The organism is Rhodobacteraceae bacterium S2214 (assembly GCA_025141675.1).
In the GTDB taxonomy this organism is placed as follows: domain Bacteria; phylum Pseudomonadota; class Alphaproteobacteria; order Rhodobacterales; family Rhodobacteraceae; genus Yoonia.
The window spans coordinates 2,610,744-2,668,414 of sequence record CP081161.1; the positions used below are offsets into that span (position 1 = coordinate 2,610,744).

Annotated in this window: 45 protein-coding genes (2 of these 45 cut by a window edge); 21 read left to right on the forward strand and 24 right to left on the reverse strand. The window is 55.9% G+C overall.

The features are described from left to right. Window positions 1–408, forward strand: the end of a protein-coding gene (moaA, locus tag K3729_13110; GenBank protein UWQ98388.1) for a GTP 3',8-cyclase MoaA. The gene continues 597 nt to the left of window position 1, outside the view; 408 of the gene's 1,005 nt are visible here — the last part of the coding sequence; the start codon falls outside the window, past its left edge; its stop codon occupies window positions 406–408. A 22-nt stretch (window positions 409–430) separates the two neighbouring features. Here the strand turns inward: moaA and K3729_13115 are convergent, their stop codons facing one another. From K3729_13115 to K3729_13135, 5 genes are all read right to left on the reverse strand, one after another. Further along, window positions 431–862, reverse strand: a complete 432-nt coding sequence (locus tag K3729_13115; protein UWQ98389.1) for a hypothetical protein — start codon at window positions 860–862, stop codon at window positions 431–433. 113 nt (window positions 863–975) lie between these two features. Continuing rightward, window positions 976–2,139 carry an amidohydrolase gene (locus tag K3729_13120; GenBank protein ID UWQ98390.1) on the reverse strand — a complete coding sequence of 388 codons (1,164 nt, stop codon included), beginning with the start codon at window positions 2,137–2,139 and terminating at the stop codon, window positions 976–978. Window positions 2,140–2,241: 102 nt separating this feature from the next. After that, a complete protein-coding gene (locus K3729_13125) occupies window positions 2,242–3,522 on the reverse strand; it encodes a DUF3422 domain-containing protein (protein ID UWQ98391.1) in 1,281 nt (426 codons plus the stop codon). A 126-nt stretch (window positions 3,523–3,648) separates the two neighbouring features. Beyond that, window positions 3,649–4,821 (reverse strand): type III PLP-dependent enzyme, encoded by a 1,173-nt coding sequence (locus K3729_13130; protein ID UWQ98392.1) that lies wholly within the window; start codon window positions 4,819–4,821, stop codon window positions 3,649–3,651. A 266-nt stretch (window positions 4,822–5,087) separates the two neighbouring features. Further along, complete coding sequence (locus K3729_13135; GenBank protein ID UWQ98393.1) at window positions 5,088–6,203, reverse strand: TauD/TfdA family dioxygenase; 1,116 nt, start codon at window positions 6,201–6,203, stop codon at window positions 5,088–5,090. A 236-nt stretch (window positions 6,204–6,439) separates the two neighbouring features. Here K3729_13135 and K3729_13140 point away from each other — a divergent pair, with 236 nt between their 5' ends. Beyond that, window positions 6,440–7,021, forward strand: coding sequence for a pseudouridine synthase (locus tag K3729_13140; protein ID UWQ98394.1), 582 nt, complete (start codon window positions 6,440–6,442; stop codon window positions 7,019–7,021). A gap of 2 nt (window positions 7,022–7,023) precedes the next feature. Here the strand turns inward: K3729_13140 and K3729_13145 are convergent, their stop codons facing one another. The 6 genes from K3729_13145 to K3729_13170 all read right to left on the reverse strand — a co-directional run bounded on the left by K3729_13145 (window position 7,024) and on the right by K3729_13170 (window position 13,052). Continuing rightward, window positions 7,024–7,674, reverse strand: a complete 651-nt coding sequence (locus tag K3729_13145; protein ID UWQ98395.1) for a hypothetical protein — start codon at window positions 7,672–7,674, stop codon at window positions 7,024–7,026. A gap of 167 nt (window positions 7,675–7,841) precedes the next feature. Then, window positions 7,842–8,429, reverse strand: a complete 588-nt coding sequence (locus K3729_13150) for a hypothetical protein (GenBank protein UWQ98396.1) — start codon at window positions 8,427–8,429, stop codon at window positions 7,842–7,844. A 321-nt stretch (window positions 8,430–8,750) separates the two neighbouring features. Then, a complete protein-coding gene (locus tag K3729_13155) occupies window positions 8,751–9,392 on the reverse strand; it encodes a hypothetical protein (GenBank protein ID UWQ98397.1) in 642 nt (213 codons plus the stop codon). A 90-nt stretch (window positions 9,393–9,482) separates the two neighbouring features. Further along, window positions 9,483–10,916: an NAD(P)(+) transhydrogenase (Re/Si-specific) subunit beta gene (locus K3729_13160; protein ID UWQ98398.1), complete on the reverse strand. Its 1,434-nt coding sequence runs from the start codon at window positions 10,914–10,916 to the stop codon at window positions 9,483–9,485. Between the two features lie 12 nt (window positions 10,917–10,928). Continuing rightward, entirely contained in the window at window positions 10,929–12,503 is a 1,575-nt protein-coding gene (locus K3729_13165; GenBank protein ID UWQ98399.1) for a Re/Si-specific NAD(P)(+) transhydrogenase subunit alpha, read from the reverse strand. A gap of 99 nt (window positions 12,504–12,602) precedes the next feature. Next, on the reverse strand, window positions 12,603–13,052 hold the full coding sequence (locus tag K3729_13170) for an isoprenylcysteine carboxylmethyltransferase family protein (GenBank protein ID UWQ98400.1): 450 nt from the start codon (window positions 13,050–13,052) through the stop codon (window positions 12,603–12,605). Between the two features lie 62 nt (window positions 13,053–13,114). On the opposite strand from K3729_13170, the gene K3729_13175 reads away from it, so the two are divergent. After that, window positions 13,115–13,873, forward strand: coding sequence for an SDR family oxidoreductase (locus tag K3729_13175; protein ID UWQ98401.1), 759 nt, complete (start codon window positions 13,115–13,117; stop codon window positions 13,871–13,873). Between the two features lie 22 nt (window positions 13,874–13,895). Then, a complete protein-coding gene (gene arsB / locus K3729_13180; protein ID UWQ98402.1) occupies window positions 13,896–14,909 on the forward strand; it encodes an ACR3 family arsenite efflux transporter in 1,014 nt (337 codons plus the stop codon). Window positions 14,910–15,688: 779 nt separating this feature from the next. Here arsB and K3729_13185 read toward each other — a convergent pair. The 5 genes from K3729_13185 to K3729_13205 all read right to left on the reverse strand — a co-directional run bounded on the left by K3729_13185 (window position 15,689) and on the right by K3729_13205 (window position 24,306). Beyond that, the gene (locus K3729_13185) at window positions 15,689–16,858 is read right to left on the reverse strand and encodes an HlyD family efflux transporter periplasmic adaptor subunit (GenBank protein ID UWQ98403.1); all 1,170 of its coding nucleotides are present in this window, start codon (window positions 16,856–16,858) and stop codon (window positions 15,689–15,691) included. 3 nt (window positions 16,859–16,861) lie between these two features. Then, the gene (locus tag K3729_13190) at window positions 16,862–19,027 is read right to left on the reverse strand and encodes an ATP-binding cassette domain-containing protein (GenBank protein UWR01052.1); all 2,166 of its coding nucleotides are present in this window, start codon (window positions 19,025–19,027) and stop codon (window positions 16,862–16,864) included. Between the two features lie 167 nt (window positions 19,028–19,194). Beyond that, window positions 19,195–20,493 carry a TolC family protein gene (locus tag K3729_13195; protein UWQ98404.1) on the reverse strand — a complete coding sequence of 433 codons (1,299 nt, stop codon included), beginning with the start codon at window positions 20,491–20,493 and terminating at the stop codon, window positions 19,195–19,197. A gap of 157 nt (window positions 20,494–20,650) precedes the next feature. After that, window positions 20,651–23,380 (reverse strand): hypothetical protein, encoded by a 2,730-nt coding sequence (locus K3729_13200; protein UWQ98405.1) that lies wholly within the window; start codon window positions 23,378–23,380, stop codon window positions 20,651–20,653. A gap of 161 nt (window positions 23,381–23,541) precedes the next feature. Beyond that, window positions 23,542–24,306, reverse strand: coding sequence for a YihY/virulence factor BrkB family protein (locus tag K3729_13205; GenBank protein ID UWR01053.1), 765 nt, complete (start codon window positions 24,304–24,306; stop codon window positions 23,542–23,544). 400 nt (window positions 24,307–24,706) lie between these two features. Between K3729_13205 and K3729_13210 the strand changes: the two genes are divergently transcribed. The 5 genes from K3729_13210 to K3729_13230 all read left to right on the forward strand — a co-directional run bounded on the left by K3729_13210 (window position 24,707) and on the right by K3729_13230 (window position 29,551). Next, window positions 24,707–25,246 (forward strand): sugar transporter, encoded by a 540-nt coding sequence (locus K3729_13210; GenBank protein UWR01054.1) that lies wholly within the window; start codon window positions 24,707–24,709, stop codon window positions 25,244–25,246. A gap of 67 nt (window positions 25,247–25,313) precedes the next feature. Continuing rightward, complete coding sequence (locus K3729_13215) at window positions 25,314–25,931, forward strand: paraquat-inducible protein A (GenBank protein UWQ98406.1); 618 nt, start codon at window positions 25,314–25,316, stop codon at window positions 25,929–25,931. Continuing rightward, complete coding sequence (locus K3729_13220) at window positions 25,901–26,536, forward strand: paraquat-inducible protein A (GenBank protein ID UWQ98407.1); 636 nt, start codon at window positions 25,901–25,903, stop codon at window positions 26,534–26,536. The genes K3729_13215 and K3729_13220 overlap by 31 nt, the downstream gene beginning before the upstream one ends. Beyond that, on the forward strand, window positions 26,533–28,989 hold the full coding sequence (locus K3729_13225; GenBank protein UWQ98408.1) for an MlaD family protein: 2,457 nt from the start codon (window positions 26,533–26,535) through the stop codon (window positions 28,987–28,989). The genes K3729_13220 and K3729_13225 overlap by 4 nt, the downstream gene beginning before the upstream one ends. Window position 28,990: 1 nt before the next feature. Further along, window positions 28,991–29,551, forward strand: coding sequence for a PqiC family protein (locus K3729_13230; protein UWQ98409.1), 561 nt, complete (start codon window positions 28,991–28,993; stop codon window positions 29,549–29,551). 1 nt (window position 29,552) lies between these two features. On the opposite strand, the gene K3729_13235 is transcribed toward K3729_13230, so the two are convergent. The 3 genes from K3729_13235 to ugpC form a co-directional block, all read right to left on the reverse strand. Continuing rightward, window positions 29,553–30,689, reverse strand: coding sequence for a Gfo/Idh/MocA family oxidoreductase (locus K3729_13235; GenBank protein UWQ98410.1), 1,137 nt, complete (start codon window positions 30,687–30,689; stop codon window positions 29,553–29,555). 12 nt (window positions 30,690–30,701) lie between these two features. Next, a complete protein-coding gene (locus K3729_13240; protein UWQ98411.1) occupies window positions 30,702–31,754 on the reverse strand; it encodes a sugar phosphate isomerase/epimerase in 1,053 nt (350 codons plus the stop codon). Between the two features lie 142 nt (window positions 31,755–31,896). Further along, complete coding sequence (gene ugpC / locus K3729_13245; protein UWQ98412.1) at window positions 31,897–32,958, reverse strand: sn-glycerol-3-phosphate ABC transporter ATP-binding protein UgpC; 1,062 nt, start codon at window positions 32,956–32,958, stop codon at window positions 31,897–31,899. 247 nt (window positions 32,959–33,205) lie between these two features. Between ugpC and K3729_13250 the strand changes: the two genes are divergently transcribed. From K3729_13250 to K3729_13265, 4 genes are all read left to right on the forward strand, one after another. After that, window positions 33,206–34,468 carry an ABC transporter substrate-binding protein gene (locus K3729_13250; protein UWQ98413.1) on the forward strand — a complete coding sequence of 421 codons (1,263 nt, stop codon included), beginning with the start codon at window positions 33,206–33,208 and terminating at the stop codon, window positions 34,466–34,468. A gap of 131 nt (window positions 34,469–34,599) precedes the next feature. Then, complete coding sequence (locus tag K3729_13255) at window positions 34,600–35,529, forward strand: sugar ABC transporter permease (GenBank protein UWQ98414.1); 930 nt, start codon at window positions 34,600–34,602, stop codon at window positions 35,527–35,529. Between the two features lies 1 nt (window position 35,530). Continuing rightward, the gene (locus tag K3729_13260; GenBank protein ID UWQ98415.1) at window positions 35,531–36,379 is read left to right on the forward strand and encodes a carbohydrate ABC transporter permease; all 849 of its coding nucleotides are present in this window, start codon (window positions 35,531–35,533) and stop codon (window positions 36,377–36,379) included. 195 nt (window positions 36,380–36,574) lie between these two features. Next, a complete protein-coding gene (locus tag K3729_13265) occupies window positions 36,575–37,543 on the forward strand; it encodes a hypothetical protein (GenBank protein UWQ98416.1) in 969 nt (322 codons plus the stop codon). A gap of 134 nt (window positions 37,544–37,677) precedes the next feature. Here K3729_13265 and K3729_13270 read toward each other — a convergent pair whose 3' ends face one another. Both K3729_13270 and K3729_13275 read right to left on the reverse strand, forming a co-directional pair. Continuing rightward, window positions 37,678–38,766, reverse strand: a complete 1,089-nt coding sequence (locus tag K3729_13270; GenBank protein UWR01055.1) for a Gfo/Idh/MocA family oxidoreductase — start codon at window positions 38,764–38,766, stop codon at window positions 37,678–37,680. A gap of 11 nt (window positions 38,767–38,777) precedes the next feature. Then, window positions 38,778–39,485 carry a GntR family transcriptional regulator gene (locus tag K3729_13275; protein UWQ98417.1) on the reverse strand — a complete coding sequence of 236 codons (708 nt, stop codon included), beginning with the start codon at window positions 39,483–39,485 and terminating at the stop codon, window positions 38,778–38,780. 102 nt (window positions 39,486–39,587) lie between these two features. Between K3729_13275 and K3729_13280 the strand changes: the two genes are divergently transcribed. Genes K3729_13280 through K3729_13290 form a run of 3 tightly spaced genes read left to right on the forward strand, consistent with a single transcriptional unit; the run spans window position 39,588 to window position 42,138 of the window. Continuing rightward, a complete protein-coding gene (locus K3729_13280; protein UWQ98418.1) occupies window positions 39,588–40,745 on the forward strand; it encodes an LLM class flavin-dependent oxidoreductase in 1,158 nt (385 codons plus the stop codon). After that, the gene (locus K3729_13285; protein UWQ98419.1) at window positions 40,742–41,632 is read left to right on the forward strand and encodes an aldo/keto reductase; all 891 of its coding nucleotides are present in this window, start codon (window positions 40,742–40,744) and stop codon (window positions 41,630–41,632) included. Before K3729_13280 ends, K3729_13285 begins: the two co-directional genes overlap by 4 nt. Further along, complete coding sequence (locus tag K3729_13290; protein ID UWQ98420.1) at window positions 41,632–42,138, forward strand: flavin reductase family protein; 507 nt, start codon at window positions 41,632–41,634, stop codon at window positions 42,136–42,138. The genes K3729_13285 and K3729_13290 overlap by 1 nt, the downstream gene beginning before the upstream one ends. A gap of 86 nt (window positions 42,139–42,224) precedes the next feature. On the opposite strand, the gene K3729_13295 is transcribed toward K3729_13290, so the two are convergent. Beyond that, complete coding sequence (locus tag K3729_13295) at window positions 42,225–43,421, reverse strand: DUF4147 domain-containing protein (GenBank protein UWQ98421.1); 1,197 nt, start codon at window positions 43,419–43,421, stop codon at window positions 42,225–42,227. A gap of 174 nt (window positions 43,422–43,595) precedes the next feature. On the opposite strand from K3729_13295, the gene K3729_13300 reads away from it, so the two are divergent. From K3729_13300 to K3729_13315, 4 genes are all read left to right on the forward strand, one after another. Next, the gene (locus K3729_13300) at window positions 43,596–44,228 is read left to right on the forward strand and encodes a hypothetical protein (GenBank protein UWR01056.1); all 633 of its coding nucleotides are present in this window, start codon (window positions 43,596–43,598) and stop codon (window positions 44,226–44,228) included. Between the two features lie 180 nt (window positions 44,229–44,408). Beyond that, window positions 44,409–46,172 carry a DNA polymerase Y family protein gene (locus K3729_13305; GenBank protein ID UWR01057.1) on the forward strand — a complete coding sequence of 588 codons (1,764 nt, stop codon included), beginning with the start codon at window positions 44,409–44,411 and terminating at the stop codon, window positions 46,170–46,172. 267 nt (window positions 46,173–46,439) lie between these two features. Beyond that, a complete protein-coding gene (locus K3729_13310; protein UWQ98422.1) occupies window positions 46,440–49,730 on the forward strand; it encodes an error-prone DNA polymerase in 3,291 nt (1,096 codons plus the stop codon). Window positions 49,731–49,792: 62 nt separating this feature from the next. Continuing rightward, window positions 49,793–52,993, forward strand: a complete 3,201-nt coding sequence (locus K3729_13315; protein ID UWQ98423.1) for a 4Fe-4S dicluster domain-containing protein — start codon at window positions 49,793–49,795, stop codon at window positions 52,991–52,993. Between the two features lie 381 nt (window positions 52,994–53,374). Here the strand turns inward: K3729_13315 and K3729_13320 are convergent, their stop codons facing one another. Together K3729_13320 and K3729_13325 are read right to left on the reverse strand one after the other, a co-directional pair. Next, a complete protein-coding gene (locus K3729_13320) occupies window positions 53,375–55,258 on the reverse strand; it encodes a monovalent cation:proton antiporter-2 (CPA2) family protein (protein ID UWQ98424.1) in 1,884 nt (627 codons plus the stop codon). A gap of 187 nt (window positions 55,259–55,445) precedes the next feature. Then, window positions 55,446–56,789, reverse strand: coding sequence for a WecB/TagA/CpsF family glycosyltransferase (locus tag K3729_13325; protein ID UWQ98425.1), 1,344 nt, complete (start codon window positions 56,787–56,789; stop codon window positions 55,446–55,448). 490 nt (window positions 56,790–57,279) lie between these two features. Here K3729_13325 and K3729_13330 point away from each other — a divergent pair, with 490 nt between their 5' ends. Continuing rightward, window positions 57,280–57,671 carry the beginning of a hypothetical protein gene (locus tag K3729_13330; GenBank protein UWQ98426.1) on the forward strand. The gene runs 1,045 nt beyond the window's last position, so the window shows 392 of its 1,437 coding nt (coding positions 1–392); its start codon is at window positions 57,280–57,282; the stop codon falls past the right edge of the window.

Below are 57,671 nucleotides of genomic sequence, written 5' to 3' on the forward strand. Positions count from 1 at the left end.
GGTAACGAAGACCGGATCACGCAATATTGGTCGCTGAAAGACCTACGTGCGCGGCTTGCAAAACGCACCACGCTGACGGACCTGCCGGAAAGCACCGGTGGTCCAGCCCGTTACGTGCGGCTTGACGATACGCAACAAAAGATCGGCTTCATCACCCCGCTGTCACATAACTTCTGCGAAAGCTGCAACCGTGTGCGGGTGACATGCACGGGCGAAATCTACACATGTCTGGGGCAAGAAGGCCATTCTGACCTACGGGGCCCACTGCGGTCGAGCGAATCCGATGCGCATCTTGAAGACGCAATCCGGCACGCAATTTCGCTGAAACCCAAAGGGCACGACTTTGACTATTCGCGTCAAAAGGCCGACGGGCAAGTCAGCCGCCACATGTCACACACTGGCGGCTGACGGGCTGTACACTTATGAATGATTAGTCGAGACGGTAACGCCGGCCCTCAGATACAATCGAAAACGATGCCAAATCAGCCGGCGTGCCAGGTGTTTGTGTCACACGGCAAGTCGCGCGTTCACCTTCGAGGCGTGCGGCATGGGCACGGCTTCCCCGCGATGCAAAGAACGAAATATCGCGCATAAAGGTAGAACCATTGCGCTTGATTGACATGTCGCGCAGTGCTTTGCGCGTCAACTGGTTGTAAATATTGCCTCCGCGATAGGCCGTTGCCCCACAGATGGCGATATTGCCGTCAACGATGACTGCCCGCCAGCGCACGATTGTGCCGCCGTTGCTGCTCCACCTGAATTGCATATGGCCGAAGTTACGATCGACAAGGGTGGTTTGCGCGACTGCAGGAGATGCAAAAGTAAGAGCGCCGAGCACTGATAGAATACCGAAAAATTTCAACTTAAGTTTCCTCTTGAAGTTACGGCTCACGCAATAGTTGAGCCAAAATCCACTGTCCAGACAAGAGTTAAGCCTTTGACGATATGCCGTTTTGTAGCGCGCCTTATGTCTATCTAAGCCGCTGGCATCCGCTGTTCAACGATCTCGGCCCACCACGAACAGCCCGCTGGGATGGCTTCGTCGCTGAAGTTGTAGGCCGCATTATGCACCGCTGCCGTGTCGCCGTTACCGACCAGAATATACGCACCGGGACGTTCTTCGAGCATGTAAGCGAAATCTTCGCCGCCCATGATCAACGGGGCCTCATCACACGCACCAGCCACATCGGTGGCAACTTTGGCCGCAAATTCAGTCTGGGCCGCGTGGTTTACCATCGGCGGGTAGCCTTTGTAGTAGGTGATCTTGGCGGTTGCCCCGTAAGCTTCGCAGGTTGCGTTTACGATCCTATGCAGACGGTCTTCCGCCAAGGCCCGTACTTCGGGCGTCAGCGTGCGGATTGTGCCCTTAAGCTGAACGGACTGAGCGATGACGTTGAACGCCTTTGAACTGCTTTCTACTGACGTAACCGACACTACCGCCTGTTCGACAGGATCAGCATTGCGGCTGACGATGGTTTGCAGGGCCATCACAACTTGGGCGGAAACGACGACGGGATCGATCGTTTCCTGCGGTTTGGCGGCGTGACCGCCCTGCCCTTCAATCGTGATGTCAAATTGATCGGTCGCTGCAAAAAACGGACCCGGACGGATCGCAAAAGACCCAAGCGGACGGCCCGGCCAGTTGTGCATGCCGTAAACTTCTTGGATGCCGAACCGGTCCATCATGCCGTCTTCGCACATCTCGCGACCGCCACCGCCGCCTTCTTCTGCAGGCTGGAAAATCACAACAACTGTGCCGTCGAAATTACGAGTTTCCGCCAGATATTGCGCGGCCCCCAATAGCATCGCCGTGTGGCCATCGTGACCGCAGGCATGCATCGCGCCATCGGTTTTGGAGGCATAAGGCAGACCCGTTTCTTCGTGGATCGGCAGCGCATCCATATCGGCACGCAGGCCAATGACCTTGCCCGCCGTATCAGTTTTGCCTTTGATCACGCCAACAACGCCGGTGCGGCCAATGCCTGTGACCACTTCCTCACACCCAAAAGCCGTAAGTTTTTCGGCAACGATGCCAGCCGTCCGGTGCGTCTCAAACAGGATTTCCGGATTTTCGTGCAGGTCGCGGCGCCATGCAGTGATATCTGGCAGAAGTTCAGCAAAACGGTTCTTGATTGGCATATCGGGTCCACCTCTTGGTTAGCTGCACTCTGCCCAAAGCCTGCGTCAAGGACAAGCGGTCAAACGGCTGTAGTCAGCCCCGATTTTTGCGGAAATTCGGGGTCACTCCATGTGTTTACGGATGCGCTGCACCATCAACCAGACGGCAAGCAGAACCAATGGTGTCGCGATGGCCGCCATCACCGCCTTTGGCACGTCATGTGTCTTTTCCAGCGGCCCCATCACAAAAAGCACCAAGTTCACCGCGTAGTAACTGATCGCGACGACAGACAGTCCTTCGACCGTCTTTTGCAGCCGTAATTGCAGATCAGCACGCTTGTCCATCGACGTGAGCAATTCTTGGTTCTGGGCAGAGCGTTCCACATCGACCCGCGTCCGCAGCAGGTCGCTTGCGCGTTGCGCCCTGTTGGACATGGCCTGCAGACGGCCCTGCGTCGAATTCACGGTCCGCATGGCGGGATCAAATCGGCGCATCATGAATTCACCGAAGGTTTGCCGCCCCATAAACCTGTCTTCGCGCAGCACATCGATGCGTTGGTTCACAATCGTCTCGTAGGCGCCTGTTGCGCCAAACCGGAAAGACGTCTGGGCCACGACATTTTCCAGTTCCGCAGAGACCGTCAGCAGGTCCTGTAAGACCTTTTCCGGCTTTGCCTCCGCCCCGCTCATGTCAGCCAAAAGGGCTGTAAGACGCTGATCTATACCACCCATCTTGGGGCCCATTTCGCGGGTGAGCGCGAGGCCAAGCATTGCCATCGCTTTGTACGTTTCGATCTCGCAGAGGCGTTGCACCACTCGCCCTGTCCGACGTCGGCCCGTCTCTGGGCGCGCGAAGACCGCGAACCGCATATGTCCGCCCACATCAATGCGGAAATCCCCAGCAACGATCAGCCCATTATCCAACACGCGACTAATCGCGAGGCTTTCTGGAACAAACCAATCCGCCACTTTGTCGAGGATGCCATCGTCGCCCACAGCCGTTTCGACGCGGATCAAGGCGGATGTGATCCGCACACCCGGCGCCGTATCGAGCCAATCCTGCGGAAAAACAGCGAAGGTTTCAGCGTCAAACGGGCGTTCGGCGTTGCCGTCACCGAAGATGGTGTAGGTCACGAATTCTGTATGGCTTTCCCATTTCAGCATGTGCTTGCCGATTTGACCGGAATAATGGGTCGCATCAGGTTGCGGATGCTGCGCGCCGAACCGATCCAACAGGGCGATCAGATGCGCCCTATCGGCTTCGCGGTCCCGCCCCGCTGCATTTGCCGCAGGTTTCAGCGCGAGATACGCAGCGCGGCTTGGCGATGCCACCGACGGAAATGGCCGCGCGTGCAGTTCGTTTGCCATTGTGTAGCGCAGCGGGTGATCTTCGAAAGTCGCCATTGGGTAAACCTATCCTTGATCCACGCAATCTAACGCGAATTGACGATAGGTAAAGAAAAAATCGTTCAAAAATAATATGTTAGCTGCGTACAATTGTATACTGCACGCAGCTTTCGCATATTTGGCTTAGATCACAACGACATCCAGCGGCGGGAAACCGTTGAAGCAGACGCTTGAATAGGTCGATGTATAAGCGCCCGTGTTGCGGATCAGGACGCGGTCGCCCGACTTCAAGGTCAGCGGCATCGGCATTGGCCGCTTTTCGTACAGCACGTCAGCACTGTCGCAGCTTGGCCCCGCAAGGATACATGGCCCCATCGGATCCGCGTCGCGTGCGGTTTCGAACTGGTAGCGGATTGCTTCGCCTTCGGTTTCGGCAAGGCCCGAGAACCGACCAATGTCGAGGTAGACCCAGCGGTGCATGTCGCGTTCGGATTTGCGGGACACAAGCATAACTTCGGCGACGATCACGCCTGCCTCTGCGACCATACCACGGCCCGGTTCCGCCATGATGGTTTGCACATTGCCGAAACGCGCTGTGACCTGTTCCATCACGCGCGATGCGTAGGATGTCGGCGCTTCGATCGCTTCGCCATAGAAGGCCGGAAAACCGCCACCGATGTTGAGCAACGTCAGCGCGTGCCCCGCATCAACAGCCGCGTGCCAGATTGCGGACATCGCATCCAAAGACGGGGCCCACATTTCTGCTTTGCGTGTTTGTGATCCGACGTGGAAGGAAAAACCAATTGGGTTCAAACCAAGGTTTTTGGCCATGTCCAGCAAGCGCAACGCAGTGTCACGGTCGCAGCCGAATTTGCGCGACAGCGGCCAGTCCGCTTCAGAAGTTTCGACAATCAAGCGAATGTAGACAGACGCGCCGGGCGCATGTTCGGCAATCTTTTCCAGTTCTTCGTCGGCGTCGGCGGCAAACAGGCGGATACCTTCGCTATGCGCCCACGCGATGTCGGACGCACGTTTAATGGTGTTCCCGAAAGAGATTTCAGACGGTGACGCCCCTTCTTCCAGACACAGTTTGATTTCAGCTTTGGATGCCGCATCGAAGTGCGACCCAAGATCAACCAAACGCGCGATGACTTCGCGGGCGGGGTTGGCTTTGACGGCGTAGTGAATGTCGGCACGGCCCAAACCCGCTTTCAACGCGCGGTACTGCCCCGCGACGCGGTCCAGATCGACCACCAATGTCGGGCGATCAAACGTCCGGCGGGCAACAAATGCATCCAGTTTTGAAAGGGAATCGACAGCAGAAGACGCCACAGCGGGCGCAAAGTGATAAGTCATGGGTCATCTCCAGTAGACCCGGCCATAACGGATTTATCCGCCGAAGACCGCTCAGTTCCAAGGGAGACGTTACCGTCGCTACGTAAACACGAGTGCGTTGACTATCACCGGCCAGAGGCGCGTGCGTTGGCGTCTATGGGCGTGCATTTGCGACCAAAAGAGATTCGACGCAAGAGGGAAAATGCAGGTGGCTGCAAAATTTTTGCGAGAGCCATCGTGACGGAAACAGGCGGCCCATATCGGGCCGCCTGCGGGTCTTGTTTGATCTATGCGGTTGGGCCATCCAGCATCCGCAGTCGTGACATGAATTCACCCCGATCCACGTAGCAGCCATGCAAATGGCGGAACCCAGTTGATGGATCGAACGCGTCGCGCCCGTGCAGTACGCGCCGGTTATCGAACACAACCATCTCGCCGCCTTGCAGCTTCATTGTCAGGCGATATTTGGGGTCGCGGGTCTTGGCCATGTAGGCCCGATACGCGCGGTAGTAGGCCGGCATTTGATCCGCTGGCATATCGAAAATGCCAGCAAGATGCGCGTTGTAGCGGATTTCGATCACGTTGCCGCGGGCACCGAGCGTGATGACGGGACGATGAACGCGGATGTCTGCGTCGCCGTCATGAAAGCGGAACGGAATTGCGACGTTGCACAACAAATCGAATGCCTCTGGATCTTCATCCCGCAGGTCTTCGGCTATCATGAAGCCGTCTGCGAAGATCGATCCACCGCCAGTTGCTTCATTCGCGAGACAATGCAGGAACTGATAACCCGGTGGCACCTCTTGGTTCGGCAAATCCGTATGCAGCGGCAGTGCAACAGACGTATAGGCAAGATTGTTTGGATCGGGTTTGTTGATGACTTCGAACGTGGTGCCAAAGTTGGTTCTACGTAGGAAACCGACCCGTTCAGCGACCGATACGCCCGCATCTGTGCTGTCGGCCAATTGATCCACTATTGTCAAACCAAAGCTTGCCAGATCAGACATCCAAGCCTGAAGGGCCGTATCATCTGCCAGGATTGGCGCAGCTGCATGGCGCGGAATATTGTCCGCGCCGTGATCGGCACGCCAATGGGTTGCAGCAATGTCTGCAGCATCATGCGCACGGGTTCCGGGGCGGTGTTGGTCCAAGAGCGTCGCAGGCATCTGGCTGATGTGGCCGTCTGCGTAGGTCAGGGCCGCCGTGCCATCCGTTAGGTGTGCCGCAGTCAGGACGGGGGATTCTTCGATCTCCAGCAGATCAAGCAGACGTTCATGGGTTTCAGGGTGCAATCCGGACGGGCAATTGTCGCGCAGCCAAGGTGTCGGGAACGTCGTGGTCGTGTCGTCCAGCCATGTCACGACAAGCGCGTCAGGACGGACCGCAAGGGTTTTGAGGTTCATATTCATACCATTCATGTGATTTTATTGAAGTTTGATCGTCAAAATCACAGGCTGGGCGGTGGCCACCATTCTTGGGTCTTGCCGTAGGGCGATCCCGCAGCGCGGGCGCCAAGCAAGGCGTATGGTGTGGCGTTTCTCATGCCGCAGTCATAGGGATGCTGGCCTGTTTCGACAAGCGATCATCACTGGATCGCCGCCCGCTTGAACAAAAGCGGAAGCCCCCCTAAGAACGTTGCATGGCCCGTACCATTCTGCTGAACAAACCCTTCGATGTCTTGTCGCAATTCACCGATGCAAAGTCCCCGACAAAGCGGCGGACGCTGTCGGATTTTGTCGATGTGCCAAAGGTTTATCCCGCAGGACGGCTTGATCGGGATAGCGAAGGTCTGTTGGTCCTGACGGATGACGGCAAACTGCAAGCGCAGATCGCCAATCCCAAACACAAGTTGCCCAAGACGTATTACGTACAGGTCGAAGGGGCCCCGACGGACGCCGACCTACAGGCGTTAAGGGATGGTGTGACGCTCAAGGACGGTCTCACGCGTCCCGCGAAGGTCGCGTTGATGGAACCACCTGTATTGTGGGACCGTGATCCGCCGGTCCGTTTTCGTAAATCGGTGCCAGATACATGGGTCAAGATCAGCATTACTGAAGGCCGCAACCGTCAGGTTCGCCGTATGACCGCACACATCGGTTTTCCTACTCTTCGGCTGGTGCGCTGGTCTGTCGGCATCTGGAGCCTTGATGGCATCGCGCCCGGCACATGGCAGGACGCGGCCGACGTGCCGAGCACGCCGCCGCTAAGACGCGGTCGCTAGATCTAGTTTTCTGCGATCAGGTTCAGGCGACCAACAAGCCGCTCTCCACCGCTTTCCACATTGCCGTTGATATCGACTGCGGACAGTGCCCGAATGGTGCTTTGCCCTGCTTCAGGTTCGGTGCGTGTGCCCAGAAAGCGGCCCAACATGTCGCCGGACATCGCATAAGTCTTGCCCTCCACAGTCACATCACCGGAATAATCGACGGCAAACTGGTTCGGGGCAAGATTGCCAACGACACCGTTTTCCAGCTGCAACTGGCCAGACGCATCAAGAATGCCTTCACCGATCTTACTCGATTGAAACTGATCCATCGTGCCGGTGATATTGTCTTCACCCGGACCAAAATCAACGGTGACATCGGACCGACCTACAAGCGCGAAACCTGCGTCAGGGTTGTCAGCGGATACCGCAGCAACGACCACAGTTCCCAAGAACGTCGCACTGCCGCTGGTTGGGACATCATCCCAGACAGTGCCTCTTAGCCCCTCTCGACCGAGAACCGGATCACCAAGTACGCGGGTTCTGACCCGATTGGCGTCGATTGCCAAATCCGCAAATTGACGTGCGTCTTCGAGTTCTTCCAGCTTACCACAATTCGCGGTTAACATCACAAGGCCAATCAGGCTGGCGCATACATATTTTGAAGTCATCGGCGGGGGAGCCTCCGGTTGGTTTGTTAGGTTACATCGCCGGATAGGACCCTGTACGACTGGGTACCTCTTCACATGAGGGCGGCCTAAAAAACAACTGGAGGTATCTTATGACCCTCCCCGCTAACCTTTAGCATAGCGGGAAGGTTCAAATGGTTAACGGGCCCTTATGGAGCCACGAAATCGTTGTCTGCTGCAACGGTGATGTCCGCCGTCAGACCGGACACGCTACCCGCGACGCTGGCATCTGCCACGGACAGATCGACCGCGCGTACCACGGACCGTGCGTCTTCGTTTGTGCGTGTTCCGCGCAGCGTGCCCTGCAATTCACCGGCAAGGCCGTATGTTTCGCCAAATGCAGACAGGCTACCCGCATAATCGGCAAACAGGCTATTCGCACGAGACGTGTTATCAACACCTTCGACGTCCGGACGTTTCCCGATTTCGCCACCGCTGAGCAGAAGTTCACCGTCGACAAAAGTCGCGTTACCATCGGCGTCCATTGCGCGCATGTTGCGCAGGTTACCAGTCACAACGTCCGCGTCTTCTGCAGCGCCGAAATCAACGTTCACATTTGCGATGCCGACGGCGTCCAGAACCATGTTGTCGCCGTCGCTGATCATGACAGTGCTGACGCCGCGATAAACTGCAGTGCCTTCGGTTGGAATGCGTTCGAAGGCAGTACCGGAAATACCGGGGTTGTCTGCAGTGCCGTCGCCGATGACTTTCAAAATTTGAGCGTCTGCAGCAGACATCCGCGTGCTCACCTCATTTGAAGACAAAACACCGCCACCTGAAGACGAACCGCCTGAACTACACGCGGATAAAAAGAGAGCGGCGGCAGACACGCTCATGGCGACTTTTGAAAATTTGATGACAGACACAGAACAAACCCTTCCTCGGGATAACATTGTTTCCAAAACGCGCACAGAAACGCGGTTAAGTAGCTATAATTACAGCATAAATTTGAGGTATTTTCCGGTTTCAGTCAAGTTTTTACTTAACAGTCGGTTAATGAGCGCAAGCACGATATAAGCGAGTATGTTCCCCGTACCGGAACGCTTGGCATTCAGTGTTCAACCGTTCTCAGCGACGACTGACAAAACGGCGGGCACTTCTTCCACACGTCCGTTCACAACCGCATAACCGTCATCATCGCGCCCAACGATCCCGCGAACGACACTTTGTCCGTTTGCAGGATTGGTCCGTGTCCCGATAAACTGGCCCGTTAGCATACCCTCGGGTTCATAACGATCCCCGCCAATCGTGAGCGCGCCGCGATATGTCGCGAGCCAATCATTGGCACGATTGGTCAGGTTATCATCCACGTCGTCGCCGATGATCGAAATCCCCGTACCGATGTTGATCACACCCGCAATTGGCCTGCTGGCGCTTTCGAGGTTACGCACCTGTCCGGTCAGCGTGCCCCCACCGAAATCGGCCGCCAGCACGGCGTCACCGATCAGATCAATATCAGGCCCTGATGTCGGATCAATTGCAAGCGTGGCGTACCCGTCAAAGGTGGCCCGCCCTGCATTCGGCATAGCACTGCGTACCGTCGCCGAACGCGCGTCCAGACGTGCCTGCATCGCACGGGACGCGTCAACACGGTCGACAAATCCCGTTGGTGTTTGTGGGTTCCCCGTTCCAGCGCCGCCACAGGCAGTCAGGACAATGCAGGTGCTTCCAACCATTGCGATGCGGATCATGGGGAACATATTCGGCCTCTAGCTTGACAAAGCGTTCACCGAAACAGAAAGGGCCTCGCATCAAAATGCAAGGCCCTTTCGTCCAATGTTTCAGATCGCTTAGTCGATCTTTGGAAGCAACAGATCTAGCGATGCTTTTGCATCTCCGTAGAACATGCGCGTGTTCTCTTTGAAGAACAGTGGATTTTCGATACCGGAGTACCCTGTCCCCTGCCCGCGCTTGGATACAAACACCTGTTTCGCTTTCCAGCATTCCAGAACCGGCATACCCGCGATTGGGCTGTTCGGGTCATCTTGGGCTGCTGGGTTCACGATGTCATTGGACCCGATCACGATGGCGACGTCCGTGTCCGGGAAGTCATCGTTGATCTCGTCCATTTCCATCACGATGTCGTATGGCACTTTGGCTTCTGCAAGCAGTACGTTCATGTGACCTGGCAAACGACCCGCAACTGGGTGGATCGCGAAACGCACGTTTTTGCCCTTGGCACGCAGTTTGCGCACCAGTTCCGCAACGCCCGTTTGTGCCTGTGCCACCGCCATGCCGTAGCCCGGAATGATCACAACGCTGTCCGCTTCGTTCAATGCTGTGGCAACGCCATCCGCATCAATTGCAACCTGTTCACCTTCAACGGCCATCTGTTCGCCAGCTGGGCCACCAAAGCCGCCCAAGATCACAGACACGAAGGACCGGTTCATCGCCTTACACATAATGTAAGACAGGATCGCACCGGAAGAACCGACAAGCGCGCCAACAACGATCAACAGGTCGTTGCCAAGGCTGAAACCAATCGCAGCAGCCGCCCAACCTGAATAGCTGTTCAGCATGGACACAACGACAGGCATATCCGCGCCGCCGATGCCCATGATCAAGTGGTAACCGATAAACAGAGCTGCGAGCGTCATCAGGAACAGTGGGAAGAACCCGCCGGTGTTGAAATACCAGATCAAGGTGATGACTGACAAAGCAGCAGCACCGATGTTCAGCATGTGACCACCCGGCAGCTTTGTCGCCGCTGAGTCCACTTTGCCCGCCAGTTTGCCGTAAGCGATGACGGACCCCGTGAAGGTCACAGCACCGATGAAGATGCCCAAGAACAGTTCAACCCGCAGGATGTTAATCTCGACCGGTGTTTTCTTGGCCAAGAGTGCCGCGAATGTGCCAAGGTCTTTCGCTTCATCTCCGGACATTCCCATCACGCGGTTCAGTTCAAAGTGCGCGATAAAGCCCACAAACACGGCGGCGAGACCGACAAGGCTGTGCATCGCAGCAACCAGTTCGGGCATCTGCGTCATCTGCACTTTGGTCGCCAGTTGGTACCCAATTGCACCACCACCCGCGATCAAGATCAGGGACAACAGCCAGAAACCGGAACCCGGCCCAACAAGCGTGGCGAAGACCGCCAATGCCATACCCGCAATCCCGTACCACACGGCACGTTTTGCGCTTTCCTGCCCAGACAGACCGCCGAGGGAGAGAATGAAAAGAACGGCTGCGACCACGTAAGCCGCTGTAGTAAATCCGAAATCCATAATTCTAACCCCTTAAGACTTTTGGAACATGGCGAGCATACGCCGTGTCACAAGGAAGCCGCCGAAAATGTTGATGCCGGTCATGAACACGGCCAAGGCGGCCAAGATAACGACCAATGCAGACCCCGATCCGATCTGGGTCAACGCCCCCAGAATGATGATGGACGAGATCGCGTTCGTGACAGCCATCAACGGTGTGTGCAGCGAATGTGCGACGCCCCAGATGACTTGAAAGCCGATGAACACGGAAAGCACGAACACGATGAAATGTTGCATAAAGCTGGCCGGTGCCATCAAACCAATCGCCAAGAGCAACGCGGCGCCAACGGCGATCAGCGTGACTTGGTTCTTGGTTTGCGCCTTAAACGCAGCGACTTCTTCGGCGCGTTTTTCTTCCGGCGTCAGTTCCTTTGGCGCTTCCTTCTTCGGTTGGGCCGCGATGGCCGCAACTTTCGGAGGCGGTGGCGGGAACGTAATCTCGCCTTGGTGCGTCGCAGTTGCCCCACGGATTACGTCGTCTTCCATGTTGTGATTTGGCACACCGTCTTTTTCGGGTGTCAGATCGGTCATCATGTGACGGATGTTTGTGGCGTAAAGCGTCGAAGACTGCGCCGCCATCCGTGACGGGAAGTCGGTATACCCAATGATGGTCACGCCGTTGTCTGTGACAATCTTCTTGTCCATCACAGTCAGTTTGCAGTTCCCGCCGCGTTCCGCAGCAAGGTCAACGATCACAGACCCCGGTTTCATGCTGTCGACCATGTCTTTGGTCCACAGTTCCGGCGCGTCACGGCCCGGGATCAAGGCTGTGGTGATGACGATGTCGATGTCCGGTGCGATTTCGCGGAATTTAGCAAGCTGTGCTGCCGCAAATTCAGGGGACGACACAGCGGCGTAGCCACCTGTGGCCGCACCATCTGTCTGCTCTTCTTCAAAATCGAGGAAGACAAATTCAGCGCCCATGGATTCAACTTGTTCGGCCACTTCTGGCCGCACATCGAATGCATATGTGATCGCGCCAAGCGATGTCGCTGTCCCGATGGCCGCAAGACCCGCAACACCAGCACCCACAACAAGCACCTTAGCAGGTGGCACTTTACCAGCGGCAGTGACCTGACCTGTAAAGAAACGGCCAAAGTTGTTACCCGCTTCGATCACCGCGCGGTAGCCCGCGATGTTCGCCATGGACGACAGGGCGTCCATCTTCTGGGCACGCGAAATACGTGGGACCATGTCCATCGCGATGACGGTTGATCCCTTCTTGTTCGCGGCTTCCATCAGCTCTGCGTTCTGCGCAGGGTAGAAGAAAGAGATCAGCGTCTGGTCTTTGCGCATCCGCTTGGTTTCGTCTTTCGACGGCGGGCGGACCTTCGCGACGATGTCGGCGGCTTTCCACAAAGCAGCAGGCGTTTTCATGATCGTGACGCCAGCTTCTTCATAAGCGGCATCCGAGAAACCAGCAGAATGGCCAGCCCCGGTTTCGATCAAACATTCATATCCAAGTTTCTGCAAATCCTTGGCCGAGGCCGGCGTCATTGCGACCCGATCTTCACCCGGAAAGACTTCGTTTGGCGCACCGATTTTCACAGGCGTTCCCCCCACTTCTGGTTATTGCTGCAACTGCAGTATCGAACGAAATAAAATTGCGCAAGGACAGGCGCAAACATTTGAATTATATGTTAGCGCTCACAGCCAGCGACGAGTTGACCGACAATAGGTTGCAAATTCTTCACCAAACGCCTGATTTAGACGGCTTTCTTCGTCCATTATGAAGCGTCTTGTGATCAAAAACATGAAGGCCGGGACCAGCAGTAAAAATAAAATACTAGTATCCCAGATCAACACAAATCCCGCAAGAACAAGCGCATCGCCCAAATAAATCGGGTTGCGACTGATCCCGAATATACCCGTTTTGACCAAGGCTGACGGCTGCAGGTGCGGGATCACCGTTGTACGGTGCCGCGCCATTTGCATCACCGCCAAAATCATCAAGCACAGGCCGAGAGCGACCAATGCCCAGCCAACAAAACCGAGCCACGGAACGTTGCGTTCTGCTGCAAATCCGAACTGCGGTGCCCACCAAACAAGCACCAGAAAAAGGCCCAGCCAGACCGGAGGCAAATCAATCCATTTCATCGTCTTAGCCTGATCCAAATATACGGCCTTGTCACCCCCGTGGTCCGCAGTAAGGTCGCCGCATGGAACATACTGGAAAACACGCACTTGTGACCGGCGGCGGGACTGGCATTGGCCACGACATTGCCGTCGCCTTAGCAAACGCAGGGGCTGAGGTAACGATCACCGGACGGCGCTTGGATGTATTAAACGACGTTGCTGCGACGCATGACCGGCTGCACGCGTTGCAGATGGATGTCACTGATGAAGCATCTGTGCGCGACGGGATCGCTACAATCAGCGCCCTGCGCGGACCGATCCGGATTTGCGTCGCGAATGCGGGCATCGCGGAAGGCAAGGCCTTTGCCAAGACGACCCTTGCCGACTGGCGCAAGACAATGACCACAAACCTCGACGGAGTTTTCCTGACATTGCAAGCGGCGCTGACCACGCTGCCCGCCGATACCCCTGCCCGCATGATCGCTGTCAGTTCAATCGCGGGGGTGCGTGGGTTGAAAGGCGCCATCCCTTATACCGCGACCAAACATGGCGTCATCGGGTTGATCCGTGGCCTGAGCGAAGAATACATGAACACGCCGATTACCTTCAACGCGCTCTGTCCGGGTTATGTGGAAACCGACATCGTGCGAGGTCAGCTACCGGGCTTGATGCGCCGGTTTGGCGTTGATGAAGGCGGGGCGCGGGCGTTGATCGCGAAAGGCAACCGGTCTGGGCAGTTGCTGGAGGTTGACGAAGTCACTGCAGCAGCAATGTGGTTGTGTTCCGACGGTGCACGCAGTGTAAACGGCCAAACAATCGAGATCGCAGGCGGTCAGGTCTAATCCCCTAAGACAGAGCAAACACATGAATATCTTCGAAAAATACCTATCTGTCTGGATCGCATTGGCGATGGGGGCCGGCATCTTGCTGGGCAACTTGGCCCCTGCCCTGATCAACGCCATCGCAGCGGCAGAGGTCGCCAGCGTAAACCTTGTCGTGGCTGTTCTGATTTGGGCCATGGTTTACCCGATGATGGTGGGCGTCGATCCACGGTCGCTAAAGGACGTGGCCAAGCAACCGCGCGGATTGCTGATCACGTTGGTAGTCAATTGGCTGATCAAGCCGTTCACGATGGCTGCTTTGGCGGTGCTTTTCTTCGAAGTAGTGTTTGCCCCATGGATCGCCCCCGAGGACGCGTCGCAATACATCGCGGGCCTGATCCTGCTGGGGGCGGCACCCTGCACGGCGATGGTTTTCGTGTGGTCGCAACTGACGCGTGGCGATGAAACCTACACGCTGCTGCAAGTGTCAGTGAACGATCTGATCATGGTCATCGCCTTCGCGCCTATCGTGGCGTTCTTGCTGGGTGTGACGGATATCACGGTGCCGTGGTCCACGCTGGTGTTGTCCGTGATCCTGTTCATTGCCTTGCCGTTGGTGGCGGGGCTGATCACACGCGCGAAGCTCGGGTCTGAGGCCGCAATCGACGCGTTCCAAGCGCGGGTGAAGCCCTATTCCGTTGTGGGCCTGATCGTCACGGTGATGATCCTGTTCGGCCTGCAGGGCCAGACCATCGTCGCCAAGCCATTCGTGATCGTATTGATCGCGGTGCCGATCATCCTGCAAAGCTATGGTATCTTCGCGATTGCCTATGCGGCAGCATTTGCGATGAAAGTCCCACACCGGATCGCCGCACCTTGCGCGCTGATCGGGACGTCAAACTTCTTTGAACTGGCGGTGGCCGTGGCGATCAGCCTGTTCGGGCTTAATTCAGGGGCGGCACTAGCAACGGTTGTAGGAGTCTTGGTTGAAGTCCCCGTGATGCTAACGCTTGTGGCGTTCGCAAACAGAACACGGGCGCGTTTCGGGGCGGGATGAAGACTGTCTGCTTAGAGCCCGAAGTGGCGCTGCTTTAAGCAACATGAAGAATGCATATTATGAACAATTTCGTTGGATAAGCTCCACACATGGATGATGGATTGGGTTTCCGTAACAAAGCCAAATTCAAGGTAAGGGCATATACAGGTGCATATGGCGCTTCTGTCGTTCTTTTGTTGGCATATTTCGTTACAAGTCTCTTTGACAAAAATTCACTGTCAGTACCCAGACTGGAACTAACGGTGATATGCTATATAACGTTCCTTTGGGGACGGCAGGTATACCAAATGATCCGGAATACCTTTGAGCAGAAGCAACCTGACCGAACCTTCGTTGCAAGCGGCAGCATCCTACTATGGCTCATGTCAATTGGGCTAATTGCCTTCATTGATAACCAAAATTTCGTGCATCGCCTATTCACCTTTGCTCCGATCATAGTAGGTCTCGGGTTTGTCGCATTTCGCAACGTTCGAGAAGTTCAAACTTCACGCGCAATCTGGCAATGGTCTCACCTAAATTCAGATCGCTTTAGGGCCTATGCGGCCAAAGTACATGGTGCCGTGTTAATCCTAAGAGGAGTCTTGAACGAAGTATTCGTTGCTGTGGCGATCGATGTTCTTTGGGTGATATCACTTGCACTTGTACCCCAACTTCTAAGAAGATTCTCCGACCGCTTTATTGTGTGGGGCTTGATAAGGCGTGGGGGCGTTCTCCGACCGAGATGAACTCAACTTAAGGTCTATTTTGTCCTGCTTAGCGGACCTTTACAAATTCTGTCTTTACGGCTCGTGCAGCGCCTCGCGTGACCGGTACAGCGGTTTGGTCAGATATTGCAGCACCGACTTTTCGCCTGTGTGCAGTTCCACCGCAGCCTGCAAACCAGGACGCATCGCGATCTGGCTTTGGCGTTGATCAAGGTTGTCGCGATCCACACGCAGGGTCACTTTGTAGTGGGGGTCTGCGTCTGGCTGGCGGTCGTCCTTGAACGTGTCGGCGCTGACAAATTGTACCTCGCCCGACATGGAACCGTAGATCGTGTAGTCATAGGCCGAGAATTTGATCGTCGCGCGCTGCCCCGCCACAACGTTGGCCACGTCTTGTGGTTTTACGCGGGCTTCGACAAACAGCTCATCCCCCAGTGGTGTGATCTGCGCTATTTCCTCGCCAGGACGGACAACGCCGCCGATTGTTGTGATCGACAGGTTGTTCACGACGCCGCGCATTGGGGATGTGATCACTGTACGGGACAATTGGTCGTTGGCTTGGCGCAAGCTTTGACCCAGTTGCGCAAGTTCTTGCAACGTCTCGGAATAGCCCGCTGCGCGTTCCAATTCGGCACCGGTCACAATTTCATTGAACTTGATTTCAGCGTCGGCATGCGCTTTGCGAGCCTTGGTTGCTTCGATCAAGGCCACGATTTCACGGGCAAGCATGTCTTCCATAAGGTCAAGTTCACGCTTGGTTTCCAGCATCACACGACGTGCGCCTTCGACCTTGGATGCGTAATCTGTCTGGCGGGCAGCCAAAAGGGCACGCTCGGACGCCACGATTTCGGGGCTGCGCTCTGCGATCTCGGTCGGAACCGTGAATTCGTAAGCACCGGCAATTTCAGCTTCGAGCCGCAAACGCCGCACTTCCAAGGCCAAAATCTGGTCTTCCAGATCAGCAACCGACGTCAGGAAGTTTGTGCCGCGCAGTTTCGCGATAACATCACCTTGTTCGACAATCTGACCTTCACCGACCAGCAGTTCTGCCAGAATACCACCTTCAAGGTTTTGGATAATCTGGGGACGAGACGCTGATACGACTTCGCCTTCGGCCCTTACAATTTCATCAAGAAAGGCGAATTTCGCCCATGCGAGGAAAACAAGAACCGTTGCACCAACCAACCAAATGGTCATGCTGGAACCTTGCATTTTGCCGGAAAATTCTGCGTCGACTGTGGCCATGGTTTACCCTGCCTTCTTTTCTTTTTGGAGATGCGCGAGCACCTCATCACGTGGCCCATCGACCATCAAACGTCCGTTTTGCAGGATCATTGTGCGGTCTGTCAGAGCGAGGATCGGCACACGGTGTGTCGCGATAATCGCAGTGCGACCGTCAAGCCATGCGTGCAGGCGGTCCACCAAAGTGGCTTCAAGCGTCTGATCAAGCGCCGCAGTTGGTTCGTCCAGCAGACAGACCTTCGGATCTTGCAGCCACAGACGTGCCCAACCAATTGACTGGCGTTGACCGATGGACAGGCCTTCCCCGCCATCACGGATTTCCAGATCGAGCCCTTTGGGGTGGTTGCGCACAAACGGGCCGAGACCAGCAAAGTCGAGCGATGCCAACAGGCGTTCGTCGTCGCGTTCTAGCAAGGTCAGGTTCAGGTTCTCGCGCAATGTGCCCGCGAACAGACGTACTTCCTGTGACAGGTAACCAACGCTACGACGCAGATCACGCGCCATGACTTGCCCCATGTCCACACCGTCGATCAGAACACGGCCTTTGGAAGGGCGGTGCAGACCAGACAGAACTTTCAGCAACGTTGATTTACCAGACCCGTTCGCCCCAAGGATCGCAACGTGCTGGCCCGGTTTGATGGAAAGTGCCGGGATATCAATCGTGTTGGCCGCGTCTTCGTCATAGGTGTAGGACATTTCGCGCAGCTCGTAGCCGCCTTTCAATGTTTCCTTACGCAGGTATGTGCGGCCTTCTTCGACGTCTTGTGGGGCCTCTGCGATTCCGTCCAGAGCCTCGAGTGCGGCTTTGACATTAGACCAGCGGGCCAAAGTTGCGGCGAGCTGCGTCAATGGACCCAATGTCCGCGATGTCAGAATACCCACGGCGATGATTGTCCCGACGGTGAACTGGCCTTGGAACACCATGAACGTGCCGACAACAACAGCGGACACATAGGTCGCCTGCTGTACGCCTTGGCTCCAGAATGTCAGGGTGCTGGACAGTTTGCGCTGTTCGGATGTTGCCAATGACGAAAGGGCAGAAAATTCACCCCAAAGACGGCGGAAACGTTCTTCGCCCCGTTGGGCTTTGATCGTGTCGGCGTCGTAGATCGCTTCGTGCAACAGACGCGATGATTTGGTTGACGCACCCTGTGTGGCCATCGTCAGCTTCATCATTTTCTTTTGCATAAAGAACGACGGCAGCACCATCAGGATGCCACCCGCGAACAGAACCCACACGACGTTGCCGCCGATGGATGCCACAAGTGCCAAGAACAGCACGATGAATGGTAAGTCGGTCAGTGTGCCAATGGTGGACGCTGTAAAGAATTCACGGATCGACGAAAATTCACGGACCGCTGCGAAGGTGCCAGACGGTGTCTGACCTTTCAGGCCGGCCTGCATGCCGAGCAATTTGTCCATCAACAGCGTCTGAATACGCAGTTCAACCTTGCGCCCTGCCCCATCCATCAGACGGGCACGTGCGATCCGCAGGAATGCTTCGAGCAGCATCGCGCAGCCAGCACCAATTGCTAGCACCCATAGGGTTGCTGTGGACTGGTGCGGGATCACGCGGTCATAGACCTGCAAGGAGAACAGCGCGACTGCGACAGCCAACAGGTTCGCGACAAAAGATCCCAAAGCCACTTCGAACATGATGCGGCGCAGCTTTTTGACTTCGCCCCAGAACCAATGTTCTTTCTGGCCTTCATTGGCGTGGCGGCGGTTCAATTCGGTCACGGCGACATCAGCGCGGATCACGTTGCCTGTAAAGACAGGCGTGAAATCCAAAACGTCAACTTCGGTGCGGTTATCAGCGGATGCCGCATCGTAAACAATAATCGTATCAGCGACTTGTTCCAGAACCAGAACCAGTTCGCCGTTGGTCATTTCGGCCAGTGCAGGCCAAGAAATACGGTCCACTTGTGCAGGTTTCACCATTGCGACAAGGCCCGCGCCTTCGAGCGCTTTGGCGATTTCGGCGCCAGTCAGATCACCACCGCCTGCAGCCGTGATCCGTTCCAGCATATCTGTCTTTGGCAGATCAACACCCAGCACAGCTGCATAAGCGGACGCAAGATTTGCCCGTTCCGCTGCTGCGTCGGTGTACAACGCCGCAGGTGTCGCCAGTTCTTTGGCGGTTTCAACGACGTCCGGCTTTGGCAGATCCATCTTTTCCGGGGATGCATGTTCGGCCTTGTCCGGATGTGGTGCCGCAACTTTCGGCGTGACCGGTTGGCCGCCATCAATCGCTTCGTCCGCAGGAACCTGCTTTGGTTTGATCCTTGTCAGCTTGGCCCCACGGGATGCGTTCATGTCGAATGCAAGAATAGGACCGCTCATATTTGTTCTCCGTTCACCAAGGATCCCATCAGGGCTGCGATTTCCAGCTCAGTACGGGCGATGTCATATTTCAGGGCCACCGCTTCGCGTTCTGTGCGGACCTTGGTTTCAAAAATACCGACAACTTCGGGGACTGACCGATGGCCGGACCGCTGTTGTTCAGAAAAGAGTGTAAAGTTGCTGGCCGCTTGGGCGGCAAGCGACTGGGCTTGGGCTTCTTGACGGCGCAAAGATGCAAGTTCGGTTTGCAGTGACTGCAAAGACCGGTTCGCGTTTTCACGCACCTGACCAACACGGGCCGCAGCAGCAGCTTGCGACGCTTCCAAGGCTTCCAATGACGCGCCTGTTCCGAAGCCAAATCCGTTGTCGGATCCCAAATTCAGGCCGCCATCACTGCCGCCTGAACCAATTCCAGCGGACGCCGTGAGGGACGGGAGGAATCCCGCACGGGCCGCTGTGGCCTCAGCAACAGCGCGTTGCGCTTCTGCTTGAGCCTTCATGACAGTTAAAGGTTCAGCGCCGGGACCGGGCTGACCAATGCTGGAAATGCCAGACACGCCGTCCAATGGTGCCGCGGACATCGCATTCAGTTCCGCAAAAGCAGATGCCGCCGCTTCGCGATCGGACGCCATATCAGCCTGCATCTGGTTTAATTTCTGTTGGACGATCTGGTGATCAACGCGGGATGACACCCCACCGCGGACCCGTTCAGACATCACATATTCGTAGCGTTCCATCTGCTGCATCGCGGCAGCGTTCACGCCTGCCTTGGCCTTTGCGACTTCGGCGTTCAGGTATAGACCCAGCGCCGTCATGACACGGTCGTTGGTATCTTGGGCCAGCGCCACGGCTGCAACTTCGACATCCGCTTGGGCGTATTCACGTTCAGCGCGCTTCTTGCCGTTATCAAACAACACCTGCTCGACCACCAATTGGGTCACAACAGTGCCGAGCGATGTCAGCGATACGTTTGGACCAAGGGTCGGCAACCAGTTCGATGCACGCGCCTCAGAGCGCAAAGTCGCGGCGCGCAGATCAGCCTCAGCCGCGCGAGAGTTAGCCGCCAAAACAGCATCAGCCACTTGATCATAGGACCCATTGCCTAAGACCGAGCGGCGATTCAGAAGACCTTCGATGATCGGGGATTGTGTCCCGTCTTGCAGGTTCGCATCAAGTGCTGCCTGCGGTGCGGCTTGAACGGCGCCATCGCCATCTGCCGCGAATGTGTTGGACGCCCTTGTGACACCTGCACTGCCATCCATACACGCGGATAGACTTGCGACGCATGTCAGCATCAAAACACTTTTTAGATTACACCAGCCATACACGTGCCTGCCCCACTACCTGCCAAAACTTGCCCTAATCCCTCGACCAACTTTGCGTGATCTTTGAGGGGGTATCCCGGGGCGATCTTTTGTCGCCGCCCTCGGGATTGATCTTGTCGTTGTCGGCTTAGACGACTGGGTTCAGCGCGATTGCGTCGTCGATGACAAGGCTTGTATCGTCACCCAGTTCGTAGACGCTGTATGTCTGACCGTCGATGGTTTCGGTACCAGACGCTGCAACACCGTTGAGTTCAGCCATTGTGACGCTGTCGTTGTCATCACCGTGGATGATCAGGCTATCGCTGTCCGCAGACAGAGCACGCAGCTGATCGGCAGTGATTTCGAGGTTCACACCGTTTGTTGTCTCAAGGTTGATTTCAGCGACATTGAAGTCACCCAAAGCACCGGAAGACAGGTCAAGCGATGCCGTATCCTGCAGAACAACCAATGTGGAGGTAGAGTTACCAGCCGCATCGCTGTTCGTGACCAACAGGTGAGATCCGTCAGGGATCGTGTCGCCTGCTTCAAAGAAGTGCGTATCGCCGAAGTTGCCAAGCAGATCGATGGTCGCAGCGCTATCTGCACCGTTCACAAACTGATCGAAGGCTGTATTGCTGTCCACCCCAACAACTTCCGTTGATGTAACACCTGCTTCAGATGTGGTGACCGCAATGACATCAGCTGCATCTGGTGCAACCAGATCGACTGTCACGGTTTCAGAGATAGAGTCGACGTTACCCGCCGCGTCAGTCGCTGTGACAACGATGTTTGCTTCAAAGTCATCAGCTTGGCCTGCAGCGATTGTCGCCATTTGTGCGGCTGTAAACTCAACCGTCCAAGCGCCTGCGCTGTTCACTGTCGCTGCCTGAGATACGCTACCGAAGGCAACCATCACGGTTGAACCAGCTTCAACCACACCGTTCAGCGTCACACCGTCAGATGCTTCGGCATTATTGATGACGTTGTCACCCTCAATCGCGCCGTCTGCAAATTCAAGTTTGTTCACCCATGTGTCGTAGGCCACAGTCGTGGTCGCAGAGTCAGAGTTACCAGCCGCATCTGTTGCAGTCACAGTGACTTGCGCAGTGCCTTCTGAATCGTCTGGCAGGTTCACACCTGTATAGTTTGCAGTCCAAGACCCGTCAGCGCCGGCTGTCACGATCTGTGTTTGACCTTCGAAGACAACGGAAACTTGTGCGCCCGCATCTGTTTGACCAGAGAAGGAGAAGCTATCGCTACGCTCGGCTGCGTTTACAACGCTGTCCGCGCCGCCTGCGTTTTCAGTCACAGTAACGTCGATTTCAGTGTCGATTGTCACTGTACCAGTAGCTGTAGCTGTGTTGCCCGCAAGATCAGTGGATACAGCAGTCACATTCAGTGAAAGTTCACCAGTTGGAACTTCACTGCTTGTGAAGACAGACGTCCAAGTACCGGATGATGTTGCCGTTACTGTGTGGGATACTGTGCCCAACGTGACCACAACGGATGCGCCCGCTTCGGCCAGACCAGTCAGTTCAACACCACTTGGGTGCTCGGCTGCGTTCACAGTGTTATCGGCACCGCCGACCGCTGTCGTATCAACAGTCACGTCTGTTACCGTATCAATCGCAACAGTACCGGACGTAGATGCTGTATTGCCGTAAGCGTCTGTCGCGTTGACGGAAACGTTCAGGTCATATTCGCCCTGCGCGATCACACCAGCGTCAACCGCCAAGGACCAAGAGGACCCGGATACAACTGCGTCATATGTGTTGCCACCAAAAGACACAGTCACGCTTGAGTTTTCCTCAACAGTCCCTGTCAGCGTAAAGCCATCGGATTCTTCGACGAAGTTGATTTCGCCGTTGCCTTCAACAGTACTTGTTTCGATTGTGACGCTTGCGATTGTGTCGACAACCAGAACATCCGTGGATGTTGTTGAGCCACCTTCGTTGGTCAACGTCACAGTGACGTCTTCTTGGTATTCGCCGCCAGCAACTTCGTCCTGCGTGAATTCCGCAGTCCAGTCGCCATTCTCATCAGTTGTGATGTCTTGTGTCACATCGCCGACTGTGATTGTGCCGGATGTGTTTGGCGTACCAGTACCACCGATTGTCACGCCATCTGCGTAATCTTCGGCGTTTACTGTGTGACCAACGCTTTCCGTACCGTCGGAGATTGTTACGACTGGTGGATCGATAACCGGATCGACCGGATCAACAGGGTCGGTTGGATCAGTAGGATCGGTTGGGTCCGTCGGATCAACAGGGTCGGTAGGATCTGTTGGATCTGGATCACCGCCCGTATCGCCGTCACCAGCAACATCACCGTCACCGCCATCGTCGCCACCACCAGCACCTGCCAGCAAAAGCGAACCGCCAAGTGCTGCCGCACCAGCGCCAAGCGCTGGGATGCCTGCGATACCACCAAGCAACGCGCCGCCAAGCTGGCTTGCCGCTGCTTCATCCGCAGGCACGACACCTGCAAGCTGCACGTCTGAGCCGCGCACAAAGTAAAGATCGTCGTCAGGGCTCCACTTACCGAAGCTGTCGGCGTCAACGTATTGCGCGAACAGCAAGTTGCCTTCGCCCGCGACCAATTCAGCCTGCGCCAATGTACCGTTCGCGGAGATGAACAGGTCCGCAATGGCTTCGCCTTCTGGCGTAAAGAAGCCTTCAACCGTCAATACAGTACCATCTACAAGCGTAACCTGCAGCGCCTGACCTTGACGTACGTATGAAAGGATATCCCCACGGCTGAGGTTTAACGAGACGTCTTGGCCCGCACCCGCAACAATGGATGTGCCGTCAGCCCCACCAAGGGACCCACGTTGTGTAACGCCCGCGTCACCGCGGACAACGAAATCAATCGCTGACATAATAACTCTACTCCGCCTCGTGCATGGCCATCTAACGGGACACGCTTATTTTGATTACGGAGACGTTAGCGGGTGAGATTCACCAAATCTAGGGGGAAAATGACATACTTTTGCCCGATTCGAAAAACGTGCGGCATGATTACCACTATTGCCAGAAATTACTAAAGCAACTGCTCTGGCGGCCCATCGCCTTCGTTTGTTGGCGTTTCTATGTAATATAGTTTCGCATTGATGATTGCGCCCCATAAAATCAGGTAGGCACTGATATAGAGCCAAAGCAACATACCGATGACAGCGCCGATTGATCCGTAGACCTCATTGTAGCTCGCGAAGTTGGTTAAGTAGTACGATAACCCTGCCGACGCGCCGATCCATACCACAACAACAATCGCCGCCCCCAAGGTGATCCACGGCCTGCGATGCGGCTTCATATTGGGTCCGTACCTGTACAATATGCTCAGCCCCGAAAACAGAACGGCCAAAGCGATCAGCCAACGCACCCCTTCTAGCAACATGGTCGTCGAAACAGGCAGCGGGATAAAGGCCAGGATCACCGGCAACACGACGACAGACATCAAAGCAACCGTCGCCAGCAAAACAAGAGATGCGGTTAACAGTAATGCGACCAACATTTGCCGCACCCCGCCCCGCTGTGGCGCTGCCTCAATCGCGTTGATCCCGCTCATCAAAGCACCAACAGCGGCGCGTGAAGACCAAAGCGCCAGCATAATAGAGACAAGCGTCGTCCACCCCAACGTTTCAGATCGGGCGCTCAGAAGGCTTTTGATCTGCGCCTCGAAAATTCCGTATGCTTCTTGTGGGATGACGTCGCGCATCAATTCCAACTGGTCAGACACGACCACGGGATCAGCAACCAAACCAAAGACCGCAATAACAGCCGCGATCCCCGGAAACACACCAAACATTCCGAAAAACGCCACACCAGCTGCAATCAATCCGATATGACGCGTCCCCGCTTCGATCCAGACATCATAGGCGGTGCGCCAGATTTTGAGCAGGTTTTGCAAAGCGTTCTCCGGTTTATCACCTTATACCTAGGGCAATGTTCGGCGCTTTTCCACTTGAAGATGAGCATCCATCTGAACTCCACAAAAACAGCAACTTACAGACCAAAGCTCAATCATCGCCCGACACCCTGATCCGTTTTTCCGCACAATCACGAAAGTAAAGGTTTGCCCGAGAAAGGAGTGGCCTTACACTCAGAGAAAACAGGCGAGTCCATTGAAGAATATATCCCAGCAGGTCAGCATCTTAGCAGACAAAATTCACCAATTGCGCGCAACGCGTGACCGCGTTCTCGTGGCCATGGCAGGCGCACCCGGCAGCGGTAAATCCACGCTCGCGGAAGAGGTCGCACGTGTTCTAAACGCCCAGAAGTGCCGCAGTTTGGTCGTGCCGATGGACGGCTTTCATCTAGATAACGCCATCCTCGAAGACCGTGGACTTCTGCCCAAAAAAGGCGCACCTGAGACTTTCGATGGCGAAGGTTTTCTGATTATGATCAAAAGACTGCATGCCAAAATGGATGTAATCGCCCCCACCTTTGATCGCAATCGTGATCTATCTATCGCAGGCGCGGTTCATATCCCAAGCGACGTGCCGGTTATCATCGCCGAAGGCAATTACCTGATGTTTGATGAGGACCCGTGGAACGACATCACGTCACTTTGGGATTTAACCGTCAGGTTGGACGTTCCGATGGACGAATTGCGAGGCCGATTGATCCAGCGGTGGCTGAACCAGAATTTGTCTCGTGCCGCAGCAACAAGACGGGCAGAAAGCAATGATATTCCAAACGCAAAACGGATCATCGAAAAAGCGCTTACCTGTGAAATAACGCTGTGAATTGCCATAGTAACCGGCTGTCAGGCACCATATACTAGGTGAAACCGCTGCCAAAGGACTGCCATCCGTGCCGCCGCTCGAAGATCTGATCGCCTGCCCTCATTGCGATACGCTCCATACCAATGCTGCACTAGCTGAAGGTGCGCAGGCGCATTGCGTGCGCTGTGGTGTCGTGCTGAAAACCGAACGCGCGACTGCGATTGTGAGCGTTTTGGCCTTATCGATCACGTCGTTCCTGCTGATGGTTGCGGCGATCAGCTTTCCGTTCCTGAATTTGTCGGCCGCAGGTCAGACCAACAGCACATCTGTACTGGGCGCTGTGATGGCCTTTTCTGATACATTCACCCTGCCCTTAGCGGCGGCTGTGGCGGCGTTTATCATCTTTCTGCCACTGATCCGGCTGGGCGCAATCATTATGGCTGTCACGCCGCTGGTTGCGGGAACGACGCCTTCCTTGCTGGCCCGACGTTCCTTTGGCCTGTCCGAGACATTGCGTCCTTGGTCGATGGCGGAAATCTTTATTGTCGGGGTCGCGGTTGCACTGGTGAAGGTGGCCGGTCTGGCTTCAATCGCATTTGGGCCTGCCTTCTGGGCATTCACTGTTTTGGTTGTCCTGACATTTTTTCAAGACACGTTGATTTGTAGGTATTCTATATGGCGGGCGCTGGACACATCGAAGGCTTGATCACCGCCCGCGAGGCTGGTCTGGTCGCCTGTCGCCGTTGCGGTCAGGTGCAGGATATACATGCGTCCGAATGCCCCCGTTGCCACGCGACGTTACACAGCAGGTCGCCGGACAGCCTGCAAAAAGTGTGGGCCTGGATGGTGGCAGGGATCATCTTGTTCATTCCCGCCAATATTTATCCGATGTTGATCACGCGCCAGTTGGGCGACGAAACCAGCAGTACGATCTTGGGGGGTGTCATCGATCTGATGCATTACGGATCTTACGGGATTGCCGCGATTGTGTTTGTCGCGTCCATCGTCATCCCGTTGGGCAAATTCTTTGCGATTGGATACCTCGCCATCAGTGTGCAGAAGAAATCCAACTTGAACATGCACCAACGGCACAAACTGTTTGATGCGGTCGAATTCATTGGCCGTTGGTCCATGATCGACGTCTTTGTGGTCGCAATTCTTTCGGCCCTTGTTCAGCTTGATACTTTGGCTTCAATTAATCCGGGCATTGCCGCTATTAGCTTTGCTTTGTCTGTTGTATTTACCATGCTTTCCGCTCAAAGCTTTGACCCACGTCTCATTTGGGACGCAGATAGGGCTGCCGCCACATGACCACAACACCGTCCCCCGCGCCGCTTGATGTGCGCGAACCAGAGCCACGTAAAACACGGCGCATCAGTTGGATTTGGCTTGTGCCTTTGGTGGCCCTTGCAGTGATCCTAAGCGTGGCGTGGTCCACCTACCAAGATCGGGGCGTCCTGATCGAGATTGCGTTTGAAAACGGATCAGGCATCAGCAAAGAAACCTACCTGAAGTATCGCGATATTGACGTGGGCCTTGTTGAAAAGGTCACTTTTTCTGATGATCTAGAGGTCGTGTTGGTTGACGTGCGTGTGGACAAGGAAATCGCGCCCTACCTTGATGACGACGCTATCTTTTGGGTTGTCCGGCCCGATGTAACGCTGCGCGGTGTGTCCGGGCTCGATACTGTTCTGTCTGGCGCGTACATCGCTGGCAAATGGGACACCGAAGCAGACGTCGCGCAGTCCGAATTCATCGGTCTTGAAAACCCGCCGCTGTTAGCCACGAACGATGCTGGATCGGAAATTATCTTGCGGGCCCCGAATGGTGCGTCCTTGGCCCAAGGTGCCCCGATCCTCCACAAAGGATTGCAGGTAGGTTTCCTTGATGAACCCGTACTGGACCCGACGGGTAATGGCGTGATCGTGTCGGCCTTTATCGAAGAAGAATTCGCGCGGCTTGTCACAACTAATACGCGGTTCTGGGACACGTCCGGTTTCTCGGTGTCTGTAGGTGCATCCGGTCTGAACCTTGATGTCGATAGTATCGCGTCGCTGATCGAAGGCGGCATTGCATTCGATACGGTAGTGTCCGGCGGACGCCCGTTGGGTGAATCCCGTGGCCCCGACATCTTTGATGTTTTTGACGATGAACAGGCCGCCCGCGAAAGCCTGTTTGAGCGTCCCGACCGCAACACATTGACTGTTGGTATTCTGTTTGACGAAACGGTCAACGGTCTGCGTCAGGGATCTGCCGTGAAATACCAAGGTGTTAACGTCGGCGAAGTGGCCGCGATCAATGCCATTGTTGTCGATGATAATGGCAATAAACGGGTCCGTTTGCGGACCACGCTCGATTTATCCCCGTCACGGCTTGGGATTTCAGACGAAACATCTGACGATGACGCGATGGTCATCCTTGCCAGCTTCGTGGCCCAAGGGATGCGGGCGCGTCTTGTGACAGGAAACATCCTGACGGGCGCACTGGATATCGAACTGGTCGACGTTGAAAACGCCGATCTGTTTTTCCTTGATCCGGACCGCGAACCGTTCCCGATCATCCCGACAACCGCGTCTGAAGTTTCAGACGTTGCCGCTACCGCCGAAGGTGTGATGGAACGCATCAACGAATTGCCGATTGAAGAATTGATGCAAGGCGCGGTCGATCTGATGGCCAGCATCGAAGCGCTTGCCACCGACGGCGATCTGAAAGCGGCCCCTGCGGAACTGCGCACGATCTTGGCTGACATCAGCACAGTCATCGCATCAGACGGCATTCAAGGCGCACCAGATACGCTGCAAACATCGCTTGATGGTATCCAAGACGTAGTCGCCGAAATTTCGGCCATCGTCGCAAGTGCGACCGAGGCCAACCTTGTCGGATCGTTGTCTGAAACACTCGCCGCTGCCAATGACACGGTAGCCACCATCGGCACCGCGTCTGAGGCTCTACCGTCGATCATCGCCGAAATCGAAGCATTGGCGAACAAAGCCAACGCGCTGGAAGTCGAAGCATTGCTGGCCCAAGCCAATCAGACGTTGGCCAATATCGACGCAATTCTTGTGGATGAAGCAACCACCGAAATTCCAGCCACAGTTACCGCCGCAATTGATGAAATTCGCGGCTTGGTGACAGATGTGCGCGATGGCGGTGCCGTTGATAACCTGACCACCGCATTGGCAGATACAAGCAACGCAGCCCGCGCCATTTCGACCAGCGTGGAAAGCCTGCCGGAATTGGCCGAACGGGCGACCAACCTGATTACACAGCTGGAAACCGCGACGGCGAACTTGCCCGCCATCACCGAACAGATCGAACAGTTGACGGTCAAAGCAAACAGCGTGGAAATCGAAGCGCTTGTGACCCAAGCAACCCAGACCTTAAACGCCATTGATACGATCCTGCTGAGCGATGGCGCAAACGAACTACCGGCTGCGTTGACAGGCGCTTTGGACGAAATGAACGTCTTCCTTGCGACGGTCCGCGAAGGTGGGGCGCTTGAAAACGTGAACGCCGCTCTTGCGGCTGCAGCGGACGCCGCGAATTCCATCGACACGGCGGCACGTGGTCTGCCTGCGCTGTCTTCCGAAACGGCGCGTTTGGTCAATACGATCAGCGCTGTGGCAAACGCCTACGGAGAACAATCACGGTTCTCGAGCGACACAGCCGCCACCTTGCGCGATATTCAGGCGGCCGCCGATGCGGTCACGTCCCTCGCACGGGCCATTCAACGCAACCCATCATCACTTCTGACAGGGCGATAACATGTTTAAACCACTTCTTTTGACCGTTGCCCTTACCGCGCTGACCGCCTGTTCCGGCCCGACCAATCGGGTCGAGATGACACCGTTGAATTCTACGTTGGATCTGCGGGCCAATGTCAGTTCCGCCATTGTGCGGACCGTTTCCCTGCCAAGCTATGCGGCAGCCGAAGAAATCTCGATCGAAAGCCCTGAGGGTTTGATCACCACCGATGGTGCATTCCTTTGGGCGGATGAGCCTGAACGGGCCGCTACGCTTACCATCACGCGTCACCTGAACGATATCCTGACTGCAACAATTGGCCCCGATCCGTGGCCGTTTGCTGGCATCCCAGATGTGGCCATTGAGGTCCGCGTCGAAGAACTGCTGGCGGGCAATGACGGGGTTTTCACCCTGCGCGGGCAGTACTTTATCGGGGGTGACGGGATCGATTACCCGAACAGTGCGCGCAGCTTTGCCTATACAACACCGCTTGTGGGTGAAGGCCTAAACGGCGTCGCACAGGCGCAGTCCCAAGTGATCTTGGAACTGGCCGAAGATATCGCCCGCGCTTTGTCGCGTTAGATCAGCGATCCAGTTTGACCCACGCGCTGTCGCGCTTTGACGACCGGACACAGGCATCGATGAACTGCATGCCTGCGATCCCTTCGCGGATACCCGGATAGGTCACCGCTGGATCAAGCGGGGTGCCGTCGCGCTGCGCCTCAATTGCATCTGCGGCTTCGCTATAGATGTTTGCGAACCCTTCCAGATAGCCCTCGGGGTGCCCTGCGGGGATGCGTGACATGCGGATGTTTGCATCCAACGCGCCTGCCCCGTTGGTGGTCAGCAGTTGCTTGGGTTCGCCGTGACGTGTGAACCATAATTGGTTCGGGTTCATCTGGCCCCATTCCAACCCGCCTTTGTCGCCATAGATGCGCAACGTCAGCCCGTTCTCATTCCCCGGTGCGACTTGGGAACACCACAACATCCCCTTTGCCCCGCCACAAAAACGCATCATGACATGGGCGTTGTCGTCTAATTCTCGGCCGGGCACAAAGGATGACAGATCAGCGGCAAGGCTTTCGACAGACAGGCCGGTCACGAATTCGGTCAGGTTAAACGCGTGTGTCCCGATATCGCCAGTGGACCCACCTGCCCCTGACCGCGCCGGATCAACGCGCCATTCGGCCTGTTTAAATTCTTCTTTGTTCGTCAGCCAGCTTTGCGCATATTCCGCCTGCACGACCCGCAACTCGCCTAGATCGCCGTTTTCGATCATGGCCTTTGCCTGCCGCATCAGCGGGTAGCCCGTATAATTATGGGTCAGCACAAACAAGGCATCGCTGTCTTCGACGACTTTCGCCATCTTCTTCGCGTCCGCCATCGTCGATGTCAGCGGCTTATCGCAGATCACGTGGATGCCGCGTTTCAAAAATTCACGCGTTGGCGCGAAATGCATGTGGTTCGGCGTGACGATTGCGACCGCTTCGATCCCGTCTTTCAAGCGCGCCTCGCGGATCGCCATGGATTTGAAATCATCATACACACGGTCAGGTGCTAACCCCAAAGCCGCGCCAGAGGCCTGTGATTTTTCGGGCGTTGAAGAAAGCGCGCCCGCGACGAGTTGAAAACGTCCGTCGATGCGCGACGCGATACGGTGGACCCCACCAATAAACGCGTCATTGCCGCCACCGACCATACCTAAACGAATGGGTCTCATGATCATGTCTCCTTACAGGCCAAGCATCTTGCGGTTGGTCGCTTCATCGACAGCGCCGCCTGCGAAATCGTCGAAAGCATGTTCGGTTACGCGAATGATGTGATCTTTGACGAACTGCGCACCTTCCCTTGCCCCATCTTCAGGGTGTTTCAACGCACATTCCCATTCGACTACGGCCCAGCCTGCGAAATCATTCGCGGCCATTTTGGCGAAGATCGCCCCGAAATCGACCTGACCGTCGCCCAAACTACGGAACCGACCTGCCCGATCAACCCATGATTGGTAGCCGCCATAGACACCTTGACGGCCCGTTGGGTTGAATTCCGCGTCTTTGACGTGGAACATCTTGATCCGGTCTTTGTAGATGTCGATGTTATCGATGTAATCAAGGCACTGCAGAACGTAGTGCGACGGGTCGTAAAGCATGTTGCAGCGGGCATGACCGCCAAGCCGTTCGAGGAACATCTCAAACGTCACGCCGTCGTGCAGGTCTTCGCCTGGGTGGATTTCATAGCAAACATCAACGCCGCAATCTTCCGCGAGGTCCAGAATGGAACGCCAGCGGTTCGCCAATTCATCAAATGCCGTTTCAACGAGACCTGCGGGACGTTGTGGCCATGGGTACACGTAGGGCCACGCCAGCGCGCCTGAAAATGTCGCCATTTCCGTCAGGCCAAGATTCTTAGACGCCTTCAGCGCCATTTTGACTTGATCGACAGCCCAGGCTTGGCGTGCAGCGGGGTTGCCCTGCACCTCTGGCGCGGCAAAAGCGTCAAATGCTGTGTCGTATGCGGGGTTCACGGCGACCAACTGGCCCTGCAAATGGGTCGATAGTTCGGTGATAGTGACGCCATTCGCTGCAGCTTCGCCCGCCCATTCATCACAATAGGTCTTTGATTCGGACGCCTGTTTCAGGTCAAAGAATCGCCCGTCCCAGCTGGGAACCTGCACCCCTTTGTAACCGCAATCCGCCGCCCATTTTGTAATGCCACCCCACGTATTAAATGGCGCCGCATCGCCTGCGAATTGAGCCAAAAACAGCCCCGGACCCTTAATCGTTTTCATGATGCCTCCCGCATGAATCACTGATGACGCACCAGCGCCCATCTTTGGCGATAGCAAAAACTATAACGATTTAGAAAGCAAGCCGCGACATGAAAAAAGCCGCGCACCCAGCGGTACGCGGCCTTCAAACTGCATGCAAAGATTAGTTACGGATGCGTTGTTCCGTCTTCGCATCGAACAGGTAAAGGCGGGATGGATCGACTGTGATACCGACCGTTTCGCCGGATGAAACACGTTCGTCACCACGTTGTTCGATAACGATTTTTTCGCCTGTGCTACCCTCAAGGTATGCGAATGAAACACCACCAAGGCTTTCAACCATATCAACGTTCAACGCGTTGCCTGCGGTGTCGACCTCAAGGTGCTCAGGACGCAAGCCAACGGTCACGTCGTGGCCTTTGTAAGCGGTAGAAAGATCAGCCGGAATCGTCATGCCCAATGCAGGGACTTCGACGCCGCCGTCTACGACTTTACCGTTCAAGAAGTTCATTGCAGGTGATCCGATAAAGCCCGCAACAAATTTGTTGTCGGGATCACGGTACAGATCCATCGGTGCGCCAACCTGTTCGATCACGCCTTTGCGTAGCACAACGATCTTGTCTGCAAGCGTCATCGCTTCGACCTGATCGTGCGTCACGTAGATCATCGTCGCGCCGATTTCTTTGTGCAGACGTGCGATTTCGACGCGCATCTCAACACGCAATTCGGCGTCGAGGTTGGACAGTGGTTCGTCGAAAAGGAAGACTTCCGGACCCCGAACAATCGCACGGCCAATAGATACCCGCTGACGCTGACCACCTGACAAGGCAGCAGGTTTGCGGTCCAGATAGTCTTCGAGCTTTAGAATTCGTGTTGCTTCTGCGACTTTTGCTTCGATTTCGGCTTTGGGATGGCCGTTCATCTTCAGGCCAAAGCCCATATTATCTTTGACCGTCATGTGCGGGTACAGCGCGTAGGTTTGGAAAACCATCGCTACCCCGCGCTGGGACGGGTCCATGCGGGTTACATCGCGATCACCGATGTGCATTTGACCTTCGGTTGTTTCTTCAAGCCCTGCGACCATCCGCAACAATGTCGACTTACCGCAGCCGGAGGGGCCAACAAAAACGCAGAACTCACCATCTTTGATTTCTAGATCAATGCCGTGAATGACCTGAACGTCGCCATACCGCTTGATGACCTTGTCTAGTGTAACGCCTGCCATGACTGTCTCGCCTCCCGAATGTGCCGGCCCAAAGCCCGCTAATTTCATGATCTGCTAGCCATGAATGCGCATCCCGTTTGATGTGCAATTCGATCACGTCTAGCCTCGACCTGTTGACAACACTACGCGAGTCGCGTTTTAGTTTCAATATTCAAAACCTAGTTCCAAATATTGAAACCACCGCGAGGCAGGCCGATATCGGAACTTCGGTGGGGAATGGAAGACGGAAGCACCTAGGGAGGACACTATGCGTTCCATCATGAAAACATCCTTTGCAGCACTCGCAGCTGCTAGCATCGCAGCAACTGCTGCTATGGCAGACGGTCATGCACTGTCAGGCGATCTGAAAATCACATCAGACATGTCCAACCCAGCGCCACGCGCTGTGATGGAAGGTATGGTCGCTGATTTTGGCGCCCTGCACCCTGACCTGAACATCGAGCTGACGATCGTTGACCGTGAAGCTTGGAAAACACAAATCCGTAACGCGCTGACAGCCAACTCACCTGACGTTGTGAACTGGTACGCTGCTAACCGTATGAAGCCATACGTCGACGCAGGCCTGTTTGCAGACATCTCTGACCTTTGGGCAGAGCCAGAGTTCGCAGCACTCGCATCCACAAAAGGTGCGATGACGCTGGACGACAAACAGTGGGGCGTGCCGTACACGTACTACCAGTGGGGCGTTTACTACCGCAAAGACATCTTCGCAGATTTGGGTCTTGAAGAGCCAACAACTTGGGAAGAAGAAAAAGCGAACTGTCAGGCAATCCTCGACAGTGGCGTAAAGTGTTACACAATCGGGTCCAAGTTCCTGTGGACTGCTGGCGGTTGGTTCGACTACATCAACTCCCGCACAAACGGCTATGACTTCCATATCGCACTGGCATCCGGTGAAATCGAATGGACAGACGACCGCGTACGTCAGACATTCGCTAACTGGCGCGAACTGATCGACATGGGCGCGTTCATCGACGACCACCAGAACTACAGCTGGCAAGAAGCCATGCCGTTCATGGTCAACGGTGAAGCAGCATCTTACCTGATGGGTAACTTCTCTGTCGCAGCATTCCGCGAAGGTGGCCTGACAGACGATCAACTGGACTTCTACCAGTTCCCAGTGATCAACCCAGACGTTGACTACGCAGAAGACGCGCCAACAGATACATTCCACATCCCAGCTGGTGCTGAGAACATGGAAGCGGCGAAAGAATTCTTGCGCTTTGTGACATCTGCGGAAAACCAGACCAAGATCAACTCTGGTGACGCGCTGGGTCAGCTGCCTGTGAACGCAAACTCTTCCATCGACGCGGACAAGTTCCTCGAAGAAGGTTTCGAGATGCTTTCAAACAACGCTGGTGGCGGCATCATGCAGTTCTTCGACCGTGACTTTGATGCGGAAATGGCATCTGTCGGCATGGAAGGCCTGCAAGAGTTCATGGTGTTCCCAGACAACCTGGATGACATCCTGGCACGTCTGGAAGACACACGTCAGCGTATCTACCAGTAAAGCTTAAGACTTCGCGCCCTCCTCAGATTTGAGGGGGGCGCACTTTTCAAACCCATCCGCAAACCTGACAACACTTCAGGTTTTCGCATGCGTTGACCCCTTAAAATCAGGGTGCGGGAGGACACGACCCCATGGCATTTACAACAGTTGAACCTTCAACGGCCGAACGCGGCTGGTACAAGCGCAACGAGATCGCGATCACACCGTGGTTGTTCTTGTTTCCAGCCGTCTTGTTCTTTGTGGTCTACGTGATCATTCCGATCGGCCAATCGTTCTGGATTTCGTTTCACGAATGGGACGGTCTGGGCGAAAAAACCTATGTTGGCTTGGCCAACTACGAACGGCTTTTGACCGACGACCGCAAATTCAACATTTCGTTTGTAAACAACATCAAATGGCTGCTCCTGTACCTGCTGGCGATCCCGCTGGGATTGATGATTTCACTGTTCCTGAACCAGACCGTCACGGGGATCCGGCTTTATAAGTCGCTGTTCTTCTTCCCGTTTGTGATCAGCCAAGTCGTTGTGGGCCTCGTGTTCTCATGGTTCTACCTGCCTAACTTTGGCCTGTTCAGCGTGATCCTCGATATCTTCGGACTTGAGGTCAAAGGCGGCGTTCTGGGCAACCCGAACACGGCCACCTACGGCATTATCGCGGCAGGCCTTTGGCCACAGACGGCATACTGCATGATCTTGTATCTCACAGGTCTGAACGCGGTTGACCCCGAACAGGTCGAAGCGGCACGTCTTGACGGCGCTAAGGGCCACAAGATGCTCTGGTATGTGATCCTACCACAGCTGAAGCCCGCGACCTTTATCGCTTTTGTTGTGACCATCATTGGCGCGCTGCGGTCCTTTGATCTGATTTCCGTGATGACCAACGGCGGTCCATTTGGGTCCACGCGGGTTCTGTCGTTCTACATGTTCGAGGAATCACTGTCCGAATTTGGCTTCCGCATGGGATACGGGGCGGCCATCGCCGTGGTCCTGTTCTTCATCATGCTAGGATTTATCGTCTACTTCCTGTGGTCGATGTACCAAGACGAAAAAGGGGCGCACTAAGATGTTTCCAACACCCATCGAAAAGTCATCCCGCACGTGGCAGATCAGCTATCAGATCATCCTGCCAATCGTTTTGGTCATCTGGCTGTTGCCACTAATCGCGGTTGCCATGTTCTCGATCAAGCCTGACGCGGATTTCGTAAACGGGAACTTCTGGGGGCTGCCATCCAGCTTCGAGATGTTCAACAACTACGGCAAAGTGTTCTTTGAATCCAATATGCCGAAATACCTGTTGAACTCTGTGTTCATCACGATCCCAACGGTGATCGGTGCGGTGGCGTTGTCGGCAATGGCAGGTTTCGCACTTGGTATCTACAAGTTCAAAGGCAACCTGCTGATCTTCTTCATGTTCATCGCAGGCAACTTCGTGCCCTTCCAAATCTTGATGGTGCCCGTACGCGACCTGACAATCAGCCTTGGCATGTACGACACAGTGCAAGGTCTGGTCCTGTTCCACATCGCGTTCCAGACTGGGTTCTGCACGCTGTTCATGCGGAACTTCATCAAAGCCCTGCCCTTCCCGCTGATCGAAGCCGCGCGCGTCGAAGGCATCGCAGAATGGCGCATCTTCCTTTACGTGGTGCTGCCACTGATGAAACCAGCTCTCGCAGCGCTTGCCGTGTTGATTTTTACCTTCATCTGGAACGACTATTTCTGGGCGGTTGTGCTGACACAAGGACCGAACGCGCAGCCAGTGACGGCGGGTATCACAGAGTTCAACTCGCAATTCCGCGCGGCCTATCACCTGATGTCCGCAGGGTCGATCGTGGCGGCTTTGCCACCGGTTGCGATGTTCTTCTTGATGCAAAAGCACTTCATCGCGGGTCTGACACTCGGCGCTGTGAAGTAACCGAACCAAATCGACAACAAAGGGCGCCCCGGTCTCCGGCGGCGCCTTTTTTTATGCATGAAACCCTGCCGCCAGAGGAACACCGCGGTGCAGTTGACTTAAAATCATGCTGATTTGCGCGAAATTGTGACACATTGCCGTGCTACCGAAGGGTGGGGAAATTCGCACTCAAGGTGCCTGAGAAAGGTTGTCTTAATGAAGTTCTTAAATGGTATTTTCAAAACACTCGCGATCAGCACACCGTTGTTCATGGCTCTCCCAAACATCGGATCAGCGCAAAGCGCATCATCACAGCGATCGATCACACCGTCAGACTGGTCTCGCTACGTAAATGTGGATGAACTTAGCGCCTTGATGGAACAGGTGCCGGACATCCAGATCATCGATATCCGTGCCGAAAAATACATGCCTAAGGGATCAATTCCCGGTGCTATTTGGATGTCCTTCCCAAATTGGCAGGGGCCTGCGGACCGTGCGGGACGTATGCTGACCGAGGCAGAACTTGAAACGATGATCGGCAGCATTGGGGTCGACCCTGACCTGCCAGTTGTTATTCACAATCAATCTGGTCACATCGTACAAACCGGACGCGCCGCGATTGTTTATTGGGTTCTAAAATCGGCCGGGTTCCAGAATATTGCCATCTTGGAAGACGGTTTCAAAGCGTGGCAAGCCGCTGATTTACCAACAGTTGATGAGCCGACGGTTTTACCTGCTACTCTCGTTGATTTGGAAATCCAAACTGATTGGTGGGCCGACCCAATGGATATTTTCGCCGTCGCGAGCGGCCAAATAGACGGGGCAATTCTTGATGCGCGATTGGACGGACAGGTTCGGAAGTCCATGGAAACAGGCGAACCCTTAGTCAGCATGCCAATGGCGCAATACGTGCCGTCAAGCTGGTTCACCAACGATCTGGATGCCGACAATCTATCAGCAGAGGCCGTACAGGAGTTTCGCGAAAGGCTTGAAGGCCGCGGGCTGCATCTTGACGACGAAATGCTGATCAGCATTTGTCAGACAGGTGAACTGAGCGCAGTGTCTTGGTTCTATGCCTCTGAAATCGTGGGTATCGAAAACGTCCGCTACTATCCTGACGCGCTCAAAGGGTGGTCACGTGACGGTGGCATTATGTTTGGCATGGATATGTCTGCAGGCCGTTAGTCGAACAAAACGCCGCGCAGATGCTGCGCGACGTATCTGTTTACGACGATCTATATGTTGCGTCGATCCGCAAGCTGTGGAGGGTTTTCAATGTGTAAACGCAGCGAACGCCTTCCCCGCGGGGAAGGTTTCAATCACAGATCAAGCATCACAGCCTGACCGGTACGGGCGGATTCCTGCGCCGCGAGACCAATTGCAACGGCCTTCATGCCGTCATCTGCCGTGACCTCAACCACGCCTTCGCCGCGCACAACAGCGTTGAACCGCTGGTGTTGGTAGAAGGTCGATCCGTTGTGATCGCCTGCTTCCAACAGCGTTGGATCAACCGGAATTTCAGACGTGAACGGCCCCTTCGGTGCGCGTGGTGAAATGATCAGCTGCGGCACAGGTGGTTCGCCCAGCGCCTTTGGCCAGAACCGCCCCGGTCCGGGCACCAATGCTTCGATCTTGGCCTTAGGGCCTACAGCGCTGATTTCTTCTTGGTAGCGTGATCCTTCGGCGAACATGCACAATTCCAGCATCGCCCGCGCCCCGCCTTTGAAATCGATGATCACATAGCCATGGTCCCAGATGTCCGGCGTTTCGTCGTTGTAGCGTTCTTCAAGGTGATTAAATCCCTGCCCCGCAGACGCCATGACGCGGATTGGTTCGTCCTTGAGGATCAACCGCATCAGGTCGAAGAAATGGCAGCACTTTTCGACCAATGTTCCGCCTGTTTTTACGTTGAACCGGTTCCAGTCCCCAATCTTGGGCAGGAAAGGAAAGCGGTGTTCGCGCACGGTCAGCATCTTGATACCGCCCGTGGCTTGGTCTGCCTGTTCGATCAAGGCCGCGACTGGCGGCATATAGCGGTATTCCATCGCAACCCAAAACGGTGCCGGATATTCAGCCGCAAGATCTGCAATCACAGTGGCTTGCGCGGGATCGGTGTACAGCGGCTTTTCGCAAAGAACTGGCAAGGGCCGTGTCTGTGCGATGATCTTCATCTGATCCACGTGCAGATAGTTCGGGCTGACGATGACCAGCGCGTCGATGTTCTCGAACGCCAGCAAATCTTCCAAGCTGTCCGCCACGTATGCGTCGCCAGCCAATGTCGCGGCGCTTTCCGCCAGATCACGCACCGGATCAAAAACCGCAGTGACCGTCCCATGGGGAAGAAGCCCGATATTTTGGATATGCTCGCGGGCCATCATGCCGCATCCAATTATCCCGTAGTTGACCATTTCCAACGTCGTTACCCTTTTCCGATGCGCGATATGTAGCGCGCCTTGTTATAATCGAACCAAGTCCGGGAAAATTCCGCAGGCGAACCTGCTGCGTCGGAACTGACCCGTTCAATGTATCCAGCCATATCGCCGGTCTGCAGACCAAAGCTGTCATGGCGCCAAGCGGGCACTGGTGCCACGCCAATGTCATCAACCGCAGAGCCGATCATCAGCCCCAGATCATGACGATAAAAATGATAGAGCGACTCGCTCAGGTCCTCGGCGGTTACGGTGTCGCGATACGACCCGTCCAGCCAGATTTCCTCAAGCGCGATCACTTCTTTGTCCAAGGACCGCAGCCGTCTGATCCGATGCCCTTCGGCGGACGGGCCAAAATCGGGCATGCCCGTTTCTTTTGGTAAGCGCGCCACATCCAAAACACGCGCCGTTGGCAAACCGCCCCCGCCTGCGCGTTCCAAACGGAAGAACGCATAGACCGACGCCACATCGGTTTGATGACGCACGTAGTTGCCAGACCCTTGGACCCGTTCCAGCATCCCTTTGTCTGCCAAATCGCCTAGCGCTTTACGAAGCGTGCCGACGGAAATCCCAAGCTCTACCGCCATATCCCGTTCGGGCGGTAAACGCGCCCCGTCGGCCAAATGCCCCGCTGCAATTTCACGGATCAGCATTTCGCTGACTTGGATATACTTTGGTAACGATGAGGCGTCCGCCATCTCGGTCCCTCCCCGGTCCGATTTGATAATTGATCCACCATTGATGCACACAATCTGCCGTGCTAGGCAAGAGGCAACAACACCCAAGGGGAAGTGGAATCAATGACTGTCGTACCAATTACCAGCCCTGATCTTGATGCAGCAGAGGTTTCGTGGTTCTCCGCTTTGTGTTCGGACGATTACCAGTTCCTTGGGGTGCCTGACCCTGATCTGAAATCGTCGTGGGAACATTGCCGCGACATCGCTTTGACGGCTGAAAAGCAGGGCTTTCGCAACATTCTTGCCCCATCGTCTTATCAGGTCGGTCAAGACACTATGTCATTCGTGTCTGGCATGGCGCCGCTCACCGAAAAGATCAACTTTCTGGCCGCGATCCGTTGTGGTGAAATGCAACCGATAATGTTGGCACGGACCATCGCGACCCTCGACCACATGCTGAAAGGGCGTTTGACGCTCAACGTGATCTCATCCGATTTCCCCGGTGAAGTGGCCCCAAGCCCGTACCGCTACAAACGCTCTCATGAAGTCGTGCAAATCCTGCGTCAGGCGTGGACGCAAGACGAGATTACGCACGACGGTGAAGTCTACCAGTTCGACAAAGTCCCTACAGGTCCGGCCAAGCCGTATCAACAAAATGGCGGCCCTCTGCTGTATTTCGGTGGGTATTCCCCAGACGCGCTGGAACTCTGCGGTGCCCAGTGTGACGTCTATCTGATGTGGCCTGAAACGCAGGACATGTTGGAACAGCGGATGAAGGACGTGCATGCCCGTGCCGCCGCCCATAACCGGACGCTTGATTATGGTCTGCGTGTCCACATGATCGTCCGCGACACCGAAGCCGAGGCAAAAGAATACGCCGATTACATCGCGTCTAAACTCGATGATGAATACGGCAAACTGATCCGCGACCGTGCGCATGATTCCATTTCCTTGGGTGTGGCGCATCAGGCGAAGGCCCGCGAACTGGCCGATAAATATGGCTACACTGAACCGGGTCTATGGACTGGCGTTGGCCGTGCACGGTCTGGCTGTGGTGCTGCCCTTGTCGGGTCCACAGATCAGGTTATGTCCAAGATTGAAAATTACCAAAAGATGGGCATCCGGTCTTTCATCTTCTCCGGCTATCCGCATATCGCAGAGGCCGAACATTTCGGCAGCCGCGTGATGCCACACTTGAAAACCTGTTCTTTGCCGCATGCCTACGGGCGTGTGCCAGCAGAAACACCAGCAACGCCACTTGGCACAGGACCCCGTACATGAACCGCGTCGACATTACCAAAGACCTTTCCTTTTCCCGCATCGTTTACGGCATGTGGCGGCTGGCAGAGGCGGATGATACATCCCCCGCGCACGTCCAAGAAAAGATCGAAGCCTGTCTGGCCCAAGGCATCACCACGATGGACCAAGCCGACATCTACGGCGGCTATGAAGCTGAAGAAGTGTTCGGTGCAGCCCTGAAAGCTGCCCCTGCCCTGAAAGACAAAATCGAGATTGTGACCAAGTGCGATATCGTTGCACCTGCCGGCCGCTATGCGGATGCATCTTGCAAATTCTACGACACCTCCGCAGCGCATGTGACCGCCTCTGTTGATCATTCCTTGCGCCTGATGGACGTGGACAAGATCGACACGTTGCTGATCCACCGCCCTGATCCGTTCATGGACCACCATGAAACAGGTGCGACTTTGGATGCGCTTGTAGCGTCCGGCAAAGTCCGGTCTGTTGGCGTGTCAAACTTCAAACTGCATGACTGGACGCTGCTGCAATCTGCCATGAAAACACAGCTTGTGACGAACCAGATCGAACTTTCCCTGACTGCAAACGAAGGCTTCACAAACGGCGACGTTGCATACCTGCAAGAACGCGGTGTGCCGATTATGGCATGGTCCCCACTGGGTGGCGGCGCTTTGCTGACCTCGAATTCTGCGACCCGCGATCTGATGACCGAAATCGGTTCTTCTTTTGGTGTTGATGCAAGCGCAGTTGCAGTGGCGTGGCTTTTGGCGCACCCTGCGAATATCATGCCGGTGATGGGCACCAATAACCTGAACCGGATCAAAGCGTTGTCTGATGCCCTTAAGGTCGAAATGACCCGCGAGCTTTGGTTCCAGCTTTACACCGCAGCCCTTGGCAATGAGGTTCCATAATGGACGCAGGCACAATCGCAACTTTCGACCCCAGCTCTGACCCCGACAGCTTTCGCGGTGCGTTAGGCACCTTTGTGACCGGCGTCACCGTGGTCACAACCGACAGTCCAGAAGGCCCGGTGGCAATTGTGGCCAATAGTTTCGCCAGCGTGTCACTTGATCCACCTTTGGTCCTGTGGTCACCGGCGAAATCGTCCAAGCGGTTCGAACATTTCGCAGGGTCGCGTCGGTTTGCGGTGCATATTCTGGCGGCTGACCAGCGCGATATCTGCGCGGCCATCATCAAATCGAAAACAGCAATCGCTGATATTCCGATGCATCTGTCACATTGTGGCATGCCAATTATCGAAGGGGCGCTGGCCACCTTTGAATGTAACTTGGAGGCCACGCATGACGCGGGCGATCACGTGATTGTCGTGGGCCACGTTACAAAGGCGCACCACCAAGGCGGCGATCCGCTGGTGTTCCACGGTGGCAAATACGGTCAATTCAAACAGATTGATTAAATTGAATGGGCCAGTCGCGTCACAGCGCTGGCCCCTTTCTTTTGGCCTTAAATATCCCGGGGGAGCCGCAGGCGGGGGCAGCGCCCCTACCCCTGTCTAATCAGAACGCCCAAATCAGCGACATTCGTCCCCGTGGCCTCTGTGATCAACAAATCACCCGCCAGCGCCAATGCAGCATAGCTGTCGTTGTTTGCCAACAACGCGTCCAGATCACCACCAGCCGCCGCGATCCGGTCCAGTGTTCCGTGATCCACCAAACCGCCCGCCGCATCTGTCGGCCCGTCACGCCCGTCCGATCCACCTTGCAAACAGCACCAGTTGGTCCAGCCGCGCGCCCGCGCTTCAAGGGCGATCCGTAGCGCTAATTCCTGATTACGCCCGCCGCGCCCTGTGCCCTTTAGCTGCACGGTCGTCTCTCCGCCCCAGATCGTGACACCTGGTCCGGCAGCATCACAAATCTCACGCGCCGCATCAGCGACATCGCCCTCAACCGGATCAAGCACATATGCGTCAGGCCTTTTGGCCGCCATGGCATCAACGCTCAGCGCATTTGATCCGACCAACACATTGTGATGTTTCGGTAAAACCGCAGCCGGGACGTCTTTCTCAAGATGCGCCCTGATCGACTGTGGTACATCGCCCCAAATGCCTGCTTTCTCCAAGATCGCCACGGCTTGGCGCGCTGTGCCCAAAGGGGCAGCGGTCGGGCCACTGGCAATGGTCGACAGATCATCGCCGACGACATCCGACAGGATCAGGGCCGTCACCGATTGCGGGGCAGCCGCCGCCAAAAGCCCGCCACCTTTGATCTTGGACACCTGCTGGCGGACAAGGTTCATCTGCGTGATATCAAGGCCTGCCCCAAGCAGCAGCGCATTCAGCGCCGCCTTATCCGCAAGACTGACCTCATCCACGGGTGCGGGCAGCAAGGCCGACCCACCGCCGGAAATCAATGCCAGTACGGGACCTGTGGCGGCGGCAAGATCAGCCAATACGGCATCAGCGGCTGCAGCGCCGTTTGCATCCGGCACAGGGTGACCTGCTGCCATGATAACGGCACCTGTCAGATCGACTGCATTTTCATAATTTGTGACGACACGCGTTGGAACATTCGGGAAAACGTCCAATGCAGCGCGGGCCATTTGCACTGCGGCCTTGCCCACAGCAATGATCAACGCGGGCGGTGCTACATCAGATATATGTTTTGAAACAGCGGCATATGGGTCAGCAGCCGCTACACCTGCGGTAAAAACAGCCATTAATTCGTCACGTACATGCGTCATCTTGATCCCCTTTTGCGCAGCTTACGTCAGGATAGATCGGACACAAGTCATCAGATCTTCATGGCACAAACATTTGACGCAAAAGACGACTCGCCATATAAGAACAAAATGTGAACATTAACCATTGGAGCCTTCGTGCAGTGCCCACCCCACCCATCACCGTCATCCACCCAAATGCAAAACCGGCATACACAAAAGGATGCGGGCAAACAGGCGACGCTTGGGGAAATCTTTGCCACAGCAGTCGTGGACGGGGCACCAACGGGATTTGCACTGGCGCAAATGCATGGCACCGACAAACCACTGCTATGGGTGCAGGACCGGTTGTCACGACGCGAAGCGGGACGTCCTTATCTGGCGGGGCTCTATCCGGTGCGCGACATCATCCACGTGGACGTCAGTCGGGCGATCGACGTGCTATGGGCGATGGAAGAAGGTCTGCGTTGCCGCGATCTATGCGGTGTGATCGGGGAAGTCTGGGGGGACCCGCAAGCGCTCGATTTCACGGCAACAAAACGGCTCGCACTCAGGGCGGAAGCCAACACCGTGCCCGCATGGCTGATCCGCAGGGCAGCCCATCCCAATCTCAGTGCCGCGCGCGAACGCTGGACAGTCAGCAGCTTGCCCAGCATGGCACTGCCCTACGACAATCGGGCACCGGGGCAACCGCTGTGGCAAGCGGACCTGTTTCGGGCACGCTGGCGCGCACCGGGACAATGGGTGGCGCATTATGATGACAGCACAGGATTGGTACTGCAGCACGGTACCGCAGAAGACCAAGCACAAACACCTGCAATGCAGGCGTAACCGCCCCATCTTTTGGCCCCAAATATCTTCGCCGAAGGCATCAAACCCGCATAACACACGGAAAGATCAAAGATGAAAACCAAGGACAAGCTGCCTGTCCTGCCCTTTTCGCCGCCCAAAGCCAAAGACACCGCCGCCGAAAGCACGACAGGGCACACTCCCTCCCGGACCAATCCGGATATGCTCGCACATGCCATAGAGGCGCTGCGAGCCGCGATGGCCGTTGACCACCACACAAAAGCTGGCCCCGCAAATCAGGACAGTACAGACACCACATGGGTCAGTGATCCCGATAGCTTCACCCCTATCGGTGCGCCAAAATCACCGCCCCCCCAGCGTCTTGCGCAAAAGGTTGGGCGGGTGGGTGTCGCCGCAGGCGCAGTCACACAGCCCAACACCAGCATAGCCAAACCAACACTGACACGCAGGATCACCACGATCCACCTGCCCCGCTTTGCCATGGAACGCTGGGCGCGTTGGGCCGCCACTCAAAACGAAGCGCCCCCTGAAGACATCCCCGCAGCCCTCGCCACCGAAGGGCATCACGGACCAATCATCCACGCCACCAATAGGGCTGCCGAAACCGAAGGTGTGCACATCGGGGCCCGCGTCGTCGATATGCGCGCGCTATGCCCCGACCTGAAGGTGACTTTTGCAGACATCGGCGGCGACCAAAAGGCGTTGGAAAAACTAATGCTCTGGGCACGGCGCTGGTGTCCGTGGACGGCCATCGACGGCCCCGCAGGACTGGTTCTGGACACCACGGGGGCCGACCACCTTTGGGGCGGTGAGGCCGCAATGCTGCGCGATATGGAAGAACGGTTTGCGCGACTTGGCCTGTCCGCCAATCTCGCGGTGAGCCCCACCCATGGGGCGTCTTGGGCGCTCAGCCGGTTTGGCGGGGTGCGTGAAGTCTGTACAGCAGACGCGCTGGCCACACGCATGTCCAACATGCCCGTGCGCGCCCTGCGGTTGACGGGGGACACCGTGCAATTGCTCAACCGGTTGGGGCTCAAATCGGTGGGCGACCTGATGGCTGTCCCACGCGTGTCACTGGCACGACGGTTTAGTCGGGCCGATCTGATCGCCAACCCGCTCTTGCGGCTTGATCAGATGATGGGTGCCCTTGCCGAACCGGTCAGCGCGCAGGAAGATCCACCACGCTTTGTGGTGCAGGCTAATCTGGCAGAGCCTGTGCAAGACCCAACGCCGCACTTGCCCGCGCTGTGCAAAGATCTTTGCGCCCAGCTTACCCAGGCAGGATTTGGGGCACGGCGCATCCAAGTGCGGGTATTCCGCACGGATGGTGAAGTCAGCCACATCGACGTGGCCACAGCCCAAGCCAACCGTGACCCCAATCACCTGCTGCGGCTGTTTGATGATCAATTGGAACGGATCAATCCGGGGTTTGGTTTCGATCTGATCACGCTTGGGGCCACGATGGTCGAAGCCATGCAGCAACGCCAACCGGGGCTTAGCCAAAAGGGGCAGGATGGAGCAGACCTCCCGCAACTTCTGGACCGGCTCACAGCGCGGCTTGGGGCACATGCGGTCACACGCCCAACCCACCACGCCAGCCACCTGCCTGAACGGGCCGAAGTCTGGCAACCCGCACTCCAAAACGCCCAGACGACAAGCAACATGCGGACCAAACGGCCCGCACGGCTGCTTGATCCCCCCGAAGAAATCCGCGTGCTCTACGCAGTCCCCGAAGGGCCCCCGGCCCAATTCGTCTGGCGACGGGTCACGCGACGTGTCGTCCGGTTTTCAGGCCCCGAAAGGATCGCGCCGGAATGGTGGCAGGATATGCCAGGGACACGGCTGCGCGATTACTACAATGTGGAAGACCAGCTCATGCACAGGCTCTGGCTCTATCGGCACGGGGTACTGGGGGATTATCGAGGTACAACACCACGTTGGTTTGTACATGGAGTCTTTGCGTGATGACGCAACCAGCGATGGGGGGCCAGCCCCCCACACCCCCCGAGGTATTTGCGACCAAAAGAATTAGGAGAACATTAACCTTAACCGAATATCTTAGAGCTGCGGAACAGGCGGAGGCGCCGATGGCCGTACCGGAAGAAGGCGTTCTGCCATCTTTTATAGTGGCGGAACGCTGCTCTTCTTTTGGTCCCAAATATCTCGGGGGAGCCGAAGGCGGGGGCAGCGCCCCCTCCCCGCTCGCCGCAGGCGCAAACCCAGACATAGACGATGCCTGAAAACGACCATGCCATTCCGCGCCGTACCGTCCCTTTGGATGGTATTTATACGCCCAATCCCCGCTGCCCCTTTGTTGAATTTTCCCTGACCACCTGCTTTTCATTTCTGCGTGGCGCCTCGGATGCCGTGGATCTGGCCACCACGGCGTGGGAGTTAGGCTATGATGCTCTGGGTTGCGCGGATTGGAACAGTTTTGCAGGTGCCGTGCGCATCTTTTCTGAAGCCACAAGCTGTCAGTTACGTCCGTTCATTGGCACAAGGATCGTGCTGCAAACCGGCGAAGCCTTTCTCGTCTACCCCAAGACCCGCACAGCTTACGGTCAGCTGTGTCGCTTGATTTCCAAGGGCCGGATGCATGATGCCGATGGGCAGTGGCAGGCCAAGGGGCTGTGCGATCTCACGCTGGCCGATCTGGCCGCCCACACTGGCGGATCTGTCGTCATTGCAGTTCCCCCCAAGGCCCTGTCCCGCTTTGCCCGCAGCCTGCCCAAGTTGAAACGCGCCCTGCCCGCGCTTACACATATTGCCGCCAGTTATCATTATCGCGGCGATGATCGTGCGCGGATTAACCGTCTTGATGCGTTGGCGGATCAGCACAAACTGACCCTTCTGGCCACAAATGACGTCCTGTATCACGCCCCTGAGCGTCGCCCATTGCAGGACGTGATGACCTGTATTCGCCAGAAGACCACTATCGCTAAAGCCGGTTACAAACTGCTGCCCAACGCCGAACGTCACCTCAAATCCCCCGATGAGATGATCCGCCTATTTACTGAATGGCCCCACGCGATCCGCGCCACCCGCGATCTGGCCGATCAGATCAACTTCAGCCTCGATGAGTTGCGTTATGAATATCCGTCGGAGGTGATCCCGACGGACATGACCCCGCAGGCCTATCTCGAACAGCTGACGTGGGACGGTGCGCAGGGCCGGTATCCTGATGGGATACCTGACGAAACGCGCGCGACGATCCTCAAAGAACTGGCGATGATCGAGAAAAAGCAGCTCGCCCAGTATTTTCTGACCATCCACGACATCGTCCGTTATGCGCGCGAAGAGGCCAGTCCGCCGATCCTGTGTCAGGGCCGTGGTTCCGCCGCGAATTCTGCTGTGTGTTATGTGCTTGGCATCACGGCTGTTGATCCGGCCCAGCATCAGCTTTTGTTTGAGAGGTTCATTTCAGAGGACCGCGACGAACCGCCCGATATTGACGTCGATTTCGAACACGAGCGACGCGAAGAAGTCATCCAGCATATCTACGCCAAATATGGCCGTCATCGCGCGGGGCTTTGCGCCACTGTGATCCATTACCGCCCTCGTTCCGCCATTCGCGAGGTGGGCAAGGTGATGGGCCTGTCAGAGGATGTCACCGGTGCGCTATCGAAAACCATTTGGGGGTCGTGGGGCAAAGATGTCGATGGCAGTCATGTGTCAGAGGCCGGTCTTGATCTGTCTGATCCAATTTTGCGCCGCACGATCATCGTGGCCCAGCAATTGATCGGGATGCCCCGCCATTTGGGCCAGCATGTGGGCGGGTTCATCCTGACCGAAAAGGCGCTGACAGAGACGGTGCCCATCGGTAATGGTGCGATGCCGGATCGGTCTTTTATCGAATGGGATAAGGACGATATCGACCGGCTCGGGATACTCAAGGTCGATATTCTGGCGCTTGGGATGCTGACCTGCATTCGTAAGGCGTTCAACATGATCGAAGCCCATTACGATCAAAAATGGACCCTTGCCACCGTCCCCCAAGAAGACCCGCGCGTCTATCATATGCTGTGCAAAGGCGACAGTATCGGGGTGTTTCAAGTGGAAAGCCGCGCCCAGATTAACATGCTGCCGCGCCTGCGTCCACGTACGTTTTATGATCTGGTGATCGAGGTCGCGATTGTCCGTCCCGGTCCTATTCAGGGCGATATGGTGCATCCCTATTTGCGCCGTCGAAATGGGGAAGAGGTGATCTCGTACCCTGCCCCCGCCGCCCCGCATGATCCGCAGGAATTGAAAAAGATTTTGGGCCGGACCCTCGGCGTTCCCATCTTCCAAGAACAGGCGATGAAGATCGCAATTGATGCTGCGAAATTCTCGTCCAAAGAAGCTAATGAATTGCGCAAGGCGATGGCGACCTTCCGGTCCAAAGGCACGATTGGGTTGCTCGAGGATAAGATGGTCGGGCGGATGGTCGAACGTGGCTATGATCCGGAATTTGCCGCCAATTGTTTTAACCAGATCAAAGGGTTTGGCGAATACGGTTTCCCTGAATCCCATGCCGCCAGCTTTGCCCAGTTGGTTTACGTGTCGTCGTGGCTGAAATGTCATTTTCCGGATGTCTTTTGTGCCGCCCTGCTCAATTCCCAGCCGATGGGGTTTTATGCCCCTGCACAGCTTGTGCGCGACGCCCAAGACCATGGCGTCGAGGTGCGGCCTGCGGATGTGAATTTCTCGGATTTCGACACCACGTTGGAACCAAAATCCACGGGTGGTTGGGCTGTGCGTCTCGGGTTACGCCAGATTGGCGGTCTGCGTGCGGATGCCGCCGCAAAGATCATGCACGCCCGTGATCGGCCGTTTGAAGACATTCCCGACCTGCAAAAACGCAGCAAGATCACGGCCCCGATTGTCCGCCGCTTGGCCGAAGCCGACGCGATGCGATCCATGTTCATCGACCGCAGGCAGGCGCTGTGGGAAGCCAAGGCGCTGCGCGATGCCCCTGATCTACCATTGTTCCAAGATACGCGCGATGAGGGCGCAGAGATCACAGTGCCCTTGCCCGTGATGCCTGTGTGCGAACAGGTCGTCGCCGATTACCAGACCATGCGCCTGTCGTTAAAGGCGCACCCGATGGCCTTCTTGCGCAAATCCATGCGCAAACAGGGGTTTATGGATACCGCACAGCTGAAAAACGCCCGCCCGTGGCAGAAGGTCAAGATGGCCGGCCTCGTGTTGATCCGCCAGAAACCGGGCACCGCGAAGGGCGTGTGTTTCATCACGATTGAGGATGAAGTCGGTGTGGCGAACCTTGTCGTCTGGCCCAAGATGATGGAGGCCTACCGCAAAACCGTCATGCAATCGCGGCTGTTGATGATCGAAGGCTACGTGCAGCGCGACGTTGATGTGATCCATGTGGTCGCCCAACATCTGGTGGACCGGACCGATGCGCTGATGCGGCTGGCCCCTGAAGGGCACGACGCGGATGGCGACCAAAAGCAACCTGCACCAGAACCGCGCACCCATCCGCGCAATGTTCGTATCATCCCGAAAAGCCGCGATTTTCATTAAAGGTTTCGTCTTGCCACTGCGGTCCAATTTCTGTCTTCTGCCGCCAACAACAAGGCAGGCTCATGAAGATTTTCTCTGACAAGTCACGCGCCCCGCATTTGGGCGTTTATCCATCCGAACGGCTCGCCCGTGTCGACGCAATGCCGCCGCTGGATATCGCCCCGCTGGCCCCGCTCGATTTTCATCGACCGGAAGACCCCGAAAGCATCGTCAATGCGATGGGTGAATTTCAGGCGATGATGGATGCCATTCGCGGCGGGATCGTGAATAGCACTGTCGCGGATATTCCCGTAGACTTGATGGAACGCGCGAACCACCTGAAATCATTTGGGTATTTCTCGGATGCGAGCATGGTGGGGATTGGGCCACTGACCGATGCCTGCCGTCTAGCCACGCCGACACGCAACCCCGACATTGCCCGATTGGCCGAAGCGTTGAAGACCCGCCAGACCAAGACATTGGCCGCTGGTATCGACATGATCATGGCCGATCTGAAGGAATCGATGCAGGCCGCCCCCGTCCCGATTACGGACCACACAACGACGCTTGTGTTCTTGCAGGAATACCACCGCGACCCTGATCCCTACGAGCCGGGCAGCGACTGGATCAAGGATGCGCAGGCCCATCGTGCCTGTCTGCGTGCGACCGAAACCGCGACGGTTCTCGCGAATTATATTCGGTTGCTGGGATGGGATGCCCGCGCCCATACCGCCACAACGTCGGACGTGGATTTGCAACGCTGTGCGGTTGCGGCAGGGCTTGCCACGATTGAAAATGGCACGTTGGTCGCCCCTTGGGTCGGCACTCGCTTTGGTCTTGCTGCAATCACCACGACCATGCCTTTGGCGCACGACAAACCGCTTGCCGCAATGGCAGATCAACCGTGGTTCAAAACGCAAGGCCCTGCGTGGTGGACCGGTTACGGCACGCAGAAATCGGCGTTCAACCGCGATCCATACGCCAGCCGTCGTTATGCGGAAGGCGCGCATCCGTTCGAGAAGCTCAAACGCGTGGCCGACCCGACTACCTATATCGACGAACCCAATGTCGCCCGCGTCCCGAAACGTGGTGATCTGTTTGCGCGGGCGCAATTTGGCGACATGGGCAAGAAAACGCAGGACGCGATGAAGGGCGGGATGCATGTGCGCAAAGCCGCCCCTGCCGCCGCGCAACGGCGTGCTTTGGGCGCGTTCACATTGCTGCAAGACGGGGACTCGCGCGCGGTGCATCGCCCGACCGACGCCCAACGCAATGCCGCGAATATCAAAGCGGCGTCGTATTTTTTGGGCGCAGATGCGGTCGGTCTATCGCGCTGCCCCGAATGGGCGTGGTATAGCCATGACGCGATTGGTACGCCGATTAATCCCACACATGATCAAGCGATTAGCATGATTATTGATCAGGGGTTCGAGACAATGGATGGGTCATCCGGCGATGATTGGATCGCTGTGGCGCAGTCGATGCGGGCATATCTGCGGTTCTCGCTCATTGGCGGCGTGATCGGGCAGCATATCCGCAACCTCGGGTACAAGGCGAAGGCGCACACGGTGATTGACGGCGAAGTGCTACAACCGCCGCTGCTGTTACTTGCTGGTTTGGGAGAGGTGTCGCGGATCGGCGAGGTGATCCTGAACCCCTACCTCGGGCCGCGTTTGAAATCGGGTGCCGTGACCACCGACATGCCGATGGATCACGACCTGCCCATTGATTTTGGCCTGCAATCGTTCTGCGAAAGCTGCAACAAATGTGCCCGCGAATGTCCGTCTGGTGCGATTACGGCTGGGCCGAAACGGATGTTCAACGGTTACGAGATTTGGAAATCCGACAGCCAAAAATGCGCCACCTACCGGATCACGACAGACGGCGGTGCGATGTGCGGGCGGTGTATGAAGACCTGCCCATGGAACCTTGAGGGGCTGTTCGCAGAGGCGCCGTTCCGTTGGGCCGCCAGCAACATTCCGGCGGCGGCACCTGTGCTGGCCAAGCTCGACGATATGGTTGGCAATGGCGGTCTGAACCCCGTGAAAAAATGGTGGTGGGATATTTCGCTGCACGAAGACGGCGGATACAAACCAACGCCTGATCCGGTGAATACGCGCGATTTGCAGGTCGATCTTGATTTGAAATTCGAAGACCAGACGCTGGCGGTGTACCCTGCCCCATTGGCCCCACATCCGTGGCCCTATCCTGATCCCATGAACCGCGAAAAAGGGATTGAGGCCTATCACGCGATGATTAGCGCAGACGCGTACAAGCTGAAATCGGCGAAGGGCGAAACCGACCATATCCATCGGTATGTCGTGCCGACTGATGCGCCCGTGATTGCGGTGCGCGTGTCACGCGTTGAGGTCATGACCGACAGTGTGACGATGTATGAATTCGAGACCCTCGACGGCAGTGAATTACCGGAATGGCAGGCTGGCGCGCATCTGGATATCGTTGTGGCCCCCGAACTGCTGCGGCAATATTCCATGTCAGGTGATCCGAAAGATCGCAGTAAATATCAAATTGGCGTTCTACGCGAAGATCAAGGGCGTGGCGGGTCCGCGCTGCTGCACAGGATTTTCAGCGAAGGACGGCGGGTTTTCATTTCCAAGCCGATCAACCATTTCCCGCTGAACGAGGACGCGCCGAAAAGCTACCTGATGGGTGGCGGCATTGGTGTGACGCCAATGATCGCCTTTGCGCACAAGCTGCATGATCTGGGGCGCGATTTTGCGCTGCATTATTCCTGCTCTGCGCGCGAGAATGCCGGTTATCTAAATGAACTTGCTGCGATGCCTTGGGCCGATAAGGTTCATCTGCATTTCAGCGCGGACGACACCCGTGCCGATCTTGATGTTATCCTGGGGAATGCGCCGACAGGCGCACATGTCTATACCTGCGGTCCCGAACGTTACATGACGGCGGTCATGGATGCTGCGATCAAATCGGGATTCCCCGAAGAACACAGGCATCTCGAATATTTCAATTTGCCAGATGTGCCCGACTACGAAAACCATCCCTTTGTCATTCAATTGAAAGACGGCCGTCAATTGAACGTGCCAGCGGATAAATCTGGCACCGATATTTTGCAGGACGCGGGCGTGCCAATTGATGTGAAATGCAGCGATGGATTGTGTGGCGTATGCCAGTGTGGCTTAATTGCAGGGGACGTCGAACATCGCGATTTTGTACTCTCTGCGAAACAACGCGAGACACGGGTTATTTTGTGCCAAAGCCGTGCAGCAAACGAAAACGGCGTGATCGAAATCGACCTTTAAAGGCGAGTAAGGTCGCGTCATCAATCCGGGTGATCGCGCCTAAACGCCAGCAAAATCAAACCAATGACCAGCAGCCAAAACGCTGCGGTTAGGAAATAAACACTAATTAGAGTTCGGGTGCCATTTATCCCAAAAAGAGAGAAACTAATCGTAACTAAAAAGGCAAAGACACCCGCTTGCAGAATATGCATACTCGATAACTTTCAACACTACGCAGAAAAATTGCGCAATTCACGGATATGGTAGTTTAGGATTTTCCGAAATCCCTTTTAGAAAAACACCCCAACACACACGCCTGAATTGTACAAAAATGTCACAGCGATACGTCGCCGCAACTTTTTTCTAATTAATTCAAAAATTGGGAACTTTTTCAAATTCAATTCAAGTGTCGTCTCGCACTTTTGAAATTTCGGCTTTCAAATCCTTTTCCCAAATAGGCATGTTTTCCCGGACCAGAGTCGCATAGGCCCCATCTGGATTAGTCGGTTCGTCGATGTCGTATTTGTCGGCTAGTTCCAGCATCATGGTCCGGTCAAAGTCTTGAAAGGCATCCACCAACTGCGTGGCTTTCGCACGTTCATACCCGAGTGCTTCGAAAACAGATCGCGTTGCGCGCACCGAACTATCGTAGGTCTCGCGAATGATATCGCGGCATCCTACGGCCCAAAGATCGTACACATGCCACCTGTCATAGGCACGGGCGACGATGTGAACATGCGGGTGGTGTTCACGTACGTGGCGGACCAATTCTGTGACCTGTTCCTTTCCATCGATGGCGACCACAAGAACCTTTGCATCATCGATCCCAGCGGCGTGCAGCAAATCGGGCCGTGTCGCGTCGCCGTAGTAGACGCTCAGCCCGAAACCACGGAGCATTTCAAGCTGTTCATGGCTGTAGTCCACAACCGTGGTGTCATAGTCCGCAGCCTGCAATGCCCGATTGACGATGCCGCCAAAACGCCCATGACCGGCAATAATGATCTTTGCATCCGACGTGATATCATCAGCGGGTCGTTCTTGTTGGCGGGAATAGCGCGGCGCAATAACCCGATCGTAAATGATGAACAAAGCAGGTGTTAGCAGCATCGACAGCGCAACAATCAGCAACAGCAGATCAGCAACGTCCGAAGGTACGACGCCATTTGCGACTGTGAAGGACACGAGCACAAAACCGAATTCGCCAGCCTGCGCCAATCCCAGTGCGAACAGCCATTTGTCACCGCTTTCGATCTTGAACACGCGCGCCACACCAAGGATGATACCGCATTTGAGTGCGATCAGCCCGATAGTCAGCCCAACAATCAATGGCAAGTTTGCGGACAGCAGACCAAAGTCGATGCTTGCGCCGACGGTGATGAAGAACACGCCAAGAAAGATACCTTTGAACGGTGCGATGTCGCTTTCCAATTCATGCCGGTATTCGCTGTTTGCCATCACAACGCCGGCAAGGAATGTTCCTAACGCAGGTGACAGCCCGACCATGGTCATCAACAGCGCAATGCCCACGACAAGCATCAGGGCTGTGCTGACAAACAATTCGCGCAACCGCGCTTTGGCCACGTAGCGAAAGATCGGCCCCGTCAGGTAACGCCCCGCCATGATGACAGCAGCAATTGCCACAAGCGTCACAAGCGCAGTCATCCAACCCGACAGGCCTTCAACCATATTCAGGTTCAATGCCGCCTCTGCGTGACCATCGCCGTGTCCTGCGCCATGATCATCGCCGTGGTCGGCCGCACCAAGCAGTTCCGGCAGGGCAAGCAGCGGGATCAAGGCTAGCATCGGGATCACTGCGATGTCTTGGAATAGAAGAACTGAAAAACTGGCCTGCCCCCCATCGCTCCGCATTAGTCCTTTTTCGTTTAGCGTCTGGGTCACGATGGCCGTGGATGACAGGGCAAAAATCAGACCAATCGCCAGCGCGATGCTCCACGCCAGTCCAAAAATCATCGCTACGGCCATCACAGCAGCCGTTGTCAGCCCGACCTGCAGCCCCCCCATCACAAAGATGCGCGCACGCATGGCCCACAAAACCTGTGGCTGCATTTCCAGACCGATCAGGAACAACATCATCACAACACCAAATTCGGTGAAGTGCTGAAGCGCTACGATATCAACGCCAAATCCTTGCAAAATCGGACCGATGACGATTCCTGCGATCAAATATCCAAGAACTGACCCAAGTCCGAACTTGGACGCCAACGGCACGGCAATCATTCCCGCCAAAAACAAGGTGAAAGTGATCAGCATAAATTCTGCGGTCATGTTTGCGGCCCCCCAATGCCTGCGGTGGACATAATGTTCCTGCGGAGCCGCATTCACATGTGCCAAGGGTTAGCATGGGCCAGTGGGACGCCCAGCGCAATTCAACTTGCGCCGAAACTTGCACACAAAACGGCCACCCGACAAAGCGGATGGCCGTTTTAGATGAATTCCGTGCTGAACGGGGTTTCTAGTAGGCCCCGCGCCCCGATAAAACAGCGCGGACTGTCAGACCCATCAAGAGCAAATCAAACATGATCGATTTCGACCGGAGGTAAGTCACGTCCATCGCGACCATGCGTGAGAACCCGATGTCGGCACGACCCGAAACCTGCCAAATGCCCGTAATCCCCGGTATTGCATTCAATCGGCGCATCGCGGCCGCAGGATACATCGCGACTTCGCTTGGCAATGCAGGACGCGGGCCAACAAGCGACATTTCCCCACGTAGGACGTTCAAAATCTGTGGTAATTCATCAATGGAATAGCGGCGGATGAAACGGCCAACGCGTGTGATCCGAGGGTCAGCCCGCATTTTGAAACAGACGCCTTCGCGTTCGCTGTTTTCGACCAACGCGTCACGCCGCGTCTCAGCGTCTTGATACATCGACCGGAATTTGATCATGGAAAACGATGTGCCCCGGTGACCTACACGGTCTTGTTTGAAAAAGACCGGGCCGCGGCTGGTCATTTTCACGGCCACTGCGGTCGTAACAAACACAGGCGAAAGCGCTACAAGTGCGACAGAGGCCACGGAAATATCCAGCGCGCGCTTTGAAACCGTCATGGCCGGGGCAGTGATCCGGCGGGTCCGACCAGCCTGAACCATGGCACGTGCAACAAACGCAGGGTTGCCCAAGACATACCGTTTGAACATGCGGCGTGGTTCGAGGGCCAGACGCCAAGCCCATTCCAGTTTTGCTTTGCGCACGACGGCTGGTGCACGGCTGACACGGCCTGCCTTGAAGTCGAACAATGCGCCGACACCCATAACCAATTTTGCGTTGATGGATTTGCGGTGCTGGTACAACCAGACGTCCTGCAACGGCACGCCCATTGCGACCATCACGATGTCCGCACCACTGGCATTGATCTTTTCGATCATGGCATTTGAATAAGCCCTGTCAAAAAAGCCGTCCTGCGCTCCAGCAATTTGTAGGCCCGGAATTTTCAGGCACAGGTTATCTGCCGCTTCTTGGGCCACGCCGGGGGCTGCACCAAGAAGATAAACCGACATGCCACGCGCAGCGGCGCCTCTGCACAGTGGTTCGCACAAATCGGTGCCGTTCAGGTTTTCGCGCAAACGACGACCAATCAGCTTTGCCGCGAGGCTGATCCCTGCCCCGTCCGGTAGGATAACGTCTGCGGCACGCAGTGCACGTTTATAGAGTTTATCTTTAGCGGCCGTATTCACACAGTGTGCATTCAAGAAGGCGGCGGTCGTCTGGCCTGGGCGCTCCAAGAGATGCTGAACGGCTGTAGCGCGGTCCGCATTGAGGAGCGACAAACCGAAAAGGGATATAGTCTGTAACATAAAAGTCGTCCTTAAGATTTCGTTAAGGACAATTTGTCTGAAAACAGGTGCTTTAAGCGACGTCACGAAGGGACATCTGCAGGTCCCGAACGCAGCATCGCACATGCAATCGAGAGGCACGCGCACCACAAGTATCGGCGGCACTATCCGATCGCGTAGTCGAATTGTGCGAATACGCTTTTGCCTTCATCCTACGCCATCAATTACGCGCACGAGGCAACGCAATGGACCGATTCTCAGCGCATTGGCGCATCTGATTCTCAATCCCGCGCCCGAAACAATACACATGCATAGCCACACATCTATTCAGAGGGACTGGTAGCGATAAACGTTGATGCGACTGCACAAGAACCTGTCGTGAGAGACTCAAATTTGAAAACAGTTTTATACAAAAGGATAGCAAGGTAGCCCGCTGCACAGTCCAACTGACCGTCCGCGATAGCGCACTTTATGATCTCTCCCGCTAAAAGTGTGGCAGGAGTATTTGCCCATGTCCCGTTCTACACGTTTCCGTCCCCTGCGCATTGTTGCGCGCCACCGTCCATCTAGCGCCCGCGTTCTGCGCGGCGGCCGCACCACAGACTTAGGGCGATTGCCCCGCTACGTGATGCTGTTTGGTTTGGCTGCTGCCACTATCTGGACACCGATTTCGGCCTATGTCCGTTTGACGCCATCCAGTTACACATCAGATGTGTCATTGATCCTGCCCGGATCAGGTGCTCAGTCTTCGGTCAATCTTGCTGAATTGGGTCAGGCGTCTTCATCTGCCGCCTCTGCATTTTCGTCTTCGCGCGTCAGTCCAACAGAGACGTACAAGCGTCTGCTCGCCGCCAACCGCACGTTGGAAAGAGCCGCGGCCGATCTGGACACGCCAATGCAATA

Excerpts from the sequence above, each read along its gene's own strand:
- K3729_13140 (UWQ98394.1), top strand. The coding sequence starts at position 6,440 with ATGGCCCGTACCATTCTGCTGAACAAACCCTTCGATGTCTTGTCGCAA.
- K3729_13240 (UWQ98411.1), bottom strand. The coding sequence starts at position 31,754 with ATGAAAACGATTAAGGGTCCGGGGCTGTTTTTGGCTCAATTCGCAGGC.
- K3729_13125 (UWQ98391.1), bottom strand. The coding sequence starts at position 3,522 with ATGGCGACTTTCGAAGATCACCCGCTGCGCTACACAATGGCAAACGAA.
- K3729_13190 (UWR01052.1), bottom strand. The coding sequence starts at position 19,027 with ATGGATCTGCCAAAGCCGGACGTCGTTGAAACCGCCAAAGAACTGGCG.
- K3729_13230 (UWQ98409.1), top strand. The coding sequence starts at position 28,991 with ATGTTTAAACCACTTCTTTTGACCGTTGCCCTTACCGCGCTGACCGCC.
- K3729_13220 (UWQ98407.1), top strand. The coding sequence starts at position 25,901 with ATGGCGGGCGCTGGACACATCGAAGGCTTGATCACCGCCCGCGAGGCT.
- ugpC (UWQ98412.1), bottom strand. The coding sequence starts at position 32,958 with ATGGCAGGCGTTACACTAGACAAGGTCATCAAGCGGTATGGCGACGTT.
- K3729_13255 (UWQ98414.1), top strand. The coding sequence starts at position 34,600 with ATGGCATTTACAACAGTTGAACCTTCAACGGCCGAACGCGGCTGGTAC.
- K3729_13235 (UWQ98410.1), bottom strand. The coding sequence starts at position 30,689 with ATGAGACCCATTCGTTTAGGTATGGTCGGTGGCGGCAATGACGCGTTT.
- K3729_13205 (UWR01053.1), bottom strand. The coding sequence starts at position 24,306 with ATGTTTGGTGTGTTTCCGGGGATCGCGGCTGTTATTGCGGTCTTTGGT.
- K3729_13185 (UWQ98403.1), bottom strand. The coding sequence starts at position 16,858 with ATGGCCACAGTCGACGCAGAATTTTCCGGCAAAATGCAAGGTTCCAGC.
- K3729_13320 (UWQ98424.1), bottom strand. The coding sequence starts at position 55,258 with ATGACCGCAGAATTTATGCTGATCACTTTCACCTTGTTTTTGGCGGGA.
- K3729_13160 (UWQ98398.1), bottom strand. The coding sequence starts at position 10,916 with ATGGATTTCGGATTTACTACAGCGGCTTACGTGGTCGCAGCCGTTCTT.
- K3729_13155 (UWQ98397.1), bottom strand. The coding sequence starts at position 9,392 with ATGTTCCCCATGATCCGCATCGCAATGGTTGGAAGCACCTGCATTGTC.
- K3729_13305 (UWR01057.1), top strand. The coding sequence starts at position 44,409 with ATGCTCGCACATGCCATAGAGGCGCTGCGAGCCGCGATGGCCGTTGAC.
- K3729_13265 (UWQ98416.1), top strand. The coding sequence starts at position 36,575 with ATGAAGTTCTTAAATGGTATTTTCAAAACACTCGCGATCAGCACACCG.
- K3729_13300 (UWR01056.1), top strand. The coding sequence starts at position 43,596 with ATGCAAAACCGGCATACACAAAAGGATGCGGGCAAACAGGCGACGCTT.
- K3729_13290 (UWQ98420.1), top strand. The coding sequence starts at position 41,632 with ATGGACGCAGGCACAATCGCAACTTTCGACCCCAGCTCTGACCCCGAC.
- K3729_13175 (UWQ98401.1), top strand. The coding sequence starts at position 13,115 with ATGGAACATACTGGAAAACACGCACTTGTGACCGGCGGCGGGACTGGC.
- K3729_13200 (UWQ98405.1), bottom strand. The coding sequence starts at position 23,380 with ATGTCAGCGATTGATTTCGTTGTCCGCGGTGACGCGGGCGTTACACAA.
- K3729_13170 (UWQ98400.1), bottom strand. The coding sequence starts at position 13,052 with ATGAAATGGATTGATTTGCCTCCGGTCTGGCTGGGCCTTTTTCTGGTG.
- K3729_13130 (UWQ98392.1), bottom strand. The coding sequence starts at position 4,821 with ATGACTTATCACTTTGCGCCCGCTGTGGCGTCTTCTGCTGTCGATTCC.
- K3729_13295 (UWQ98421.1), bottom strand. The coding sequence starts at position 43,421 with ATGACGCATGTACGTGACGAATTAATGGCTGTTTTTACCGCAGGTGTA.
- K3729_13195 (UWQ98404.1), bottom strand. The coding sequence starts at position 20,493 with ATGCTGACATGCGTCGCAAGTCTATCCGCGTGTATGGATGGCAGTGCA.
- arsB (UWQ98402.1), top strand. The coding sequence starts at position 13,896 with ATGAATATCTTCGAAAAATACCTATCTGTCTGGATCGCATTGGCGATG.
- K3729_13325 (UWQ98425.1), bottom strand. The coding sequence starts at position 56,789 with ATGTTACAGACTATATCCCTTTTCGGTTTGTCGCTCCTCAATGCGGAC.
- K3729_13315 (UWQ98423.1), top strand. The coding sequence starts at position 49,793 with ATGAAGATTTTCTCTGACAAGTCACGCGCCCCGCATTTGGGCGTTTAT.
- K3729_13275 (UWQ98417.1), bottom strand. The coding sequence starts at position 39,485 with ATGGCGGACGCCTCATCGTTACCAAAGTATATCCAAGTCAGCGAAATG.
- K3729_13310 (UWQ98422.1), top strand. The coding sequence starts at position 46,440 with ATGCCTGAAAACGACCATGCCATTCCGCGCCGTACCGTCCCTTTGGAT.
- K3729_13270 (UWR01055.1), bottom strand. The coding sequence starts at position 38,766 with ATGGTCAACTACGGGATAATTGGATGCGGCATGATGGCCCGCGAGCAT.
- K3729_13250 (UWQ98413.1), top strand. The coding sequence starts at position 33,206 with ATGCGTTCCATCATGAAAACATCCTTTGCAGCACTCGCAGCTGCTAGC.
- K3729_13210 (UWR01054.1), top strand. The coding sequence starts at position 24,707 with ATGGCAGGCGCACCCGGCAGCGGTAAATCCACGCTCGCGGAAGAGGTC.
- K3729_13120 (UWQ98390.1), bottom strand. The coding sequence starts at position 2,139 with ATGCCAATCAAGAACCGTTTTGCTGAACTTCTGCCAGATATCACTGCA.
- K3729_13260 (UWQ98415.1), top strand. The coding sequence starts at position 35,531 with ATGTTTCCAACACCCATCGAAAAGTCATCCCGCACGTGGCAGATCAGC.
- K3729_13135 (UWQ98393.1), bottom strand. The coding sequence starts at position 6,203 with ATGAACCTCAAAACCCTTGCGGTCCGTCCTGACGCGCTTGTCGTGACA.
- K3729_13150 (UWQ98396.1), bottom strand. The coding sequence starts at position 8,429 with ATGTCTGCTGCAGACGCTCAAATTTTGAAAGTCATCGGCGACGGCACT.
- K3729_13145 (UWQ98395.1), bottom strand. The coding sequence starts at position 7,674 with ATGACTTCAAAATATGTATGCGCCAGCCTGATTGGCCTTGTGATGTTA.
- K3729_13285 (UWQ98419.1), top strand. The coding sequence starts at position 40,742 with ATGAACCGCGTCGACATTACCAAAGACCTTTCCTTTTCCCGCATCGTT.
- K3729_13225 (UWQ98408.1), top strand. The coding sequence starts at position 26,533 with ATGACCACAACACCGTCCCCCGCGCCGCTTGATGTGCGCGAACCAGAG.
- K3729_13280 (UWQ98418.1), top strand. The coding sequence starts at position 39,588 with ATGACTGTCGTACCAATTACCAGCCCTGATCTTGATGCAGCAGAGGTT.